Here is a 53476-nt window from a genome sequence, read left to right as displayed (position 1 = left end):
CAGGTTCACATAGCTCGGCACGATGGCGCCCAGCTTCGCCAGGTCGGCAGGCAGGGCGGGCAGGCCGCCCATGCGCTTGATGTAGGCCGGCGTGCCCGCCAGGTAGAAGGGCACGCGGCACAGCGGCCTTGCGATCAGCGCGGGCGAGGGTTCCTGCGTGGCGCGCAGCGCCAGGTCGTAGCCGTCGGCCGCGAGGTCGACCTTGCGGTTCTCCAGGTGCATGTCGACCAGCACCTCGGGGTACTTTTCGCGGTAGTCGGCCAGCACGCGCGCAAAGCGCGGCGTGGCGCACCACACGGGCGCGCTCACCTTGAGCTGGCCGCGCGGCGTGTCGTGCGTCTGGCCGATGGCGGCCTCGGCCGCATCGAGCAGGTCGAGCGCGCGGCGGCTCTGCTCATACCAGGCGGTGCCAGCCTCGGTCAGGCTCTGGTGGCGGCTGGAGCGGTGCAGCAGCCGCGCGCCGAGCGACTTCTCGAGCTGCGCCACGTGCTTGCTGGCCATGGGCGGCGACATGCCCAGGCGCTCGGCCGCGGCCACGAAGCTGCCCGCCTCGACGACTTCGCGGAACACCCGCAGGCTGGTCATTCGGTCCATGTGAACATCCTTCAAGGTTTCCTGCAAAGAACTGATTCGATGCATCGTAGCCTGTCGATTTCCTTGCAGGAAATGTCTACAGTCGATGCAACGCCTTCAAGGAGCATCGACTTGACCCACGACAACGCCAACACATCGCGACTGCCCACGTACTTCATTTCGCACGGCGGCGGCCCCTGGCCCTGGATGAAGAAGGAAATGGGCGCCACCTACGACCAGCTCGCCGCCTCGCTGGCCGACATGCCGCGCCAGATCGGCCGCACGCCCAGCGCCATCCTGATGGTGTCGGCCCACTGGGAGGCCCCCGCCTTCGCGGTGCAGGGCAACCCCAGGCCGCCCATGATCTACGACTACGGCGGCTTTCCTGCGCATACCTACGAAGTGCGCTACGACTCGCCCGGCTCGCCCGAACTCGCGCAGCGCGTGCAGTCGCTCATTGCCGCGGCCGGCCTGCCGGTGCAGATCGACCCCGAGCGCGGCTACGACCACGGCATGTTCTCGCCGATGGCCGCCATCTATCCGAAGGCCGAGGTGCCGGTGGTGCAGCTGTCGCTGCGCCGCGGGCTCGACCCGGCGGAGCACCTGGCGCTGGGCCGCGCGATTGCACCGCTGCGCGATGAAAACGTGCTGATCGTCGGCAGCGGCCTGAGCTATCACAACCTGCGCAACTTCGGCCCACAGGCGCACGGCGTGTCGAAGGCCTTCGACGACTGGCTCGACGCCGCGGTGGTCAAGGGTTCGACGGCCGAGCGCAGCGCGCAGCTGCTCGACTGGGCGTCGGCCCCGGCGGCGCGCATGGCGCATCCGCGCGAAGAGCACCTGATCCCGCTGATGGTGGCCGTCGGCGCGGCCGAGGCCGAGGCCGGCGAGCGCATCTACCACGAGGACGCCTTCATGGGCGGCCTGGTCGTCTCCAGCTTCCGCTTCGGCGCGGCAGCCGCGTAGGAACGCGAAGAAAAAAGCGCGGCCCGTTCAGTCCCCGAACAGGTTGCGCTGGATCTGGTCCAGGTGCTGGACCAGCACGCGCTGCGCACCGGCTTCGTCGCGGTCGCGCAGCGCCTCGACCAGCGCGCGGTGCTGCTGCTCGTACTGCGCGCGCCGCGGCCCGGTGAGCGACTTGGCCTTGAGCCGCCCCCACTCGCCCTGGTCGCGCACGCGCTGCGTCAGTTCCAGGATGTGCACGAAGAAGCCGTTGTGCGTGGCCACCGCCAGCGCCTTGTGCAACTCGCCGTCCCAGTGCTCGAAGCCCTCGATGGTCTCGGCCGCCTCCGATTGCTCGATGCAGTGCTGCATCGCCGCGAAGTCGGCCGCCGTGGCGTTGCGCGTGATCAATGACGGCATCAGCGGCTCGATCAGCCGGCGCGCCACCATCAATTCCGCCGGGCTCACGTTGCCGTGCAGCGAGGGCATCGACAGCGGCGCCGTTCCCGCCGTGGCGGCGGGCGCGGCGGTTGCCGCCACGAAGGTGCCGCTGCCGACCGATTGCGTGATCAGCCCACGCTCGCGAAACCCTGACAGCACGCGCCGCACCGCACCGCGCGAGGCGCCGAAACGCTCGCTCAGCTCGCGCTCGGCCGGCAGCTTCACGCCCGCCTGCAGCGCGCCGCTCGCGATGCCTTCGCGCAGGTAGCGCGACAGCGCCTTCGCCCCTTCGGCCTTGGGCTGCAGGGCGGACGCTCCGGGCGCTGCCGTCATGGCCTCGTGCTCGCTCATTCGCTGCTCCCGGCAGATGTTGTTAGTAGTACCAATTGGTCCTTAAATTTGAGGAATTGGTATTGATGATGGTTCATTTTGGTTCTACATTGCGCTTCCCGCAACTGTCCTATTCTGCCGTCGCGACGACGCCTTCCATTCCCATGAAATTCGCATCCGTTTCCTTGGCCGATCGCGCCGTTCCCGCGCTCGTCGATACGCAGGCGCAGCGCTTCTGGGCGCTCGCCGACCTGGTGCCGGGCTTCGCCGGCGACCTCGTCGAGCTGATCGAACGCTTCGGCGAGCTGAAGAACCAATTGGTCGCCAAGGGCGAGGGCCAGCCGCTGGCCGGTGCCAGGCTGCTGGCGCCCATTGCGCAACCTCGCCGCAACATCTTCTGCGTGGGCAAGAACTACGCGGAGCACGCGGCCGAGTTCAGCAAGTCGGGTTTCGACAGCAGCGCCAAGGAGGGCGAGCACGCGCCCGAGGCGCCGGTGGTCTTCACCAAGCCCTTCACCTCGGTGATCGGCCCCGGCGACACCATTCCGCCGCACAAGGACGTGGTGAAGCAACTCGACTACGAGGCCGAACTCACGGTCGTCATCGGCAAGGGCGGCCGCGGCATCCGCAAGGCCGACGCGCTGGACCACGTGTTCGGCTACACCATCGTCAACGACGTCACCGCGCGCGACCTGCAGAAGCTGCACCGCCAGTGGTTCCTGGGCAAGGCGCTCGACGGCTTCTGCCCGATGGGCCCGTACCTGGTGACGGCCGACGAACTCGACGCGGCCAACCTCGACGTGAAGTGCTGGATCAACGGCGAGCTGCGGCAGAACGCCAACACCGCGCAGCTGATCTTCGACATTCCCACGCTCATCGAGACCATCTCGGCCGGCATCGCGCTGATGCCCGGCGACCTGATCGCGACCGGCACGCCGGCCGGCGTGGGCATCGGCTTCACGCCGCCGAAGTTCCTGCAGACCAACGACACCGTGCGCATCGAGATCCAGCACATCGGCGTGCTGGAAAACACGGTCGGCTGAACGCCCCTGCAAGACAGCACACACAAGAACACAAGGAGACAAGCCATGTGGAAGCAAGGATCGGTGCGCGGGCTCGCCGCGCTGGCGCTCGCCGCCTTTTCGCTGGGGCAGGGCGCCGCGGCGCATGCCGAGGACGCGTCGGCCTACCCGTCGCGCACGGTGACCATCGTCGTGCCCTTCGGGCCGGGCGGCTCGGCCGACGTGTATGCCCGCGTGCTCGCTGAAAAGCTGGGCCGCGAAACCGGCAAGTCGTTCATCGTGGAGAACCGGCCCGGTGCGGGCGCGGTGATCGGCACGCAGTTCGTCGCCAAGGCCGCGCCCGACGGCTACACGCTGCTCATGATGTCGAACACGCAGACCGTGAACGAGTCGCTGCTGCGCCAGAAGCCCTACGAGCTGATGCGCGACTTCACGGCGGTGGCGCCGGTGAACGAGGCGCCGCTGGTGCTGGTGGTGCGCTCGGGCCTCGCGCCGAAGACGCTGCCCGAACTCATCCGCCAGGCCAAGTCGAGCCCGGGCAAGCTCAACTACGCCTCTTCCGGCACCGGCACGCCGTACCACATGGCCGGCGAGCTCTTCAAGAGCATGGCGGGCGTCGACATCGTGCACATCCCCTACAAGAGCAGCGGCGGCGCGCGCACCGACGTGCTCGGCGGCCAGGTCGACATGATGTTCGACGCGGTCGGCACCATGACCGACCTGATCGCCACCGGCAAGGTGCGCGCGCTGGCCACCACCGGCAAGACGCGCTCCAGCGTGATGCCCGACGTGCCCACCATGGCCGAGCTGGGCCTGCCCGACTACACCGCGACGATCTGGCTCGGCATCCTCGCGCCCAAGGGCACGCCGCAGCCGATCGTCGACCTGCTCAACCAGAAGATCGCCAGCGTGGTGCAGGACCCGGCCACGCGCGCGCTGTGGGCCAGGAGCGGCATCGACGGCATGGCGATGTCGCCCGCGGGGTTCACGCAGTACCTGAACCAGGACATCGCGAAGTGGCGAAAGATCGTCGAGTCGGCCCACATCACGGTGGACTGATGACGCAGGGCGACGCCATCGCACTCACCGTCAACGGGGTGCCGCGCGTGCTGGCGGTCGAGCCCGACCGCACGCTGCTCGACGTGCTGCGCAACGACCTCGGCCTGCGCGCGAGCCACTTCGGCTGCGGCGCCGGCGAGTGCGGCGCCTGCATGGTGCTGCTGGACGGCCGCGCGGTGCCCAGCTGCGACACGCCGATGTGGTCGGCCGCCGGCAAGCATGTGCGGACCGCCGAGGGCCTGGGCACGCGCGCCGCGCCTCACCCGGTGCAGAGCGCCTTCGTGGCGGAGCAGGCGGCGCAATGCGGCTACTGCACCTCGGGCATGCTGGTCTCGGCGGTGGCGCTGCTGCAGTGCAACCCTTGCCCCGGCGATGCGGAGATCCGCGAAGGCATGGCGCGCAACCTGTGCCGTTGCGGCACGCACCCGCGGGTGATGCGCGCCATCGTCCGTGCGGCTGCGGCAATGGGCCAGGGGCGCGCCGCATGAGCGGCACGGCCGCGCTGCCGCCGAGCCTGCAGGCCAATCCGCGGCTGTCCACCTGGCTGCGCATCGACCGTGCGGGCCATGTGGGCCATGTTGCGGTGCACTCGGGCAAGGTCGAACTCGGCCAGGGCATCCTCGGTGCGCTGGCGCAGATCGTGGCGGAAGAACTCGACCTCGACCTCGCGCAGGTGCGCATGGTGCCCGCCGCGACCGGCCTCAGCCCCGACGAGGCCATGACCTCGGGCAGCTTGTCGGTGCAGCATTCGGGTGCCGCGCTGCGTCAGGTGTGCGCGCAGGCGCGCGCCCTCCATGTCGAATGGGCGGCGGCGCTGCATGGCATCGTCCCCGCCGATCTGCGCGTGGCGGGCGGCGAGATCTTCCATGGCGAGCGGCGCATCACGGACTACTGGGAGATCGCCGCAGCCGCCGGCCCGGCGCTGCTGGACGTGGACGCCACCGCCGGCGCCATGCCAAAGCAGGCGGGCGACTACCGCATCGTCGGGCATGTGCAGCCGCGCGACGACATCGCCGAGAAGGTCTTCGGCGAATTCATGTTCATCCACGACATGGTGCTGCCGCGCATGGCGCACGGGCGCATCGTGCGGCCGCCGTCGCCGCATGCCGAGCTCGTGGCGTGCCCGTTCGACGAAGTGCGCGCCTGGGGCGGCGTGCTCGCGGTGCTGCGCGACGGCTCGCAGCTCGGCGTGGTGGCCGAGACTGAATCGCTGGCCGAGCGCGCCGCCGCGCGGATCGCCACGCTGGCGGTGTGGACCGAGGCCGAGCGGCTGCCCGACGAAGCGGCGCTGCGGCCCTGGCTGCAATCGCTGCCGTTCACCGCGCTCGAACTCGGCGCGCGTTCGGACAAGACGCCGGCGCCTGCCGCGCGCACCGTGCGCGCGTCGTATTCGAAGCCCTTCATCCGCCATGCGTCCATCGGTCCTTCGTGCGCGCTCGCGCTGTCGGCGCACGACGGGCTGCAGGTCTGGAGCCACAGCCAGGGCATCTACAACCTGCGCAAGGACCTTGCCGTGGCCTTCGGGCTGCCGCCGGAACGCATCCGCGTGCAGCACGTGCAGGGCGCCGGCTGCTACGGCCACAACGGCGCGGACGACGTGGCCTTCGACGCCGCCTGGCTCGCGCGTGCCTGTGCCGGGCGGCCGGTGCGGGTGCAATGGTCGCGCGCGGACGAGTTGTGCTGGTCGCCCGTCGGCCCGGCGATGGCGGTCGACCTCGAGGCCGACCTCGACGCGGCGGGCCGCGTGGTCGCCTGGCGGCACCAGTCCTGGAGCCCGGGCCATGGCCTGCGCCCCGGGCGCGGCGCCACGCCGACGCTGCTGGGCAGCTGGTACCTCGCACAGCCTTTCGAACGCGTGGCGTCGACCGACGCGCCGCGTGCGGCGGGCGGCGGCGGCGACCGCAATGCCGACCCGATCTACGCCTTTCCCGGGTTCGACGTCGTCTGCCGGCGCGTGCTGGACGTGCCCATGCGCACGTCGGCGCTGCGCGCGCTCGGCGCCTTCGCGAACGTGTTCGCCATCGAGTCCTTCATGGACGAGCTGGCGCTGTGCAGCGGCACCGACCCGCTGGACTACCGCATCGCCCAGCTCGAAGACCCGCGCGCCGTGGCGGTGTTGCGGGCCGTCTCGGCGCAGGCCGGGTGGCAGCCGCGCGAGGTGCCGGCCGGCGGGGGCCGCGGCCGGGGCATCGGCTTCGCCCGCTACAAGAACACCGGCGCCTACTGCGCCGTCGTCGCCGAGGTGGAGGTCGAAGAGCGCGTGCACGTGCGGCGGCTGCACATCGCGGTGGATGTGGGCCTGGCCGTCAACCCCGACGGCGTGCGCCAGCAGATCGAGGGCGGCGCGCTGCAGGCCACCAGCTGGGCGTTGATGGAAGCCGCGCACTTCGACCGCATGCGCATGCGCGACCCCGGCTGGGAGGACTACCCGATCCTGTGCTTTCCCGATGTGCCGCACATCGACGTCCAGCTGCTGCCGGCCGACGGCTTCGCCTCGCTCGGCGCGGGCGAGGCCTCGCTGGGCCCGACCGCCGCGGCCATCGCGAATGCGGTGTTCGACGCGCTGGGCGTGCGCGTGCGCGACCTGCCGATGCGGCCCGAGCGCATCGTGCAGGCCATGGAGGACATGGACGCCTGAGACTGACGGCGCCTGTGTCTCCTTTTCTCTTGATATCGATGGAACAACAATGAAACTGACCCTCTTCAGCGGCGGCGCCGCGCAGGCCGTGGTGACCGGCCTGCAACAGGACTTCGAACAGGCCCACGGCTGCACCCTCGCGCCGACCTTCGGTGCCGTGGGCACCATGCGCGACAAGCTGCTCGCCGGCGAGCCCTGCGACCTGCTGGTGCTTTCCGCCTCGTTGATCGAGCAGCTCACGGCGCAGGGCCACGTGGCGGCCGGCAGCGCGCGGGCGCTCGGCCCGGTGGCCACGGGCATCGCGGTGCGCAACGGCACGCCCGAGGTGGCGGTCGGCAACGGCGAGGCGCTGAAGGCCACGCTCTCGGCCGCGCGCGGCCTCTACGTGCCGGACATGACCCGGTCGAGCGCGGGCATCCACATCGCCGGCATGCTGAAGGCGCTGGGGCTCGCCGAGGCGCTGGCCGGCCGGATCCACGAGTTTCCGAATGGCGCCACCGCCATGCGCGAGCTTGCGCGCAGCGAGGGCGAGGGCATGCTCGGCTGCACGCAGGTGACGGAGATCATGTACACGCCCGGCGTGCGGCTGGTGGGCGAGCTGCCCGCCGAGCACGCGCTGAGCACCGTGTACACCGCGGCCGTGTGCAGCCGCGCGCAGGCGCCAGAGCTTGCGGCCGCGTTCGTCGAGGTGCTGGCCGGCGAGGCCAGTGCCGCGCTGCGCGGGCGCAGCGGTTTCGGCCTGTGAATCTCGGCGGCTGAACGTCAGCGGCTGAAATTCAGCGGCTGAGCTTCAGCCGTTGCGCCGCTGCACGCCGTCCGCGTCGACCAGCCCGACGCGCGTCTGCCGCCCCCACGTGCCGCGCCCGGTCAGGAAGGTCCACCAGCCCCAGGCCGCGCCGGTGTGGCGCAGGATCTGGAAGGTGAAGGGTTCGACCAGCGCGGCCAGGAAGGCCTGCGCCATGTTGGCCTCGCTGGCCTGGCCGATCCAGCGGCGGTACAGGTACACCGACCACAGGTGAAAGACCAGGTCGAGCACGATCTTCGCGCCGATCACCCCGGCCACCGGCGCCAGCACGCCGAAGTTGCCGCGCACCAGGTACATCAGCAACAGCCCGAAGGCCGCCAGGCCGTACAGCGGCTGCAGCGTGTCGATGGCCTTCACCGGCAGCATTGCCACGCCGAGCCAGCCGTAGCGCCGGTCGCCGACCATGGCGCGGTACCAGTACTGCGTCTGCAAAAAGCCGCCGAACCAGCGGCGGCGCTGCCGCAGGAAGGCGCCGGTGCTGCTGGGCGCGTCGGTGTGCGCCTGCGCGTCGCCCAGCACGCGCACCGTCCACGGCAGGCCGTGCACCCGGGCGTGGTGGTGCAGGCGGTGAATGAGTTCGTAGTCTTCCACCAGGCAGTCGGTGTCGAAGCCGCCCACCGTGCGCACCGCGTCCGTTCTGAAACCTGCGAAGGCGCCCGAGATCAGCAGCAGCCCGTTGACCCGCATCCACGCATAGCGCGACAGAAAGTTGCGGATGTACTCGTACGTCTGGAACCACTGGAAGCAGCGCCCGGCCAGCGTGCGGCTGCACACGGGGATGATGACGCCGGTGGCGGCCACCAGGTCGGGCTCTTCGGTGAAGGCACGGCGCACCGCGCCGATGGCCTGGCTGTCGAGCAGCGTGTCGCCGTCCACGGTCAGCACCGTGTCGGTGTCGATGCACAGGATGGCCGCGTTCAGCGCCACCGCCTTGCCGCCGTGCGGCAGGCGCAGCCAGTAAAGCGACGGGTGCGTGGTGCTGGCCGCGCTCAGAGCGCCCAGGGCGGGGGCGACGAGCCCGTAGCGCGTGGCCAGCAGCTCGGCCGTGCCGTCGCTGGAGCCGTCGTCCGCAACCACGATGCGGTCGGGCACGTCGCTCTGGCCGAGCAGGGCGGCCAGCGTGACGGGCAGCACGGCGGCCTCGTTGTGCGAGGCGACGATCACGCCCAGCGTGGTGCGCCGTGTGCCCGCGGCGGACATGCCGGCGGGCAGGGGCCGGGCGCGCAGGATCGGCAGCGTCATCCACGCCACGAACAGCAGCAGCACCGTGTCGTACACCACATAGGCCACGCCCACCGACCAGGCCTGCACGTTGCCGAACTTGAACGCCATGGCGAACAGCAGCACCCACAGCACGAGCACGCCGCCGTGAATGAGCCAGCTGCGCAGGGGGGTGCGGGGGGGAGACAGGCGCGGCGACGCGGCCAGAAAGGCGCTGTGGAGTGGATCGTTCAAGAGAAGGTGCCCGGGCGACTGGTCGTTGATACGCAAAAACTCGGCCTGCGGTTTCGAAAGGCCCGAACAAACCCGGGACAATCGCATGCGCCACTGACTGAGTCGGCTCCCGCCCGAAAATTCCCCGCATGCTCGCACAAACCCGCTACACCCGAACCGCCATCGCGCTGCACTGGCTGATTGCCGTGCTCATGGCCGTCAACATCGCCCTGATCCTGCTGGTCGACCATTACCCCGACGACTGGGTGCGCCCGGCCGTGGACACCCACAAGTCGATCGGCATCACGGTGCTGGGCCTGGTGCTGCTGCGCATCCTGTGGCGCCTGACGCACAAGCCACCGGCCATGCCGGGCTCGTTCGGCGCGCTCGAGCGCCTGGCAGCCCATGCGGCCCACGGGGCGCTGTATGTGCTGATGATCCTGCTGCCGGTGTCGGGCTGGATGCACGACTCGGCCTGGAAGGACGCCGGCGCGAACCCGATGTTCCTTTTCGGCCTGTTCGAATGGCCGCGCATCGGCTGGATCATGGCCATCGAGCCGGCGGTCAAGGAAACCTGGCACACCGTGCTGGGCGGGGTGCACACCTGGGCGGGCTATGTGCTGTACGTGATCTTCGCGCTGCATGTGCTGGGCGCGCTCAAGCACCAGTTTCTTGACGGCGAGCGCGAACTGCAGCGGATGTGGCCGTGACCCGGCAACACAGCGAAGAGGCCCGCGAGGTCATCGCGCGCATCGACGCGCTGTGCACCCACCACGACCCGGTGCACGAGGGCGTGCGCGTGCGCTGGCGCCGCTTCGGCACCGACACCACCCGGCCACCGCTGGTGCTGCTGCACGGCGGCCACGGCAGCTGGATGCACTGGCTGCGCAACGCGCAGGCCTTGTCGGCCGGCCGCACGCTGTGGCTGCCCGACATGCCTGGCTTCAACGAGTCCGGCGCGCCGCCGCGCGTGGCACCCGGCGAAGACTCGCTGCCGCCGTTGCTGGCCGCGCTGGGCGGCACGCTGGACCAGCTCATCGGCGCGGGCACGCCCATCGACCTGGGCGGCTTTTCCTTCGGAGGCCTGACGGCCGCACGCTTCGCGGTGCAGCGCGGCGCCGTTCGCCGCCTGGCGCTCGTGGGCAGCGGCGGCCACGGCACCATGCGCCGCATGACGGCGCAGATGATCAACTGGCGCGCCGCGCCCGACCGCGAGGCGGAACGCGCCGCCCTGCTGAACAACCTGGCCGCGCTGATGCTGCACGACCCCGCCGCCATCGACGCGCTGGCCTTCGAGATCCACGACATCTCATGCCACGGCACGCGCTTTCGCAGCAAGGAGGTGTCGCAGTCGGGCGGCCTGCAGCAGGCACTGGATGCGCTCGGCCTGCCCACGCTGCTGCTCTGGGGCGAATACGACGTCACCGCCGACCCGCGCCCGCTGGTGGCGCAGCTGGCGGCCGAAGGGCCGCACCGCGAGGGCGCGGTGATCGACGGCGCCGGGCACTGGGCGCAGTACGAGCGCGCCGACGAGGTCAGCGCGCGGCTGGTGACGTTCTTCGGCGGCTGAGCACGGCCCGCGCCTCCCGGTTCTTCTTTTCTGTGAGCGGCCTGCCGGCCGTCAGTCGAGCTTGATGCCGGCGTCGCGAATCAACTTGCCGTAGCGCGCCGCGTCGCTCTTGAGCAACCTGGCGAACTGCTCTGGCGGACCGGCCAGCGTCACGCCGCCCGCCGCGGCCAGCTGTTCGCGCACCTCGGTCGAGGCCAGCGCCTTCTGCACCGCGTCGTGCACCGCCGCCAGCACCGGCTTGGGCGTACCGGCCGGTGCCACGAAGCCGTACCACACGCTGGCCTCGAAGCCGGGGTAGCCCGACTCCGCCACCGTCGGCACGCCGGGCAGCACGGCGGAGCGCTCGGCACTCATCACCGCCAGCACGCGCAGCTTGCCGGCCTTGACCAGCGGCAACACCTCCAGCGCGTTGACCGCGACCACGTCCACATGCCCGCCGAGCACATCGGTGATCGCCTGCGCGCCGCCCTTGTAGGGCACATGGCGCAGCTGCAGGCCCGCGGTGTGCTGGAAGAGCTCCATCGCCAGGTGCGGCGTCGAGCCGTTGCCCGGCGTGGCAACCGTCACGCTGCCCGGCTTGGCCTTGGCGGCGGCCACCAGTTCGGCCACGGTCCTGATGGCCGAGCCTTCGCGCACGGTGAACACCACCGGCACGCGCCCGACCAGCGCCACCGGTGTGACGTCGCGGTCCAGGTCGTAGGGCGCGGGCTCGAACAGCGAGGGGTTCACTGCCAGCGCGTTGGCCGCCAGCAGCAGCGTGTAGCCGTCGGGCGCGGCACTGGTCAGCGCCTTCACCGCGATGTTGGTGCCCGCGCCGGGCTTGTTCTCCACGACGACGGGCTGCCCCAGCGTGGCGGCCATTCGCTGGCCGACCGAGCGCGCGATGGCGTCGACCGCGCCGCCGGCGCTGTAGCCGACGAGGATCTTCACTGGCTTCGAGGGGTAGGCGTCGGCGGCTGCCGCCGTGTTCAGGGCGCAGAGTGCCAGCAGGCCGGCGAGGGCGCATGCGGCGGTGCGAAGAAGTTGTCTCATGGTCGGTTCCTTGTGTGTCGTGTGTTCAACGGGCCGGCGTTGTCGGTGCCGTGTCCCATGCCTGGGGTGCCGCGTCCTTGCCGGCCACCGAATACAGCGCGCCGGGCGCATTGCGCGTCTGCTGGAAGTCTTCGAGCGACTGGCCGCGCATGGCGGCGTAGATGTGCAGGTTCGACACGCCCAGCACCGCGCCCAGCTTCTCCAGCATGAAGAAGATCACGCCGTAGTGAATGAGGCCGCGCCAGTCGCGCCGGCGCACCAGTTCGCGTTCCTGCGGCGTGAGCGCGGCCGCCTCGAAGGCGGATTCCTCGTCCGCCAGGAAGGCCGTGCGGTGGGCCGGCCGCGTCATGCCATGCAGGAACTTGTTGAGCCGGTAGGCACGCACGCTGGTCTCCAGCGTGAACGGGTAGCTGCCCTCCAGCGCCTCGATGCCGGCCAGCTGCTCGCTCATGTGGCGAAGGTGCCGCTGCACCTCGCCCGCCACCGGCGGGCTCGCCAGGTTCTCGTAGATGGCCGTGGCAATGCCGGTCATCGACGGCAGGTAATAGCTCTGGTGCGTCTTGCGCACGTTCGACGACAGCGCGCCGCGCATCACCAGCCACATGATCACTTCGGCGCCTTCCATGCCGCCCAGCGTGGCCAGCTCGGCCTGGGTCATCTCGGTCAGGCGCACCGGGTCGTTCTCGACCAGGTCCAGGAACTGCGCGTCCCAGGCAGGGTTGTTGAAGCCCGCGCGCTCGCCGTGCACCTGGTGCGACAGCCCGCCGGTGGCCACGATGGCCACCTTCAGGTCTTCGGGGTAGCTTTCGATGGCGCGGCGCAGCGCCTGCCCCAGGCGCCAGCAGCGCCGCGCCGAGGGCACGGGCGACTGCAGCACGCCCACCTGCAGCGGAATCACCTGCACCGGCCACGCGGGCGCGTGCGCGCACAGCAGCGACAGCGGCGAGAACACGCCGTGGTCCAGCGCGCGGTCCTGGAAGAAGGACATGTCGAACTCGTCCGCCACCAGCGAGCGCCCGATGTGCTGCGCCAGCGCCGGATGGCCCGCCAGCGCGGGCAGGTCGCGCGCGCCGCCGCCTTCGTCGGCCACCGCATGCTGCGCGCCCACGCCGAGCGAGAACGCCGAGTAGTGGTCGAAGAAGAACGAGCTGACGTGGTCGTTGTAGATGAAGAACAGCGCGTCGGGCTTGTTGTCCTCCAGCCAGCGCCGCGCGGGCGCGAAGGCCTCGAAGATCGGCGCCCACACCGGGTCCTGCTGCTTGTTCCTGTCGTAGGCAAAGCCGATGGTGGGCGTGTGCGAGCACGCGACGGCGCCGATGATGCGAGCCATGGTGTGTGTGTCCTGTGCCTGGGCTTCAGTCGACGTAGCGCAGTCCGGCCTTGGCCAGTGGCTCGCGCATGCCGTACATGTCCAGCCCGAGCTCGCCTGCCGCGAAGCGCGCGCGTTTGGTGGTTTCGTTGGACTCGCGGGCCTCGGCTGCATCGGCCACCTCCTGCGCGCGCGCGGCCGGCACCACCACCACGCCGTCGATGTCGGCCACGATCACGTCGCCCGGGTGCACCAGCGCGCCCGCGCACACCACCGGCACGTTGACCGAGCCGAGCGTGGCCTTGATGGTGCCCTTGGCGTGGATGGCGCGGCTGAACACCGGGAAGTTCATCGCGTGGAGGTCGCGCACGTCGCGCACGCCGCCGTCGATCACCAGGCCCATGCAGCCGCGCGCCTTGAAAGACGTGGCCAGAAGGTCGCCGAAGAAGCCGTCGGTGCTGTCGCTGGTGCACGCGGCCACCACCACGTCGCCGGGGCGGATCTGCTCGGCCGCCACATGCAGCATCCAGTTGTCGCCGGGCTGCAGCAGCACGGTGACGGCCGGCCCGCAGAAGCGTGCGTCGGGGTGGATCGGGCGGATGCGCGGCTGCATCAGCCCGAGCCGGCCCAGTGCCTCGTGCACGGTGGACACGCCGAAGCGCGAGAGCTTCTCGACCGCGGCCGGGTCGGCGCGCTCGATGGTGCGATGCACGACGCCGAGCTGCTGAGGGGTGGAAGTGGTGGTCATGTCAGAGGCCCTTGGCTTGGAGTGCGCGGTCCAGCCGCGGGTAGACGCGGCGCGCGTTGCCTTCGTAGATCTGGTGGCGCGCGGCGGCGTCCAGCGTGGTGGCGGCGTCGATGTAGCGGCGCGTGTCGTCGTAGGGAAAACCGGTCTCGGGGTCGATGCCGCGCACCGCGCCGATCATCTCGCTCGCGAACAGGATGTTGTCGATCGGAATCACGCGCGTGAGCAGGTCGATGCCCGGCTGGTGGTACACGCAGGTGTCGAAGAAGATGTTGTTCAGCAGGTGGTCTTTGAGCAGCGGCTTCTTCATCTCCTGTGCCAGGCCCCTGAAGCGGCCCCAGTGGTAGGGCACCGCGCCGCCGCCGTGCGGAATCACGAAGCGCAGCGTGGGGAAGTCGGTGAACAGGTCGGAGGTCAGGCACTGCATGAAGGCGGTGGTGTCCGCGTTCAGGTAGTGCGCCCCGGTGGTGTGGAAGCAGTCGTTGCAGCTGGTGCTCACGTGCACCATGGCCGGAATGTCGTGCTCCACCATCTTTTCGTACAGCGGGTACCAGTGGCGGTCGGACAGCGGCGGCGAGGTCCAGTGCCCGCCCGAGGGGTCGGGGTTCAGGTTGATGCCTACGAAGCCGTAGTCCTGCACGCAGCGTTCCAGCTCGGGAATGCATGTGCGCGGGTCCACGCCCGGCGACTGCGGCAGCATGGCGGCGCCCACGAAGTGGTCGGGAAACAGCTGCGCCACGCGGTGGCACAGCTCGTTGCAGAGGGCGGCCCAGGTGGCGCTGGTCTCGAAGCCGCCGATGTGGTGCGCCATGAAGCTGGCACGCGGCGAGAAGATGGTCAGGTCGCTGCCGCGCTCGCGCATCTTGTGCAGCTGGTTCTGCTCGATGGATTCGCGCAGCTCGTCGTCGCTGATGCGCAATGACGCGGCAGAGGGCGCTTCGCCCGGGTTGCCCAGGCTGGCGATCTGGCGCTTGCGCCATGTTTCCAGCGCGGCGGGGGCGGTCGTGTAGTGGCCGTGGCAATCGATGATCACGGGGTCTCCGTTGAGTTTGGATGGGGGGCTGCGCCGGGCGCCAGAACGTGTCCGCGGAACAGCGGCCGCGCGGTGCGCAGCAGCGCGGCGCCGGCGATGCCGTGGCCGCTCGCGTCCATGAACAGGCGCACGGTGAATTCGCCGGTCGGGTGTTCCACCGACAGGTCGTGCAGGCGTTGCGCCGGGCCGGGCGTTGCATCGGGCGCGATGGCATACAGCCCGTCCATCACGGTGCCCGGCACCACGCAGGCCGACGCCACCGACACCGCGCCCAGCACGCCGATGGCGTCATGGCATTTGCGCGGAATGAAGGTGCGCGTGTTCAGCGCGCCACCGGCCAGCGCGGCCGAGACCAGCGTCATCTTGGGCACCACCTTGGCGCTGACGTCGCCCAGGCCCATGCGCTCGCCGGCCTGCAGGCGGATCGATTCGATGCGCGCCTTCAGCGCCGTGTTCGCGTCGAGTTCGGCCGGCGTCTCGCGCCCGGTGGCGCCGAGGTCGGCCGCGCGCATCAGCACCACCGGCATGCCGTTGTCGATGCAGGTCACCTCGACGCCGTCGATGCGTTCGCGCGCTTCGCCCGTGGGCAGCAGCGCGCCGCAGCTGGAGCCGAGGATGTCTGAGAAGCGCAGCTCCACCGGCGCGCCGTGCCCGGGCACGCCGCTGATGGCCGTGTCGCCGCCGTAGCGCACGCGGCCGCCGGGCGTCTGCACCACCGCATCGCAATACGAAGCCGTGTTCACCATGCGGATGCGCACCGTCGACCGGCCGTCTTGCGCAGGCACCAGGCCTTCGTCCAGCGCGAAGGGACCGACCGCCGAGAGGATGTTGCCGCAGGTCGGCGCGTAGTCGATGCGCGACTCGGTGGCCACGACCTGGCCAAAGAGGTAGTCCACATCGGCGCGCGGGTCGGTGGACGGCGAGACGATCGCGACCTTGGTGGTCAGCGGATGCCCGCCGCCGATGCCGTCGATCTGCCGGGGCTCCGCGTGGCCCATGGCGGCGAGGATCAGGGCGTCCCGCTCAGCCGGGGTGCCGGGCAGGTCCTTCGCATGGAAGAAGGCCGCCTTCGACGTGCCGCCGCGCATCCATGTGCAGGGCAGCGAAATCAGGTCGGGGGAGGGTTCGCAAGGCATGCGTCCAGTGTCGGCGCACACGGCGTCGGGCGGGTTGAGTTCCACGCGTACTGCGTTCTCATTTGTTTATCGATATCGGGTTAACCCTTGACACTGAATGAGCGAATGGCATCCGTCACTGGTCGGCAGAATCGCGGCATGGCGGCAAAGAAACTTATCGACACCGAGAAGCCGACGAACGCGGGCGGCGCATTGCAACTCAACCTGCGGCATCTCCAGGCCTTCTCGGCCGTGGCCGCCACCGGCAGCGTCACGCAGGCGGCCGACACGCTGTTTCGCGTCGCCTCGGCCGTGACGCGGGCGGTGGCGGAGCTGGAGGCGTGCCTGGGCGTGTCGCTGTTCGAGCGCAAGGCCCGCGGCATGCTCATGAACGTCTACGGCGAGGCCGTGCGCGTGCGCGCCCAGCGGGTGGAGCAGGAGTTCGCGGCGGCCTGCCTGGAGCTCGCGGGCAGCGACCCCGCGGCGCCGACACAGGCCATCGAGGCGCGCAGCCTGCTGGCGTCGATGTTCAGTGCGCGCCGGCTTGCGTTGTTCGCCAGCCTGTCGGAGCTGCACAACATGCCCGCGGTGGCCGCCGCCTTCGGTGTGACACAGCCGGCCCTCAGTGCGCTGGTGCGCGAGCTGGAGTCGCGCACCGGCCGCACGCTGTTCACGCGCACGGCGCGCGGCGTCACGCCCACGCGCGCGGGCAGCCTGCTGGCCTTTCGCTGCAAGCGCGCGCTGGCCGAGCTGCGCAGCATCGGGCCGGACCTCGCGGCCTTGCGCGGCGCGGTCGAGGGCCGCGTGGCGGTGGGCGCGCTGCCGCTGTCGCGCACGCTGATCCTGCCGTCGGCCATCGCGGCGCTGGTGGCGCGGCACCCGCGGCTGCATGTGAGCACCGTCGAAAGTCCGTACGAGGCGCTGGCCGCCGCGCTGCGCAGCGGAGACATCGACTTCATCATCGGCGCGCTGCGCCCGCCGGAAGAAGCCAGGGACCTGGTGCAGGAGCCGCTGTTCGAAGACCGCATCTCGCTCATCGTGCGCGCCGGCCATCCGCTGGCCGGGCTGCCGCGCATCGGGCGGGCGGCGCTGCAGCGGGCCCAATGGGTGCTGTCGCGCCCCGGCTCCCCGTCGCGCGAGTTGCTGGAGCGCGCCTTCCGCGAAGCGGGCCGTATGGCTCCCGTGCCCACGGTGGAAACAGGCGACCTGGCCCTGCTGCGCGGCCTGCTGCTGCAAAGCGACATGGTGACCGCCATGTCGGCGCACCAGCTGCACTACGAGATCGGCACCGGCGCGCTGGTGGTGCTCAACCATCCGCTGGAGAGCACCCGGCGGCGCATCGGCATCACGCAGCGCAAGGGCGCGCTGGCGTCGCCGGCCGCCAGGGCCCTGATCGATGCGGTGCGGCAGGTGGTGGCTGCCAGGCTCTGAGCGGCCTTCCGGCATGGCCCGACGTGAATCGTCGGACCGGCCGCCAAGCACAGAGCTGAAAGAAAGCGCCCGAAACCCGGCGCTTCAGGCCGCATCGGAAAAACCGACGCAGCCCCAAGGAAAAGGCGATTTTACGAAGCCACCCCCCGCCGACATCATGACTCCACTGAAGCAAAACACGTTGGAGTGCACACATGATTCGTACAGGCGAGCAGTACCGCGAAGGGCTGCGCGACGGCCGTGAGGTCTGGATCGACGGCCAGAAAGTCGGCGACGTCACGGCCCATCCCTCGTTCCGTCCCATCGTGGACGTCAAGGCGCGCATGTACGACATGGCGCACGAAAAGGCCTACGCCGGCCAGCTGACCTACACCGAGGGCGGCGAGACCAAGTCGGTGTTCTACAAGCCGCCGACCGAAACCAAGGACTGGAACGACAAGGTCGGCGCGGTCGACGCCGTGCTGCGCGACATCGGCGGCGTGGTCACCCGGGTGGGCGACGAGACCGTGGGCGAGATGTGGTCGCTGCAGGACGGCCGCGACATGCTGGCCGAGATCGACCCGCGCTTTGCCGACAACATCGACCGCCACATCCGCAACGTGGTTGACAAGGACATCTTCCATGTGTCGGCCAACACCGACCCCAAGGGCGACCGCTCGCTGGCCCCGCAGGACCAGGACCCGGACATGATGGTCCACGTGACCAGGGAAACCGACGCCGGCATCGTCATTCGCGGCGCCAAGTTCGAAACCGCCTCGGCCTACGCCGACCAGGCCTTCCTGAAGCCCACCGTGGGCGCCTGGACCAACGAGAAGATTTCCAGCTACGCGCTGGGCTGCATCGTGAAGATGGGCGCGCCGGGCGTGAAGCACATCTGCCGCACCGGCTTCGCGGGCCGCGCCAGCGCGCAGGACTACCCGCTGTCGAACCGCTTCGACGAGGTCGAGTCGCTGGTGGTGTTCGACGACGTGCTCATTCCCTGGGAAGACGTGTTCTTCTACGGCCACACCAGGGCCGCCCAGTACGTGCGCGCCACGCTGCACCGCTACTCGGCCTTTCCGTTCGTGCTGCGCCTGCTGTACGTGGCCGACATGATGATCGGCGCGGCCATGTGGAACGCGAAGCAGACCGGGCTGGACAAGCTGCAGTCCGTGCGTGAGAAGCTGGCCGACCTGGTGTGCTACCGCGAAGGCATCAACGCCCACCTGACGGCCTCGATCGCGCTGGCGCAGAAGAGCCCGGCCGGCCTGCTGATGCCGCACCAGTCCATTCTGTATGCGGGCCGCGTGCTGGCCTGCTCGCAGCTGCCGCAGATGATGCATGCGGCGCGCGAACTCTGCGGCGGCCAGCTCTGCGTGACGCCCAACGCCGCGGCCTTCCAGCACGGCGAAAGCGGCGACTGGCTGAACAAGTTCTACACGCTCAACCAGCAATGGGGCGCGGACGACCGCCGCAAGCTGCTGGCCTTTGCCCGCGACCTGCTCAACTCCGACTACGCCGGCCACCGCCTGGCTTTCGTGCAGTTCGCGCAGGCGCCGCATTTCAGTCACCTGAACGCGGTCTACAACAGCTTCGACTTCGCCGGCCCGCTGGATTTCGTGAAGAAGTCGGCCGGCCTGTCCGACACGGTCCTGGGCCAGAAGGCATGAGCGCCGCGGCGCCCTCGGCGTCGGTGCCCGACCTGCTCGGCCAGCGCTTTCGCGAGGCGATGCGCGGCACGGTCTCGGGTGTCACGGTGCTCACCACCGACGGCGTGCGCGGCCGCGCGGGCATCACGGTGTCGAGCATGTCGTCGCTGTCGATGGAGCCGCCCTCGGTCATCGCCTGCGTGCACCGCGACAACCGCGCGCTGCCCTGCCTGCTGGACAACGGCGTGTTCGTGGCCAACGTGCTGGCCGAGCCGCAGCACCGCGTGGCCGACAGCTTTGCCGGGCTGATTCCGGCGCTGCGCGAAGACCGCTTCGCCGCGGCGTCGTGGAGCGCCATGGCCACCGGCGCGCCGGCGCTGGAAGACGCGCTGTGCAACTTCGACTGCGAGCTGGCGCAGGTGTTCGACTTCGGCACGCACCGCATCCTGATCGGCCGGGTGGTCGACGTGCGCACGAGCCCCACGCCGCCGCTGGCCTTCAGCCAGCAGCGTTACCAGCGCATTGCCCACGCGAACCACTGAGCACGCCGCCACCGGCTCGCGCCCCTTTTTTTCCATCCACAGCAACGAGGAGTTTTTCGAATGCGCACGTTCACGTTCAAGCAGGCCCTGAGCCTCGTGGCCCTCGCGGCCACGCTGATCTCGGGCACCGCACAGGCGGCCGACAAGCTGGTCATCAGCACCTGGGGCGGCAGCTTCCGCGACCTGATCGACGATGCCATCGGCAAGCAGTTCACCAAGGAAACCGGCGTGCCGGTGGAATACGTGACCGGCGGCACCATCGACCGGCTCAACAAGGCCAAGCTCGACAAGGGCTCCGCCGTGGACATCACCTTCACCACGGCGCACGTGGGCTGGCTGTACGCGCAGGACAAGCTCTTTGCGCCGCTCGACTTCGCGAAGATTCCCAACTCGGCCAACCTCGTGCCTCAGGCAAAGGTGAGCCCGTTCCACATCGGCTCGTGGGCCTACGTGTACACCATCGGCTACCGGCCCGACCTGGTGCCCAAGGACATCGCCTTCACCAGCTGGGAAGACCTGTGGAACCCCAAGCTCAAGGGCATGCTGTCGGCGCCCGACTTCGACCCGAGCCACATCATCACGGTGGCTGCCAAGCTGTCAGGCGGTGACGCGGCCACGTGGGAGAAGGGTCAGGCCAAGCTGCTGGCGCTCAAGCCCTCGTTCAAGTCCTTCTACACGAACGACGCCAACAGCCAGCAGCTGCTGTCCACCGGCGAGACGCCCGTGCAGGTGCTGCTGTCGATGAACGCGTACTACATGATCGGCCAGGGCGTGCCCATCAAGGTGAGCATTCCGAAGGAAGGCGCCGTGCTGGGCGTGGACACCATGGGCGTGATGGCGGGCTCGAAGAACACCGAGCTGGCCTACAAGTTCATGAACATCGCGCTGTCGCCCGAGGTGCAGGCCAAGATCGTCGAGATGAAGAAGGCCAGCCCGGTGGTCACGGGCGTGAAGGTCAGCAAGGAAACGGCCGCACTGCCCGGCGTGTTCACCACGCCCGAGCAGTGGAACACCCAGGCCATCGTGATCGACAACAAGCTGCGCGCCGAGAAGACGGCCGAGTGGCGCAAGTGGTTCACCGAAAACATCATCGCCCGCTGAACCCGTCGAACTGCACATGAGCGCGAGCACCGCCCCCCGCCCGGCCTTTCTTCCCTGGTTCATCGCGCCCGCGGTGCTCGCCGCCTTCGTGCTGTGCGCCGCGATGTTCGCGGTGTTCCAGTACAGCGTGCGGGCCTACGTGCCGGGCTCGCTCGAGGTGGGCGGATGGACCTTCGCCAACTTCACCGACCTGCTCAAGCCCATCTACGCCAACGCCTTCTGGACCACGGTGTGGCTGAGCGCACAAACCGCATTCTTCACGCTGCTGCTGGGCTACCCGCTGGCCTATGCGCTGGTGCGGGTGCGCCAGCGGCTGCTGAAGTCGGCCATCCTCATCATTTCGGTCACGCCGCTGTTCCTGGGCGAGGTGGTGCGCACCTACTCGTGGATCATCGTGCTGGGCAACGCGGGCTTCATCAACAGCATGCTGATGAAGCTGGGCGTCATTGCGCAGCCGCTGCAGATGATGTTCACCTCCTTCGGCGTGGTGCTGGCGCTGGTGCACGTGACCTTGCCGGTGGTGGTGCTGATGCTGGCCGCGGGCCTCTCGCACATCGACCGCGACTTCGAGAAGGCCGCGCAGAGCCTGGGCGCGGGCCCGTTGCGCACCTTTGCCACGGTGACGCTGCCGCTGTCGATGCCCGGCATCGTGGCCAGCGTGACCACCGCCTTCGCCTGGACCTTCAGTGCCTTCGCCACGCCGCAGCTCATCGGCGGCGGGCGCGTGGGCACGGTGTCGACCATGGTCTACCAGCTGGGCTTTTCGTCGCTCAACTTCCCGTTCGCGGCCAGCCTGAGCATCGCCGGGCTGGTGCTGACCTTCGGCGCCATCGCGCTGCTGGGCCGTGCGACCCGCAGACTCGAACGCATGGGAGGGCACTGAGATGCCGTACGCCCTGTATCTGCGCCTCTTGCGCGCAACCGGCAGCGTGCTGGTGCTGGCCATTCTGGGGTTCGTGCTGCTGCCGGTGGTGGTGGTGACGATGGCCGCCTTCAACGACCGCGCCATCCTGAGCTTTCCGCCGCAGGCCTGGTCGTGGCGCTGGTTTGCGCGCGCGCTGGACTACAGCGACTTCCAGACCGGCCTGCGCGCCAGCCTGATCGTGACGGCGTGGGCTTCGACCATCGCGGTGGCCGTGGGCACCATGCTGGCCATCGCCGTGAAGCGGCACGACTTTCCGGGCAAGCGCACGCTGCAGTCGCTGCTGCTGTCGCCGCTGGTCATTCCGCACTTCACCATCGGGCTCGGGCTGTTGATCCTGGCCTCGCAGTTCGACGTGTCGCGCGGCTACGGATCGGTCGTGACGTGCCACGTGGTGCTGGTGCTGCCTTTCGTCATGCGCAGCGTGTACGTGTCGCTGGAGAACCTGGAGCAGCGGCTGGAGCTGGCCGCGGCCAGCCTGGGCGCATCGCCGCTGCGCGTGCTGTGGACGGTGACGCTGCCGCTGCTGGCACCGGGCCTGTTCGGCGGCTGGCTGTTCGCGGCCATCATGTCCTTCAACGAGTTCACGGCCTCGCTCTTCGTGACCACGCAGGCCACGCAGACGCTGCCGGTGGCCATGTACAACTATGTGCGCGAATACGCCGACCCCACGCTGGCGGCGCTCTCGGTGATCTACATCGCCGTGACCGCGCTGATCCTCATCGTCGCGAACAGCTTTCTCGGCCTGGGCCGCGTGCTCAACATCGAGGCGCCGCGCTAGCGGTTCGATTCGTGCTTCACACACCCCCATGAACGACATCTCCACCACCCGCCCCGCATTCCAGCCCGACGGCTCCGGCACGCTCGCGCGCATCGGCCTGATCTACATCGCCTCGAGCATCGTCATGGACGCCGAGATGGCCGCCATGTCCGCGCCCGGCGTGGCGGTGCACACCACGCGCATCAAGCTGCCGAAGGTCACGGTCGAGGGCATCGAGGAAATGATGCGCTCGCCCGAGCTCGAGCAGGCCGCGCGCCTCGTGGGCTCGGCGCCCATCGACGTGCTGTGCTTCGGCGGCACCAGCGCTTCCTTTCTGCACGGCACGGCCTATGACCAGGCGCTGCTTGCGAAGATGAAGCAGTGGGTGCCCGGGCCCAGCAGGGCCACCACCGCATCGACCGCCACGCTGGCGGCGCTGCGCGAGGTGGGCGCGGGCAAGGTCGCGCTGGCCACGCCCTACGTGCCGGCCATTCACGAGCGCGCCATCCGCTTCCTGGAAGAGAACGGCCACCCGGTGCTGCGCCACGCGAACCTCGGCATCGACCAGGACCGCGCGCTGGCCGAGGTGCCGCTGGAACAGGTGTACGACCTGGTGCGCGCGGTCGACCACCCGGAGGCCAGCGCCATCTTCATCAGCTGCACCAACTTCCGGTCGGTCGGCGCCATCGCCGCGCTGGAGCAGGCACTGGGCAAGCCCGTGATCTCGGCCGTGCAGGCCTCGTTCTGGCATTGCCTCGAGGTGCTGGACGTGAACGGCGCACGGCCGGGTTATGGCCGCCTGTTCGACCGCCGGCTTGCGCCGGGGTGCTGAGCTTTTTTCTTTTTCACTGTTCTCCGGAGATGTCCATGAAGATGCAAAAGCGGGTTTTCCTGGTGTGCGCGCTGTCGGGTGCGATGGCATTCGCCGGCATGGCGCACGCGCAGTCGGCGCTCGACCAGATCGCCAAGGCGCGCGTGGTGCGCATCGGCGTGCCGGCGGACTATCCGCCCTACGGTTTCGTGGGCACCGACATGAAGCCGCAGGGCCTGGATGTCGACATGGCGAACCACATCGCCGCCGCGCTCGGCGCGCGTGCCGAGCTGATTCCCGTGACCAGCACCAACCGCATTCCCTACCTGCAGACGCGCAAGGTCGACCTGATGGTGTCGACCATGGCACGCAACCCGGAGCGCGAGAAGGTCATCGACTTCAGCGCCGCTGCCTACTCGCCCTTCATCAGCGGTGTGTACGCGGCGAAGGAGGCATCGATCAAGACCATGGCCGACCTCGCGGGCAAGAGCATCGGCGTGACGCGCGGCACCATCGAGGACCAGACGCTCACCGGCATGCTGCCGCAGGGCGCCAGCGTGATGCGCTTCGAGGACCACTCGGCCACCATGTCGGCCTTCGCGTCGGGCCAGGTGCAGGCGGTGGGCATCAGCCAGCCGGCGGTGGAGGCGATGCTGCGCCGCACGCCCCAGATGGCCATCGAGTACAAGCTGCCGATCAGCCAGAGCCCGAACTTCATCGGCATTCCGAAGGGCGACGACGCACTGCGCGACCGGGTGGACCAGATCGTGCGCGAGGCGCGCAAGTCGGGCGAGGTGGAGCGGCTGTCGATGAAGTGGCTCAAGCGGCCGGCGGGGGACCTGCCGCAGTGAGCCTGAAAGTCCGCGCCAGGTTCTTCCGGCGGATCAGTTGATCCGCGCGTTGGTCAGGTGCATGTCCTGGAACCGGCTTCCTGTGAAGTCGACCTGTTCGCCCTGAAGGTCGGTGGCGTTCAGGCGTGCACCGGTGCAATCGAGCAGGTTCACCTGTGTCCAGCGGCTGGCGTCGAAATTCAGGTCTGTCCAGTCGCACTGGCGGAACGCGCAGTCGCTGAGCTTGCTGGCGTTGAGTTGCGTGCCGGCGAAGGTGCAATTGACGAAGGTGCACCCGCTGATGGCAATGCGCCGCATGTCGCATTGCCGGAACGAACAGCCGCTGAACCGGCATCCGGTCCACACCGCATCCTGCAAAGAGGTTGAGATGAAGCTGCTGCCGCTGAAGGTGCTGGCCGTGAACGTGATCAGGTTCAGGTCCAGCCCCGCATAGGCGTTGCCGGCGCTCTGGCCTGCGACGCCGGCCGGCGCACCGCCGATGCCTTTGCGCCATTTGTCATGGGCCTGGATGAGGAGAAGGGCGCTCATGCCAGGCGGCTCCGGCTTTGAGCGGTTCGACGACCGCGCTGCGGTGCTGAAGGTATCGGCTGATCGAGCGAAGCGGCAGTCGCGAGGCTGCGGAAGAAATGAGATGGAGGCACGCGTTGAGCCTGTGTGATGAGTGACGGGCCCGCAGTCTGTGGCCGGTTGCTTTCGCACCGTTGCAAACAATGGTCAAACGCCCATCACGCCAGGGATCGGCCGCGAACAACGTGAAAAACGCACGAGAGGCGCACGGGTGGGCATCACTGACGACAAGTGCCCAGGCCGCTCAATACCCGCGCGACAGGTCCACCCGGTGCGCCACGTCCTCGCCCGCGTCGATGCGCCGGATGTTGTCCGCGATCTGCCGCGCCGCCGAGGCGGGCAGCGCGACCGAGGCCAGGTGCGGCGTGATGAGCACGTTGTCCATGGCCCAGAGCGGGTGGCCCGGCGGCAGGGGCTCCTTCTCGAACACGTCGAGCGTGGCCTCGGCCACATGGCCCGACTGCAGTGCGGCGACCAGCGCGTCCTGTTCGATGACCTGGCCGCGCGACACGTTCACCACGCAGCAGCCCCGGGGCAGCAGCGCGAGTTGCGCCGCGCCGATGAGCCGGTTCGTCTGCGGCGTGAGCGGCAGCATCACCACCAGGATGTCGCAGCCTTCCAGGAAGCCGGGCAGCGCCGCATCGCCATGGCGGCAGTCGACACCGTCGATGCCGCGCGGGCTGCGCGACCAGCCGCGCACCGCGAAGCCCTGGCGTGCGAGTTCGCTCGCGGCCCGGCTGCCCAGTTCGCCCAGGCCCAGCACACCGACGCGTGTGCTTTCGGGGCTGCGCGGATGCCTGTAGGCCCAGCGGCCTTCGCGCTGCGCACGCTCGAAGAACACGATGTCGCGCGCATGGCGCATCACCGCTAACAGCACATAGCCGGCCATCATGCGTGCCATGTCGGGGTCGGACAGGCGGGTGATGGGCACCTCGGGCAGGTCGGCGCGGCCGACGAGCGAGTCGACGCCGGCACCGAGGTTGACGACCAGTTGCAGCTTGCGGAAGCGCGCGAAGAAGCCCTGCGGCGGCTTCCACACCAGCGCGTAGCGCACGCTGTCGGGGTCTTCGATGTCCCCGGTGTGCAGCACGGGCAGCCCCGGCAGCGCGGCACCGAGCGCGGCGCGCCATTCGTCGAGGCTGTCGAAGTCGCTGTGAAAGACGAGGGTGTGCGGGTGGGGCGTCATCGTGCCGGTCAATCCCTGGCCGGCAGCAAGCGGGCGACGGCCGAGAGCGCGAGTTCGTAGCCCAGCACGCCCAGCCCGGCGACCACGCCGCTGGCCGCGCGCGACACGTACGAGTGATGGCGGAAGGGCTCGCGCTTCCAGATGTTGCTCATGTGCGCCTCGATGATCGGGCCGTCGAAGGCCAGCAGCGCATCGAGGATGGCGACCGAGGTGTAGGTGAGGCCGGCCGCGTTGATGACGATGCCGCCGGCCGCGCCGCGCGCCTCCTGGATCCAGTCGACCAGCACGCCTTCGTGGTTCGACTGGCGAAAGTCCAGCTGCAGCCCGAGCGTGCCGGCGTGGCGCAGGCAGCGCTCGCGGATGTCGGCAAAGCTGTCGCTGCCGTAGACGCCGCTCTTGTCGAGCCCGTAGAGGTTGGCGTTGGGGCCGTTCAGGAAGAAGACGGTGGGAAGGGCGGCAGGGGTCATCGGGTGTTGCTCCGTGGCGTGAGGCTGTCAGTCGTGCGGGCGCGTGGCGGCCATGGCGGGCGTGGCGTCGAAGCGGGCGAACCAGGCGGCGGCTTGCGGCCGGCCTTCGCGCCAGGGCAGGGGGGCGAAGCGAAAGTCGAGGTAGCCGAGCGCGCAGCCCAGCGTCACTTCGCCGATGCCGGGCGCGTCGACCGACAGCGCGGGCGCCTCGCGTTCGATGGCGTCGAGCGCATGGCCGATCTTGGTGAGTTGCGCGTCGTACCAGTCCTGCGACTGCACGGCGTCGGGCCGCGCGGTGCGCTCGTAGCGCGCGAGCAGCGCGGCGTCGAGCAGGCCGTCGCCCAGCGCCTGCAGCACCAGGGCGCGCCAGCGGGCGGGGCCGGGCGCCGGAAAGAGCAGCCCGCCGCCGGCATGGTCGAGGTACTCGCAGATCACGCGGCTGTCGTACAGCGGCTGGCCGTCGTCGCCCAGCGCGGCCGGCACCTTGGCCAGCGGGTTGAAGCCGGCGATGCGGTCGTCGCGGCGCACCGGGTGCGCGGCGCTCGGCAGGCGTTCGATGCGATCGGCCAGGCCGAGCAGCGCGGCGGCGGCCATCACCTTGCGCACGTAGGGGGAGGTGGGGGCGTGGAAGAGCTGGAGTTTCATGGACGCGGGGTGTCAGTGGCGGGAGTTGCTGCCATTGGGCGAGGGTGGTGCGGTGTCGGGGCGGCGCAGCACCACCTTGCCGATGTTGGCGCCGGCCTCGAGGATGGCGTGCGCATCGGCCGCCTGCGTGAGGCAGCGTTCCGCGTGGATGAACGGGCGCACGCGCCCCGCGGCCACCAGCGGCAGCACATGGCGGCGCACCGCGCGGGCGATGCGGGCCTTCTCTTCGGGCGGCATCGGGCGCAGCGTGGACGAGGTGAGCACCAGGCCCTTCTGCATCACGGTGCGCAGGTCGATCTGCACCTGCGGGCCGTTCATGAACGACAGGCTCACATGGCGCCCGCCCGGCGCGAGCGCGACCAGGTTGCGCTGCAGGGTGTCGCCGCCGGCAATGTCGAGCACCACGTCCACGCCGCGGCCGTCGGTGGCCTGCAATGCGGCGGCCACGAAGTCGTCGGTCCTGTAGTTGATGGCGTGCGTGGCGCCCAGGGTGCGCAGCGCGTCGAGCTTGGCGATGCTGCCGGCGGTGGCGATGGCGCGTGCACCGGTGGCGGCCGCCAGCTGCACGGCCAGCGTGCCGATGCCGCTCGCGCCGCCGTGCACCAGCACCGTGTCGCCGGGGCGCAGCGCGCCGCGCTCGAACAGGTTGTGCCACACGGTGAAGGCGCCCTCGGGCAGCGCGCCGGCCTCGGTCCACGAGAGCGGTTCGGGCACGGGCAGGCACACGTCGGCGCGCGCCAGGCAGTACTCGGCGTAGCCGCCGCCGTTGAGCAGCGCCATCACGCGCTCGCCCATGCGCCAGCCGGCCACGTTCTCGCCGATGTCGACCACCGTGCCGGCCGCTTCCAGGCCGAGGATGTCGGTGGCGCCCGCGGGCGGCGTGGCCGCGCCGCTGCGCTGCACGAGGTCGGGCCGGTTCACGCCGGCCGCGTGCATCTGCAGCAGCAGTTCGCCGGGGCCGGGGCGCGGCACCGGGCGGCGCACGGCGTTGAGCACCTCGGGGCCGCCAGGGCGGTCGGCCACGATGGCCATCATCACCGGGTTCATTCCGGCACCTCGTCGGCACCCAATGCCGCCAGCGCCGCGCGGGCCACGGCGATGTCCTGCGTGCCGGTGCCCGAGCCCACGCCGATGCCGCCCACGCACACACCGCCGAACAGGATCGGCAGGCCGCCTTCGAGGTTGGTGAGGCGCCCGCCGGCGGCCACGGTGGCAAGGGCCAGCTTGACTTCGAGCGCGGGGTCGAGCCGCGCGGTCGGCTGCCGGTGCGATGCGGCCGTGACGGCCTTGGAAATGCAGGTCTCGCGCGACAGCAGCTTGGCGCCGCTCATGCGCACGAAGGCGAGCAGGTTGCCGCCGTCGTCGACCACGGCGATGTTCTGGGGCACGCCGATGCGTTCGGCATGCGCGACGGCGCCGGCCAGGGCGGCGAGCGCGCCCGCGTGGCTCAGGCGTTGCGAAGGAAGGGTCCAGGCAGACAAGAGGGTTCGTTTCCGGTTCGGTGAAGGGATGGGTTCAGGCCGCTGTCGCGGGCGCGAAAGCCTGCACGTCCTGGGCGGGCAGCGCGATGCCGGCGACGGCGCCCACGGGCCAGCGTTGCAACGCCTCCAGCCCCTGCGCGCGCACCAGCAGGCGCCGCGCGCCGGCGGCCGGCACGTCGACGTAGGTGTTCACGTGGTCGCCCTGGAAGATCTGCTGCACCACGGTGCCGGTGAGCACCGTGGCTTCGTCCACCGGCTGCAGGCGGATCGACTCGGGCCGCACGTACAGGTCGAGCAGCGCACCGGGCTCGGTGCCGTCCAGGCCGGCGCCCGGCAGGTCGAGCGTGCCGTTGCCCAGGCCCACCAGCAGGCGGTCGCCGGTGCGCGAGATGCAGCGCGCCGGCAGCACGTTCACGTCGCCCACGAACGAGGCCACGAACGGGTCGGCGGGCCGGCGGTAGATGGCGTCGGGCGTGTCGATCTGGCGGATGTGGCCCTGCGACATCACCGCGATGCGGTCGGACATCGACAGCGCCTCGCCCTGGTCGTGCGTGACGAAGACGGTGGTCACGCCCAGCTTGCGCTGGATTTCCAGCACCTCGGCCTGCATGGCGCCGCGCAGGTTCTTGTCGAGCGCGGAGAAGGGCTCGTCGAGCAGCAGCACGCGCGGCCCGATGACCAGCGCACGCGCCAGCGCCACGCGCTGCTGCTGGCCGCCGGAGAGTTCGCGCGGGCGGCGCTCGCCGAACTTGTCGAGCTTGACCAGCGCCAGCGCCTGGTCCACGCGCCGTGCGATCTCGTCTTTTGCGATGCCGCGCATGCGCAGGCCGTAGCCGATGTTGCGCGACACCGTCATGTGCGGGAACAGCGCGTAGTTCTGGAACACGATGCCGATCTCGCGCTGGTGCGGCGGCGTGGGCGTGATGAGCTGGCCGTCGATGAAGATCTCGCCGCTGTCGGGCTGCACGAAGCCCGCAATCAGGTTCAGCAGCGTGGTCTTGCCGCAGCCCGAGGGGCCCAGCAGCGTGAGGAACTCGCCCTGGCGCACGCGCAGCGAGACTTCGTGCAGCGCGACGCTGGCGCCGAAGCGCTTGGCCACGCCCTCGATGCTGACGGCCACCGGAGGCGGGGAGGCGGGCGAATCGGCGTCGGGGGCAATCGGATCGGGCATGGGCAAGGGGCGGGTGCTGTGGGTCAAGGGGAAGGCCGAGGGCAGGGGGCGGGCGCGGCACCGGTACCGCTTTTTCAGAATACGGCGCGCGCGCCTTGCGGCTGCATAGGCAATTCCGATCCATGCGCGCGGAAAAGCCGAATGGATCGACAGCGGCTTTTTCGCGACCATGGCAGCCCTGACTTCCCAGCGCCTTCACAGCCCACAAGACACCGCCGCCATGGTCCACACCCGCATCCGCCCCTTCAACACCCGCGACACCTACCCCGAGCAGAAACTCGACAACGACCTGTGCCAGGCCGTGGTGGCCAGCGGGCGCACCGTGTTCCTGCGCGGCCAGATCGGCCAGGACCTCGACACCTCCGAGAGCGTGGGCATCGGCGACGCCGAAGCGCAGGCCGAGCAGGCCATGAAGAACATCGACATGCTGCTGCGCGAGGCCGGCGGCGAGCTGGCGCACATCTGCAAGGTCACCATCTACCTCACCGACCCGCGCTACCGCGAGGCGGTGTACCGCACCACGGGCCGCTGGCTCAAGGGCGTGTACCCGGTGTCCACCGGCATCGTGGTGTCGGCGCTGGCGCGGCCCGAGTGGCTGGTGGAGATCGACGCCACCGCCGTCATCCCGGGCGAGGCTTGAACGCCCCCGTTCCCACAGGCCGCGCTCCATGACCTTCTCCATCGTTGCCCGCTGCCGCGACACCGGACGCTTCGGCGCCGCCGTGGCCTCGTCGTCGCCCGCCGTGGCCGCGCGCTGCATCCGTGCCATGGCCGGTGTGGGCGCGGCCGCCAGCCAGAACGTGACCGATCCGGCGCTGGGCCCGCGCGCGCTGGAACTGATGGCGCGCGGCGCCACGCCGGAACAGGCGCGCGACGTGATCGTCGGCTCGGCGCCGTTCATCGAATATCGCCAGCTGCTGCTGATCGACGGCGCGGCGCCTCCCGCCATCCACACCGGCAGCGCCGCGCTGGGCACCATCGCCGAAGTGCGCGGCGCCGACGCGGCCTGCGCGGGCAACCTGCTCGCGAACACCGGCGTGCCGCAGGCGATGCTCGACGCCTTCGAGCGCACGGGCGGCCACCTCGGCGAGCGGCTGATGCAGGCCATGCTGGCCGGCCAGGCCGCGGGCGGCGAAGCGGGCCCGGTGCATTCGGCCGGCCTGCTGGTGGTCGACACGCTGGCCTGGCCGGTGGTCGACCTGCGCCTGGACTGGCTCGCGCACGACCCGGTGGGCGCGCTCTACGGGGCCTGGCAGGTGTACGCGCCGCAGATCGACGCCTATGTGGCGCGGGCGCGCGACCCGCGCGCCGCGCCGAGCTACGGCGTGCCGGGCGACCTGTGAGGACAGCGCCGCGCGAAGGAAATGCGCGGCAATGCACCAAAGTGGCCCGCTTCTTGCCCGTCTGAAGGCCCCTGCACCCGCCACCGCCCGGTGGCCTTCCGATTGCCCCCATGCTCAGCCGTATCACCCTGCGTCAGCTCGAATATGTCGTCGCCACCGCGGAGGCGGGCAGCATCATCGCGGCGTCCGACCGCATCCATGTGTCGTCGCCGTCGATCTCGGCCGCCGTCTCGCACGTGGAGGGCGAGCTGGGCGTGCAGCTGTTCATTCGCCACCATGCGCAGGGGCTGAAGCTCACCGCCATCGGCACGCAGGTGATGAAGGAGGCCAAGCGCATCCTGGAGCAGGTGGCCAACCTCTACACCGCCGCGTCGGAGTCGGCCAACGAGATTCGCGGGCCGCTGCGCGTGGGCTGCTTCGAGGCGCTGGCGCCCATGCTCGTGCCGGAGCTGGTGCACGGCTTCGCCCATGCGTTCCCGGGCGTGCGCATCAGCCAGTTCGAGGGCAACCAGGAAGACCTGCTCGAACAGCTGCGCAACAACGACCTCGACATTGCGCTGACCTACGACCTGCAGATCACCGCCGACATCGACTTCGAGCCGCTCGCGCAGCTGCCGCCGCACGTGCTGGTGGGCGAGCTGCATCCGCTGGCCGACCGTTCGGCCATCACGCTGGAGGAGCTCACCGACCATCCGATGGTGCTGCTCGACATGCCCTACAGCCGCGACTACTTCCTGGCGCTGTTCTCCAGTGCCGGGCTCACGCCCGACATCAGGGCGCGCTCCAGCAGCCTGGAGGTGGTGCGCTCGCTGGTCAGCAGCCACGTGGGCTATGCGCTGTTCAACGTGCGCCCGCGCTCCAACCTCTCGCTCGACGGCAGGCGCCTGGTGCGCGTGCGGCTGGCGGGCGAGCACCGCGCGATGCAGCTCGGGCTCGCCATGGCCAAGGCGGTGAAGCCGTCGCGGCTGACCACCGCCTTCGCGCAGCGCTGCCGCACCTTCGTTTCGAACCAGTACATCCCCGGCATGGCGGCGGCGCGCGCCTTCGATCCGCGCGCCATCGGTTGCGCAACGCCAGCCGATTCGCCCTGAAGGGCAGCCTTGCACCGTGCTTCACCGCGTGCATGCAGGGCGGATGCATCCACGGTTGCGCCGGCGCGGGCAAGCTTCTTGCGGCAGGGGCCTTGCCGCCCGGGCAACCCCCATGGCGGCGGGCGGCGCACGGACGTAGATTCCGGCATCGACCCCAGAGTCGCTTCCCCCACCTTGATCCGCAGGAGTGTCCATGGACGCATGGTCGAGCCAGCAGCTTTCCCCCTTGTACGGACGCGAGGTCTTCCGCTCGCGCGAGGCGGACGAGACCCATGCGCGCGTGTCCCGCGAGCTCAAGCCGCACCGCAGCGTGTGGGGGCGCGGCGACGTCGACGCCATCTTCTGCCGCGCCGAGCTGAGCGCACTGTCGTTGTGCATCCTGCGCTACGGCTGCGACGTCGACATCGAGCCCGATGCGCTCGGCAACTTCGTGCTGGTGCAGATGCCGCTGCGCGGCCATGCCGACATCCACACCGGCGGGCAGACGCTGCAGATCCATCCCGGCCAGGGCGCGGTCATTTCCGCGCACAAGCCGGTGCGGCTGCGCTGGCATGCCGACTGCGAACAGCTGATGCTGAAGATCGAGCTCAGCCGGCTGCAGGAGGTGGCGCGCCATGCCTTCGCCTTGCGCGGCACCGACGCCGTGGGCGAGATCGATTTCGAGATGCCCTTTCGCCTGGACGACGCCGCCGGCACGCAGTGGTGCCGCATGGTGGCGGGCCTGGCGTCGCTGCTGCCTTCGAGCGACTTCGAGGCCTACGACCCCCGGTGGCTCGCGCATTGCGAAGACAACCTGATGCTCTACCTGCTGTGCCACCGGCCGAACTCGGTGCTGCAGCGGCACGCCGCCGTGCGGCGCGGCTCCGAAGAAGCCGGCCTGCGGCAACTGCGCCGGGCCGAGGAGTTCATGCGCGAGCGGCTCGACACGCCGGTCGCGCTCCAAGACGTGGCGCAGGCCGCGGGCCTGACGCGCCGCGGCCTGGCGCTGCTGTTCAGGCGCTACCGCGAGCTGTCGCCCGGCGAGGTGCTGCGCAACATGCGGCTGGACGCCGCGCACGCGCTGCTGGCGCGCAACGACGGCGCCAGCGTGACCGAGGTGGCGCTCAACTGCGGCTTCTCGCACCTGAGCCGCTTTGCCGCCTGCTACCGCGAGCGCTTCGGGCAGCTGCCGCGCGACACCTCGTCGGGTGCCGCGCGCACACCGGTCGCCAGGCACTGACTGCGCAGCGCCCGGCGCGCAACCGGAGCTGAAGCGCTCAGGACTTCATCCGGCACTGCGCGGCCGATGTGTCCTGGTAGTTCTGCAGCACGGTGCCGATCACCTTGTTGGAGATTCGCCCGCTGGCGTCCTTGCCGATCACGCGCAGGTAGTAGTTCTGGATGGGGAAGTTGTTCGCGCCGTAGCGGAAGTCGCCGCGCACCGACTTGTAGTTGGCCGCCTTGATCGCCTTCAGCAGCGCGGGGCGGTCGGCCACCTTGCCGCCCACGTCGCGCACCGCCGCGTCCATGGCCATCAGCACGTCGTAGGCCTGGCCCGCGTAGAACGAGGGGTTGCGTCCGTTGTTCTGCTCGCGAAAGGCCGCCACGAAGCGCTGGTTGGCCGGGTTGTCGAGGTCGAAGGACCAGTGCGCCGTGTTGAACAGGCCGAGCATCGGCTCGCCGACCGCGGGAATCATGTCCTCGTCGGCCGAGAAAGCGGTGGAGATCAGCGCCACGTCCTTCGACAGCCCCGCGCCCACGAACTGCTTGATGAAGCTCACGCCCATGGCGCCGGGCAGGAAGAAGTAGAGCGCATCGGGCTTGGACGCGCGAATCTGCGCCAGCTCCGCCGAGTAGTCGAGCTGGCCCAGCTTGGTGTAGAGCTCGTCGCCCACCGTGCCCTTGAAGGTGCGCTTGAAGCCGGTGATGGCATCCTTGCCGCCGGGGTAGCTGGGCGCAATGAGCGCCACCTTCTTGAACGCCTTGTCGGAGGCGAACTTGCCGGCCGCCTCGTGGTACGCGTCGTTGGGGTAGGAAGCGCCGAAGAAGTAGGCGTTGCAGCGCGCCCCCGAGTAGTCGCTCGGGCCCGTGTTGCTCGACAGGTAGGGCACCTTGGCCGCGAAGAGCGGCGGGCCCACCGCCAGCGCCACCGATGAGCCGACCGGGCCGGTGAACAGGTCGATCTTGTCGCGCATCAGCATGCGGTCGACCGCCTGGCGCGCGGTTTCGGGGTTGCCGGCGGTGTCGGCCTCCACGTACTCGACCGGCACGCCGCCGAGCTTGCCGCCCAGCTGCTTCATCGCCACGGCGAAGCCGGCCTTGGCCTCGGCGCCGCCGACCGCGAACGGACCCGAGAGATCCATGGCGAGGCCGACCTTCACGGTCTGTGCCTGGGCCTGGGCCAGCGTGGGCAATGCCAGCGCGCAAGCCATGACGGCGAGCGCGCACAGGGCGGTTCTGGGGAATTCCTGCGACATGGTGATTACAAGCTCCTCGGTAGGGAAATTCGTTGAACGTGGGGTGCGATGCAGGCCGCAGTCTGTGGGCCGCCGCGGCACGCCGCTATCCGTTTCGTGCAGCGAGGGTGGCTGCACGAAATGGACAGACAGCGGGGGCGGGCGATCCACAGAATCGCCGCCGAACCCCACCACTCCAGAGACACCACGATGAGCAACTACGTCGACATTCCGGCCGGAGACGGCTCGCAGACTTTCCGCGGCTACCTGGCCTTGCCCGCCTCGGGGCGCGGCCCCGGCATCGTGCTGTGCCAGGAGATCTTCGGCATCAACGACTACGTGCGCGAGGTGGCCGACCTCTACGCGCAGGAAGGCTACGTGGTGCTCGCCCCCGACCTGTTCTGGCGCATGGAGCCCGAGGTCGACCTGGGCTATTCGCCCGAAGACTGGCAGCGCGCCTTCGGCTTCTTCCAGAAGTTCGACGTCGACGCCGGCATTGCCGACGTCACGGCCAGCGTGCAGGCGCTGCGTGCGCACCCGGCCTGCACCGGCAAGGTCGGCGCGCTGGGCTTCTGCCTGGGCGGCAAGCTGGCCTTCCTGGCGGCGGCGCATTCGGGCGTGGATGCGGCGGTGGGCTACTACGGCGTGGGCATCGAGGGTGCGCTCGACCTGCTACCGAAGATCGAATGCCCGATCGCCTTGCACTTCGCGGAGCTCGACCAGTTCTGCCCGCCCGAGGCGCGTGCCCAGGTGCTCGAGGCCTTTGCCGGCAAGCCCGGCGCGCAGATGTACGTGTACCCCGGCGTCGACCATGCCTTCGCGCGCACCGGCGGCGACCATTTCGACAAGCCTTCCACGCTCATGGCGCACCAGCGCTCCATGGCGCTGTTCAAGGAAGCGATCGGCCCGGTCTACGACCTGTCGGCGCTGTGGGACAAGCACTGCGAGTACGAGTTCGCCACGCGCGACGTGGTCGCCACCATGGCCACGATGGTGAGCGAGCCCTACGTCAACCACATTCCGACCATGACCGGCGGCGTGGGCGCGAAGGAGCTGTCGCGCTTCTACAAGCACCACTTCATTCCGACCACGCCGCCGGACACGCGGCTCACGCCCATCTCGCGCACCGTGGGCGCGACGCAGATCGTCGACGAAATGCTGTTCTGCTTCACCCACACGGTGGAGATCGACTGGATGCTCCCGGGCATCGCACCCACCGGCAAGGCGGTGGAGATTCCGCTGGTGGCCATCGTGAAGTTTCGCGGCGACAAGCTGTTTCACGAACACATCTACTGGGACCAGGCCAGCGTGCTGGTGCAGATCGGCCTGCTCGACGCCAAGGGCCTGCCCGTGGTCGGCGTGGAGACCGCGCGCAAGCTGGTGGACGAGACGCTGCCGTCGAATACGCTGATGCCGCGCTGGGCGAAATCGACTGCGCTGACCATCGCCGACCCGGCGATGCCGCTGGGATGACGGGCGCTCCGTACATGCTGGAACTGGTCGTCGCCTCGGTCACGCCGCTCACGCCGGCCATCAAGGCCTTCGTGCTGCGCAGCGCGAACGGTGCGCCCCTGCCGCCGTTCGCGCCGGGTGCGCACCTGGGTGTGCAGGTGATGCAGCCCAACGGGCGAACCGGGCAGCGCGCGTATTCGCTGGTGAAACCGCACGACGGCTCACAGGGCTACGAGATCGCCGTGCTGCACGAACCGCAGGGGGCGGGCGGCTCGGCCTGGATGCACGGGCTGGCTGCGGGCGCGGTGCTGGCCGCCCACCCGCCACGCAACGACTTCGCGCTGCACGCGGGCAGCGCGCCGCCGCTGCTGATCGCGGGCGGCATCGGCATCACGCCGCTGCTGTGCATGGCGCGGTCGCTCGCGGCCCAAAACCGGCCCTTCGACTTTTTCTACGCCACGCGCAGCGAAGACACCACGGCCTATCTGGACGAGGTGCGCGCGCTCGGCGGCACGCTGGTGCACGACGGCGGCGACCCTGCGCGCGGGCTCGACCTGCGCACGCTGCTGGCCGCGTCTGCCCCCGGGCGCCACCTGCACGTGTGCGGCCCGCGCGGCCTGGTGCAGTCCGTGGTGGACACTGCCCGCACCCTCGGCTGGCCCGGCGACCACGTGCACTTCGAGCTCTTCGCGGGCGCGCTCGAACAGGCCGGCGATGCGGCCTTCGAGGTGCGCACCCTGCGCTCTGGCAAGACGCTGACCGTGCCGCCCGAGCGCAGCCTGCTCGACGTGCTCATCGCCGCGGGGCTCGACCCGCTGTACGACTGCCGCCAGGGCGACTGCGGCGTGTGCGCCGTCGACGTGGTGGAGGGCGTGCCCGACCACCGCGACCACAACCTCAGCGCTCGCGAAAAAGCGAGCGGCAAGACCCTTTGCACCTGCGTGTCGCGCGCGAAGACGGCGCACCTGGTGCTCGACATCTGACGACAAGGCTTCAGGAGACCCACCCATGACCATCGATCCGAGCACGCTCGTGCAACCCGACCGCGTGCACAAGCGCGTCTACACCGACCCCGCCATCTTCGAGCTGGAGATGGACCGCGTCTTCGGCCAGGCCTGGCTCTACGTCGGCCACGAGAGCCAGGTGCCCAAGCCCGGCGACTACTTCACCACCCGGCTGGGTCGCGAGCCCGTGGTGATGCTGCGGCACACCGACGGCGCCGTGCACGTGCTGTTCAACCGCTGCCCGCACAAGGGCGCCAAGATCGTGCCCGACGGCAGCGGCAGCGCGGGCAAGTTCTTGCGCTGCCTGTACCACGGCTGGACCTTCAAGTGCGATGGCAGCCTGCTCTCGGTGCCGCTGCGCAGCGGCTACGAAGACACCGCGCTCGACCTGAAAGACCCGCAGTACGGCGTGCGCAAGGTGGCGCGCGTGGCGACGCACCGCGGCTTCGTGTTCGCGAGCCTCGCGGCCGAAGGCCCCGAGCTGAAAGACTTCCTGGGCGGCGTGGCCACCTCGCTCGACAACTTCTGCGACCGCGCACCCGAGGGCGAGGTGGAGGTGGCCGGCGGCGTGCAGCGCGTGATTCAGCGCAACAACTGGAAGATCTTCTTCGAGAACCTGCACGACACCATCCATGCGGTGGCCACGCACGAATCGTCGTGGCGCGCGGCCAAGGAGGAGTACGAGGCCATGCCGGCGGGCACGCCCAAGCCCTTCGAGGTGGTGATCGTCGACGGCAACGGCGAGCCGCTGGACTTCTGGGAGAAGCTGGAGCTGAAGGGCTACGACAACGGCCACGGCTTCATGGAAGGCATCTTCGTGCCGCCGACCGATCCGGTGAGCCTGGCCTACGTGGCCTCGCTGGAGGCCGCGCACGGCGCACAGCGCGCCGAAGAAATCCTGCGCGTGAACCGGCACAACACCATCGTCTACCCGAGCTGTTCGCCGCACACCTCGTTCCAGCAGATCCGGGTGATACGGCCGCTGTCGGTGGACCGCACGCTGGTCGAGATCTTCAGCTTCCGCCTGAAGGGCGCGCCGGAGGCCACCTTCCAGCGCACGCTGAAGTACACCAACATCGTCAATTCGCCCTCGTCCAACGTGATGCCCGACGACCTGGAGGCCTACAACCGCGTGCAGGAAGGCCTGGGTTCGGACGGCGGCGACTGGGTCAGCATGCACCGCGCGGCCGGGCGCGACCAGCCGCTGCCGGGCGGGCGCGCCTCCAACGGCAACAGCGAGATGCCCTCGCGCAACATGTTCGCGGCCTGGGCTTCGTACATGGGTGCCGGCGCGGATGCCCCGGCCGGAGACAAGTCATGAACTTCATCGACTGGCAAGAGCAGCAGGACGTCACGCAGTTCTTGCACCACGAGGCGCGCCTGCTCGACGAGCACCGCTGGGACGAATGGCAGAAGCTCTTCACGCCCGACGGGCTGTACTGGGTGCCGCTGGTGCACGGCCAGACCGACCACCTCAACCATGCCTCGCTGTTCTGCGAAGACGCGCTGCTGCGCTCCATGCGCGCACGCCGGCTCGAGCAGGCCCGCGCCTATTCGCAGCAGCCCGTGACGCGCACCGTGCACGTGGTCGGCAACATCGCGCTCGAATCGCGCGACGAAGCAGGCTGCACGGTGCGCTCGACCTTCATGCTGCTGGAGTGGCGCAAGACCGAGCAGCGTGTGTTCGGCGGCAGCGTGCTGCACACCTTGCGCAAGGCGGAAAAGGCCGGGGGCGGTTTTCGCATCCAGACCAAGCGCATCGACCTCGTCAATTGCGACGCACCGCACGAAGCCTTGCAGGTGTTCATGTGAAGGCCGCGCTGCTGGCCATGCACTACCAGAACGACGTGCTGCACGTCGACGGCAAGGTGCGCGTGGGCGTGGCCGCCGACGACCCGGCGCGCCCGCGGCTCATCGCCTCGGCCGCGCGCCTGATCGCGGCCGCACGGGCGAACGGGGTGCCGGTGATCTTCGTGCGCATCGCCTTCGCGCCGGGCTATGCGGACTGCCTGCGCAACTGCACGCTGTTTCGCCGCGTGGCCGAGACCGGTGCCGTGCAGGACGGCAGCTGGGGCGCCGAGTTCTACGCCGAGCTGGCGCCGCTTGCGGGCGAAGCCGTGGTCACCCACAAGCGCAACAACCCCTTCTGGGCCAGCGGGCTCGAGGAGGCGGTGCGCGCCACCGGGGCGGGCCGGCTGTACGTGGCGGGCATCGCGACCAACCATGTGGTCGAGCACGGCGCGCGCCATGCGAGCGACCTGGGCTACGACGTGGCGGTGGTGGCCGACGCCTGCAGCACCGCGCAGGCGCATCTGCATGCGGCCAGCCTGGAAACCCTGGCGATGCTGGCGCAGGTGATTCGCGTGGATGATGCGGTCACTCAAATGAAGGGCCCGCCATGAAGTTGCAAGACAAGGTCGCCGTCGTCACCGGCGCGGCCGCCATGCTCGGCAGCGCCATCGTTCGCGCGTTGGTGCAGGCCGGCGCGCGCGTGCTGGCGGTGGACATCGACGTGCCGCGCGGCCAAGCGCTGGCCGCCGAACTGGGGCCGCGCTGCCGCTTCGTGGCATGCGACATCGCCAGCGACGACGCGCTCGACGCGCTGGTGGCCGACGTGCTGCGGGTGGAGGGGCGCATCGATTTCCTGGTCAACAACGCGGTGGTCTATGGCGACGCCGGGCTGGCCGCCGCGCGCGGCGAGTGGCTGAGCGCGCTGAACGTCAACCTGGTCTCCGGCGCGATGCTGGTGCAGAAGACCGCCGATGCGCTGGCGGCGCAGCGTGGCGCCATCGTGAACATGGGCAGCGTGGGCGGCAAGTTCGGCACGGCGGGCAGAGCGCTCTATCCGGCGGCCAAGGCGGCCATCCTGCAGCTCACGCGCAACCAGGCCGCCAGCCTGGCGCCGCGCGGCGTGCGGGTGAACTCGGTGTCGCCGGGGTGGACCTGGTCGGACGCCCTGTCGCGCATGGCCGGTGCCGACCGCGCGCTGGCCGACCGCGTCGGCGCGCCGATGCACCCGCTGGGCCGCGTGGGCGACGGCGACGACGTGGCGCAGGTGGTGCTGTTTCTGTGCTCGGACGCGGCACGCTTCGTGACCGGGGCGGACATTCCGGTCGACGGCGGCTTCTCGATGCTGGGGCCTGACCAGGGGCACTCGGCGCGGGACTGGTTCGAGGCGCTGCCGGACTGAGGCGCGGGGACGCACCGGCTTGTCGGTGCGCCAGTGCGCCAGTGCGTTAACGCAGCACCAGCACCGGCAGTGCCGAGTGCGTCAGCACATGCTGCGTCTCGCTGCCCAGCAGCAGGCGCTTGAGGCCCTTGCGCCCGTGCGAGGCCATCACGATCAGGTCGCTGCCGTGCTTCTTCGCGGCCGCGATGATCGATTCGGCCACCAGGTCGGAGCTGATGCGCGCGGTCTTCACCTGCACGCCGCTGGCCTGTGCGCGCTCGCGCACGGCGTCGAGCATCGCCTGCGCCTTGTCGGCCCATTGCTTCTCGACGCGGCCGATGTCGTCGGGCGAGAAGGTCATCGCGCCCTCCAGGTAGCTCTGCGGGTAGCGCGGCACCACGGTCAGCGCCACCAGCTCGGCGCCGTTGCCGGCCGCCAGCGCAACCGCGGCCTTGACCGCCTTCTTCGAGAGCGTGGAGCCATCGGTGGCGACGAGGATGTGCTTGAACATGAAAGCGCCTTTCGGGGTGTGAGGTGCCAGCTTAGGCAGCCCGTGGGCGTGGCGCGTTGCGCCAGATCAAGCAGTGGCAGCGTCAGTTCGCCATCGGTCGAAGTCCGGCGGCGCCATCGGGCGCGCGATGAAGTAACCCTGCACGCCGTCGCAACCGCAACTGGCGGTCAGGTCGAACTGTTCCTGCGTCTCCACGCCCTCGGCGACCACCAGCAGCCCCAGCGCGTGCGCGAGCTGAACGATGGACCGGAACACCGCGGCGTCGCCCGCGCTCTCGCCGGCATTGACGATGAAGCTGCGGTCCAGCTTCACCGACGTCAGGGGCATGCGCGGCAGCTGCGACAGCGTCGAGTAGCCCACGCCGAAGTCGTCCATTGCCACCTTGAATCCGTGCTGTCGTGCCCGCTCCAGCGCGGCGACCGCGTGCGCGTCGGCGAACACGCCCTCGGTCACCTCGATGCAGAAGCGGCCGGCCGGCAGATCCTGCCGGGCCAGGAGCGCCAGCAGGTCGGCCACCACATCGCCGGCGGCGAACTGGGCGGGTGACACGTTCAGGTTGATCACCGGCCATTGGCCGGGCGCTGCTCGCTCCCAGGCCGCCGCCTGGTCGACCGCCAGGCCGAGCAGCTTGCGCCCCAGCGCGGCGATCAACCCCTTGCGTTCAGCCAGCGGAATGAACCGGTCGGGCGGGACGGCGCCAAGCCGCGGGTGACGCCACCTTGCCAACGACTCCACGGCCATGATCCTTCGGTCGGCCACGCCCACCACGGGCTGGAACGACAGCCAGAGTTCATCGTCCCTGGCCAAGGCCTGGTGGAGGTCCTGCTCGAGCTCGACCTCCTGCTGTCGCGTGTCGTGCATGGCTTTCGCGAACGCCACGGCCTGGTTGCCGCCGCGGGCCTTGGCGACGTACATGGCCTGGTCGGCCGCCTGCGCCAGGTTGGCGCCGGCGGCTTTCTGCGCATGCGCGGTACCCACGCTTGCCACCAGCCTGAAGCTTCGTCCGCGCACCTCGTAAGGCCGGGCCAGCGAGCGGCTGACCGCGTCGCCCAGTTGCTCGGCCTCCCCGGGGCTCAGGTCCGCGCAATAGATGGCGAATTCATCGCCGCCGATGCGGCCCACCGGCGCGCCATTCGCCGCGGCACGCAGCCGCGTCGCCACTTCGACCAGCACGCGGTCGCCCTCTTCATGGCCGAAGGCTTCGTTGACCGCCCGGAAACCGTCCAGGTCGATCAGCACCTCGCTCGCACCCGGGCCAGCGGCCGCCGGCCCGCTTCGGCGCAGGTCCATCATCTTGTTGCGGGTGAGCAGCCCCGTCAGGGCGTCGTGGTCGGCCGCTCGCCGCGTCAGGCGTTCGGCAATGCCGCGCAGCCGATCCACGCCATGGGCGCGCACGGTGACGATGGTGACCACGGCCCAGATCAACGCGATGATGAATGCGCCCTGATAGACCAGCAGCACGCCGTCCGGCGGCAGCTGAATGCCCGGATGGCCGAGCCACCTCGACATGAGCCAGACCCCCAGTGCCAGCAGCAGCGTGGTGCTGCCGAGCAGGCGGCGCGCCAGGCGGCCCGGCTCGGAGCCTGCGGTCAGGGCCTGCATGAAAGACCGGCGCGAGGTCGCCAGCAGAAGCGCCAGCGCCAGCGATGCGGTGCCCGCCACGGTCAAGGGCGCCATCGCGCCCTGGAAGACCAGCAGCCCGCCGAGGTAGCCGACAAGGGCCACGAAGAGCACCGTCAGTGAAGCCGCAGCCAGGAGCTGCGATGCCAACGGCTGCCGCATGCGCCGCGCAATTTCGCCAAGGCACAGCAGCAACAACGTCCAGGCGACATTCAGCGGCATCGTGATGTGGTTGCCCGTGGCCTGCCGATGCGCTTCGAGCCTGCCGCGAAATGGTGTCAACGCGCTGAAGAGCGGGTCGCCCGTCAGGGGGGCCAGCAACCTGATCGATACGAGGCACAGGGCGGCCACCACGGCGACTCGAGCGACCGTTCGGGGAAGCCCGGTAGTCTTTCCGGGCATCAGCGCGATCGTGAGCAGCAGCAGGCAGAGCGCCGTGTAGGGGTGGGTGGCAGGCAGGTTGGCGACCGGGCGCCACATGCCCGGCACATCCAGTGCGTAACCGAGCAGGACCCAGAGGCTGATGCTGCTGCCGATGGCGGTGCCCGCGATGCGGGCCACACGCGGCAGCCGCCATTGCGCGGGGTGCTCAGTCATGCCGCCATCGCGGAAGGCGGATCGCCTCGGCAAGGCGGCACCGGCGCCTGGGATCAGAAGTACCGAGGGGCAACGCTGAGTGCATCGGTGCGATGAGTTCTGCAATCGCCGGCGAAAGCCGATCCGCATCGAGAGCCTTCGGCGCACTGTAGCAGGGGAGATTGCGCCGTTCGACTGACGGTTGTCGATTCTGGCCAACAGCTGCGGCGCCTAGTCCTTCATGAACCCGGCATACACAGCCAGCGCCATCACGATGCTCAGAACAAGAAGAAGCACCTCGTAGGTTGCGAGCCCCACCCAGAACCGGAACGGTTCCTTCTTTCTGAAGACCCCGTACCGGGCACCGATGACACCCGTCCTGATCGCGCGATAGGGATACCACAGCGGCAACACGAACCAGCACAGCAGGGCGACGACGCAGAGGGTGTTCGACCAGAGGCCGGGGGCAACAGCCTTTGCGACGATCGGCAGGATGATGCCGCTCACGAACATGCCGGCTGAAACGCGGTCGAAGGAGACAGAGGGATCCGTTGAGCCTGAGTTCAGCATCGCGCGATGGTAGCCGCGCTTCGCCGGGTCACTTGCCTGTCAAGGCAGTTCTGGGTCTTTTGGCGGCTTCAGGCCGAGACCGAGCCAGTTCGGCGGCAGTGCCTCGTCGACGACAGGGCTGCGAACGGCCTTCCACCCGCGCGCCGTGATCGCCGTCACGGCGGCCGCATCCTGCACCTGCAACCGGACCTCGTCGCCAGGCCACGGAATCCGGGCCTCGACCAGACCCGCGGCCTGCAGCACCCGCAACCGGTCGATGCTCGCCGGCTCGCACACCGTGCAAGGCGGCGGCGCCTCGGCCAGCGTCCGCAAGAGATTCATGCACATCGTTGCGCTCCCTGCCAAATCACCGCTTCAGCCCATCAGCGTGCGCAGGCTGGCCAGCGCGACCTTCGGGTCGGCGATGCCGTGGTAGATGGGCTGCACTTCCTTGTCCACGCCCATGAGACCGTACACGCCATGCATGGCGCCGCGCACCGAGTACTCGACGGTGAAGACCACGTCCTCCGCAATCTCCACGTACTGGCCCAGCAGCGCGAAGTTCTTCGCGCCGTGCGGAATGACGGCTGGCCGGTCCGTCGGGGCGCGGCATTCGAACTCGCTGGTGATGTACGGCATCATCACCGGCACCACGGTGGTGGTGCGCCGCACCTCGTCCAGGATGTCCTCGAAGCCCAGGTGGTGGATGAGCTCGGTCAGTATTTCCTGCCCCGTGGCCTGCGCCATCGTGCGGTCGATGAAGTTGCCCCGCGTTTCCAGCAGCAGGCCGTAGCCCCACAGCGTGAACACGCCCTCGGGCTGCGCGTCGAAGTGCGGCGGGTGCGGCACCACGATCGACATCAGCCAGCTCGAATCCTTGAAGGTCATCAGGCCGCCCGTGCCGGGCGCGTTGCCCGAGAAGGCCTGGATGCGCTGCAGCAGCAACGGGCTGCGCAGCGTGAGCGTGAAAGACTCCCACTTGCTCTCGTCCACGTTGCCGCAGAAGGCCTCGGGCCGGCCCAGGCCCGGGGCCTTGCGCGCCAGGTTCTTCCACAGCGTCCAGGCGCCGTCGTGCGGCACCCGCACGAGCTCGGGCGCCTGGTGGTCGGTGCCGTTGCGCGAGTCGGCAGTCATGGAGCCGAGCGTGAGCAGTGCGCACTCCTGCGGCCCCAGCTGGTACGACAGCGGCCTGCCGTCGCGCATGCAGTGCAGCGTCTGCAACCGCAGGCCGCTGTCCGCGCTGTCGTGGGTGTCGTGGGTGTCGGTTTTGGCAAAGTCCGCATCGACCACGCGCGTGCCGAACTCGAACAGCACGCCGTGCGCGCGCAGCCAGCGCACCATCGGCCGCACGATGGTGTCGTACTGGTTGAGCTCGGTGCGGCGCACGCCGCCCAGGGTGTGGATGCGCGGCAGCTCCTGCAGGAAGCGCAGCATGTAGCGCTTGAGCTCGACCGCGCTGTGCCAGTTCTGGAACGCGAAGGTGGTGCGCCACATGGCCCAGAAGTTGGTGTCCAGGAAGTGCGGGGAGAACCACTCCTCGATGCGCCGGGTGCCCAGCACGCGCTCGGGCATGGCCAGCAGGCGCATCAGTTCCAGCCGGTCCTGCAGGTCGAAGCCGAGGTCGCTGGCGTCCAGGATGCGGTGGTGCCGGTCGATCAGCCGCGCGTTCGCGTCGGAGTGCACCTGCCGGTTGAAGTCGCGCACCTCCTCGTGCACCGTGCGCGCGGGGGTGTTCAGCGACGGGATGCTGTCGAGCACGTTCCACAGGCAGGTGTAGGTCTCGTCGGTGAACATGCGCCCGCCGCGCGTCACGTAGCCCTGCTTCGCGTCGCCCGCGCCGTCGAGCGCGCCGCCGGGCAGCGGCGACTCCTCCAGGATGCGGATGCGTGAGCCGTGCATGCCGCCGTCGCGAATCAGCAGCACGGCCGCGCTCAGCGCCCCGATGCCGCTGCCGACGATGGTGGCCTGGGTGAAAGGGGGCATGGGGTGTTCCTCGGGAAAGCGGTGGCGCAAGCGCTGTGTCGCCCGAGCGTACGGACGCGGGCGCGTCACGGGCTTGATGCAGCGCAAGCCACGCGGCGAGGGCGCGGCCTAAGGTGGTGCCATCGGCCCCCGCCTTCCCGGCCTTGCCTCACGTTCCCCAAGGAGCTTTTCCATGCAGACCCCCAGATCCATCCTGCTTCACCTCGACAGCTCGGCGCGGGCGGTGGAGCGCATCCGGCTCGCGCGCCAGCTGGCGGAGACCTTCGACGCGCAGGTCACGGCGCAGCCGTGCACGCTGTCGTCCCTCATGCGCTATCCGTTCGCGCTGGAAGGCGCGGCCGAGGCGGTGGCCATCATGCAGTCGCTCGACAAGGAAGCGCGCGACCGCATGCATGCGGCCTTCGCTGCCCAGAGCGCGGGCTCGCGGCGCATGCACTGGCTGGAGCCGATGCCCGATGCGCCCTGGGGCTTCGCCCGGCGCGCGCTCTACGCTGACCTGCTGGTGATGGGCCAGCGCGACCGCAACGACCCGCTCGACGCCGAGCTGCCTGCCGACTTCCTCACCAGCGTGCTGGTCGACAGCGGCCGGCCCGCGCTGGTGCTGCCCTGCGTGGGCCCGGTGGCCCCCATCGGCCACACGGTGCTGCTGGCCTGGAAGGAAACCCGCGAATCGGCGCGCGCGGTGACGGCGGCGCTGCCGTGGCTGCACACCGCGTCGCGCGTGCATGCGGTGTCTTACGGCGGCGAGGCCGAGCTTGCGTTGCAAGGGCTGCGCGACTACCTGCGCGCCCAGGGCGTCGTCGAGCCGACGCTGCACTTCGGCGACAAGGACGAGGGCGACGTGGGCAACCGGCTGCTCTCCCTGTCCGCGGACCTCGGCGCCGACCTGCTGGTGATGGGCTGCTACGGCCACAGCCGCGCGCGCGAGTGGGTGATGGGCGGCGCCACGCTGTCGATCCTGCAGTCGATGACGCTGCCGGTGCTGATGTCGCACTGAACGGCGGGCCGCACGGCTGGCTGCACGTCTGGCCGCACCACGGATCGGGGCGGCAGCGGCAGCGTCAGGTCAGCCCTTCCACCAGCAGGGCCTGCAGCATGAAGCGGCGGTTGTCGCCCGGGGCGGCCTCTTCGCCGAGGCCGTCCGCCAGGCGCGCCGAGGGGTGCGCGTCGCAGGCGATGTCGTCGTACACGGGAATGCCGGCGGCCTGGCCGATCTGCCGCACCAGCGCCGCCGGCATGCCCTGGCAGACCACCGCGTCGTACAGCCGCCCGAGCGTGCGGCCGGTGTGCTGCACCTCGCGCGGGTTGCCGGCGCCCGACAGGTTCCAGCGCACCGTGGCCACGTGCGCGCCCAGTTCGCCGGCGGCGCGCAGCAGCGGCGCCGGGTCGTCCACCACCGCGGCGGCGCGCAGCAGCCCGATGTTCATGCCGCGCAGCAGCAGCGGCAGGGCATTCGTGCGCGCAAGGTGGCGCAGGCGCAGCGCCAGCCTGAGCAGTTCGGCCGTATCCTGCGGCGGAGGAACATTCGAGGTGCGCAGATCGGTGGGTTCGGATGGCAAGAGCATGGTGCGACAAGTGTGTGACGCCGCCAAGGCTAGTTCGCCGCCGCGCGCGGCCCTTGATGCGCGTCAAGGGCCGCGTGTCGCGCCGCCGTTGATACACGCCGGACACATGCCGGACACAGGGCATTCACCGAGCGTTACCCGCCGATGCGCAGCGTTGTCGCTGCGTTGCCGTGCGCTTCCTAGCATCGGTCCATCGACACGCGACACCCCCGTTGCGCCCAAGGAGTTCCAGATGCTTGATTCCACCGCCACCGAGAACACCACCGAAACGCTCAAGCGCCTGGCCGCGCAGCTGCAGCCGGAGCGCCGTCTGGTGCACACCGGCGACGTGGTCTACCAGGCGGGGGAGCGCTTCGAGCACCTGTACATCCTGAACTCCGGCTTCTACAAGATCGTGAACCTCACGGCCGACGGCCGCGAGCAGGTGGTGGGGCTGAAGTTCCGCGGCGACTGGCTCGGCTTCGAAGGCATTGCCGGCGGCTGCTACGGCTGCGACGCGGTGGCCATGGACACCGGCGAGGTCTGGGTGGTTTCCTACGACGCGCTGATCGCGGCCAGCCGGACGCACCCCGACCTGCTGCAGGTGCTGCACGCCGCCATGAGCCGCGAGATTGCAAGCGACCGCGACTCGCTGATGTCGGTGTGCACGCTGCCGGCCGACGCACGGGTGGCCGACTTTTTGCGCTACTGGGCCGAGTCGCTGGCCGAGCGCGGCATGCGCACCGACCAGATCACGCTGCGCATGACGCGCGCCGAAATCGGCAACTACCTCGGCATGACGCTGGAGACGGTGAGCCGGGCGCTGTCGCGGCTGGCGCGCGACAAGGTCATCGGCTTTGCCGAGAAGGGCCGGCGCGACGTGCAGATTCCCGACGTAGGGGCGCTGTCGGCCTTCGTGCAGCGCTGCCTGGCACCGGTGGCGGTTCCGGCGCCCGCCATGCTGCAGTGAGGCCTCAGGCCAGCAGCCGCGCGATGGCGCGCGCGAGTTCGCCGCGCGTGTAGGGCTTGGGCAGCAGTTCCCAGCTGGGTGGCATGTCGCGGTCGGCCTCCAGCAGCTCCGACGAGAAGCCCGACATCAGCAGGATCGCCAAGCGCGGAAAGAGCTGCTGCGCCTCGGTGGCGAGCTGCGTGCCGCGCATGCCGGCGCCGAGCGCGATGTCGCTCAGCAGCAGGTCGAAGGGGGCGGCGGCGTTCTGCATGACCGACAGGGCCTCTTCACCGTTGGCCGCCGATGCCACCTTGCAACCCAGCGTGACCAGGAAGGTGTGCGCCACCTTGCGCACCTCGGCGTCGTCTTCGACCAGCATCACCCGCAGGCCGGGGGGAACGGATGCATCGGCGCGCTCTTCTTCCGTGGCCGGCGGCGCGGCGCGGCTGCCGCGTTCCAGCTGCGGCAGGTAGAGCGTGACCGTGGTGCCCGCACCCGGCTGGCTCTCTATGGCGATGGCGCCCTTTGACTGCTTGACGAAGCCGTACACCGTGCTCAGGCCCAGGCCGGTGCCGCGGCCGGCCTCCTTGGTGGTGAAGAAGGGCTCGAAGGCGCGCTCCTTCACGTCGTCGGCCATGCCGGTGCCGCTGTCGGAAATGGAAATGGCGACGAAGCGGCCGTGCCCTTGCATGTTCGGGTCGTTGCGCTCCGTGCGCACGGCGAGCGGCAGCAGGCCGCAGTCCTCGGAGCGAAAGTGCAGCGTGCCGCCTTCGGGCATGGCGTCGCGCGCGTTGATGGCGATGTTCAGCAGCGCCGACTCCAGCTGCACCGGGTCGGCCAGCACCGGCGGGCAGGCCGGGCCGGTGTCGATGGCGATGTGAATGCGCTGGTCCAGCGTGCGGCGCAGCATGTCGGCCAGCGAATGGAGCAGGGCGTGGGTGTCGACCACGTCGGGCTGCAGCATCTGCCGGCGCGAGAAGGCCAGCAGCTTGCCGGTGAGTTCGGCGCCGCGCCGGCTGGCGCGCATGGCCGCCCCCACCAGCTGCTGCGCATGGGTGTCCTGCGCCAGCGCGGGCAGCTCCTCGAGCACCTGCAGGTTGCCCATGATCACGGTGAGCAGGTTGTTGAAGTCGTGTGCGATGCCGCCGGTGAGCTGGCCGACGCTTTCGAGCCGCTGGGCGTGGGCCAGCGCTTCTTCGGTGCGCACGCGCTGCAGGCTGGTGGCCAGCAGGTTGGACAGCGACTCCAGGAACCGCAGCTCCTCGTCGCCGAAGCGCTTGGCCTGCCGCGAGCGCACCGACAGCATGCCGATCACCCGGCCACGGTCGGACAGCGGCACCGCGAGCGCGCTGACGAGCCCGGCCGCCAGGTAGGCGGGCGGCACCGCGAAGCGCTGCTCGCTGCGGTAGTCCGCAATCACCACCGGGCGCCCTTGAGACAGCACGTAGCCCGGTGGCGTGTCGGGCCGGTTGGCGATGCGCGCGCCGATTTCCTCGCCCGCCACGTTGCCCACGCCGCTGGCCACGCGGAATTCGAGCCCGCTGTCTTCCAGCAGCAGCACCATCGCCACCTCGACCTCCAGGCCTGCGGCGGCGATGTGCGGCACCTGCTCGAGCACCACCTGCAGGTCGCGCGTGTCCACCGCCAACCGGCCCAGCTGCGCCAGGTGGTCGCTGTAGCGTGCACGCTGCAGCGCCTGCTTCACGCGCGGGTAGGCGCCGATGTCGCGGATCGCGGCCACCACGAAAGGCAGGCCGTGGTCCTGCAGCGGGCTGAGCGCGATCTCGACCATGACCTCGCTGCCGTCCTTGCGCTTGGCGACCAGTTCCATGTGCGTGCCCATGGGGCGCGGGCGCGGCGCGCGGCCGTAGGCCTCGCGGTACGAGGCATGGCGCGGGCGGATGCTGTCGGGCACCAGCACGTCGACGTTCAGCCCGATCAGCTCTTCGACCGCGTAGCCCAGCAGCGCGGCGGCCGAGGGATTCGCCAGCATGATGGCCCCGGCCTGATCGACCAGCAGCAGGGAGTCGGGGTAGGCGATGAAGAGCGAGCGGAACACGCTGCCTTCCTCGATGCCGGACGGCAGCGACAGCAGGAATGGGGGGCGCGCCGCGTCAGCCATGGGACACAGGCGGCACCAGGATGTAGCCCGCGCCGCGCACCGACTTGATGAGCTGCGGCTCGTCCGCGTCGGCCTCGATCTTCTTGCGTAGCCTGCCGACCTGCACGTCGATCGTGCGATCGAAGGGCGCGGCTTCGCGCCCGCGGGTCTGCTCCAGCAGAAAGTCGCGCGACAGCACGCGTCCGGGGTGCCGCGCAAAGGCGCACAGCAGGCCGAACTCGCCGCCGGTGAGTGCCACGTCCCGGCCTTGCGGGTCGGTGAGGCGGCGCGCGGCGGTGTCCAGCTGCCAGCCGGCGAAGCGCAGCTGCTCGACGGCGCCCGCTGGCGGCGATGCAAGGACCGCGACCGGCGCTTCGGGCGTCGTGCGGCGCAGCACCGCCTTCACGCGCGCCACCAGTTCGCGCAGGTCGAAGGGCTTGGTCACGTAGTCGTCGGCGCCCACTTCCAGGCCGACCACCTTGTCGACCGCGTCGCCGCGGCCGGTGACGATGACCAGGCCGCAGCGCCAGTTTTCGCGCATGCGCCGCGCAATGGAAAAACCGTCTTCGCCGGGCAGGCCGAGGTCGAGCAGCACCAGGTCGGCCGGGTCGGCTGCCATGAGCGCCATGAGGGCGCGGCCGTTGTGCAGCTGGGTCACACGAAAGCCGTGGCTCTGCAAATAGGTGGCCAGGAGCTGCGTGATGTCGACTTCGTCGTCGAGCACCGCGATGTGGGGTGCGGGTTTCATGCGAGAGGGGGCGTCCGGAATCCGGGGGAGCGTAGCACGCATGCCTTGGAAGCAGCCGCTATGTAGGGCGAGGTTTCCGGCGCCGGTTTCCGGCGGCGCCATGCTTGATCTGGCGCAAGGGTCTCTCTCGCCCGACTGCACAGAATTGCCGCTTCGTTCAAGAGGCACGCATGCATTCACTGTTTTTTTCGGGCGTTCTGGATCTTCCCTGGTGGGGCTGCGTGCTCGTCGCGCTGGCGCTCACGCACGTCACCATCGCGTCGGTCACCATCTTCCTGCACCGCCACCAGGCGCACCGCGCGCTCGACCTGCATCCGGCGGTCAGTCATTTCTTCCGCTTCTGGCTGTGGCTCACCACGGGCATGGTCACCAAGCAGTGGGCCGCAGTGCACCGCAAGCACCACGCCAAGTGCGAGACGCCCGAAGACCCGCACAGCCCCCAGGTGTACGGCCTGAACCGCGTGCTGTGGGGCGGCGTGGCGCTGTACGCGCATGAGGCGGCCAACAAGGAAACGCTGGCGCGCTACGGCCACGGCACGCCGGACGACTGGATCGAGCGCCGGCTGTACACCCGCCACCAGGTCATGGGCATCGTGCTGATGGGCGTGCTCGACATGGCGCTGTTCGGCGTGCTGCCGGGCGCGCTGATCCTGTTCACGCAGATCGCGTGGATTCCGTTCTGGGCGGCCGGCGTGGTAAACGGCATCGGCCACTATTGGGGGTACCGCAACTGGCCGGCGGCCGACGCCAGCACCAACATCTTTCCCATCGGCATCGTGATCGGCGGCGAGGAACTGCACAACAACCACCATGCCTTTCCGACCTCGGCCAAGCTGTCGAGCAAGTGGTACGAGTTCGACATCGGCTGGCTCTACATCCGCACGCTGCAGGCGCTGGGCCTGGCGAAGGTCAAGCACCTGGCGCCGAAGCCGCGGCTGGTGGCGCCCCGGCCCGTCGTCGACATCGACACGGTGCAGGCGGTCATTCGCCATCACTACGACGTGCTGTCGAGCTACACGCGCTCGCTGAAGACGGCCTATGCCCGCGAGTTCGGCCGGCTGCGCGAAGCGTCGCCGCAAGAGGCGCGTGCGCTGCGCGGCGTGAAGCGCTGGCTGGGCACCGACGAGCGGGCGCTCGACGCGTCCCGGCAGGCACAGATGCTGGCGGCGCTGGGCGCCTCGCATGCGCTGGCGACCATGTACGCCATGCGGCGCGAACTCACGGTGCTGTGGGCTCGCTCGGGCGCCACGGGTGACCAGCTCGTGCGGCGCCTGCAGGACTGGTGCGAACGCGCGGAAGACAGCGGCATCGCACCGCTGGCCGACTTCTCGATGCGGCTGCGGTCCTACGCCTGAGCCTGCGGCCGGGCCCGAAGCGCTTTCGCCGCTGGCTGTCTACTACTGGCTGGCGACTTCGCCGGCCGGCAGCGTGAAGTGCTCGGACTCGGCCCGGGCCGGTTCCTCGGGCGCGCGGATCAGCAGCACCGGCACGGGCGACATGCGCAGGATGTGCTCCGCGCTGCTGCCCATCACCAAGCGGCCCAGGCCGCGGCGGCCATGGGTGCCGATCACGATCAGCTCGGCGTGCGAGGCCACGGCTTGTGCGATGACCTGGTCGTGCACCGCGCCCCTGACGCTGTCGCACAGCACCACGTCCGCTTCCACGCCTTGCGAGGCGGCCTCCGCACGGCCTTCCTGCAGCAGCACGGAGGCCTTGGCGCGCAGCTCTTCGAGCCAGTTGCCGGCGTAACCGGCGTAGGCGTCCATGGCCAGCGCAAAGGAGAGCTCGTCGATCACGTGCACCAGCCGCAGGCGCCCGCCGGTGAGCTGGGCCAGACGGATGGCCTCGGCGAGGCCGCGGGCGGATGTCGAACTGCCGTCGACGGGAACAAGGATTCGCTGGTACATGGCATGCCTCCGGGGCGAGTGGGTGTGAATGCCAGTATCGGGAGCGCGCCGTGGCGCGGCATTGATTTCGATCAAGCCCGTGCGGTCCGCCAGGCGCGATGCTGGCGGCATGCAAGCCACACCCCTCGCGACACACGCCACCGTGCGCATCATCCGGCAGGAGCATGCCGCGCTGGCGGCGATGCTGCGCTCCATCGTCATGCTGCTCGAGCAGCACCGCCGCAAGGGAACCCTGCCCGACTTCGCGGTGCTGCGGGCCATGCTGTTCTACGTGGACGAATTTCCCGAGCAGCGGCACCACCGCAAGGAAACCGAGTTGCTGTTTCCCAAGCTGCGCGCGCGCACGCCCATGTCGCGCGACCTGCTGGACAAGCTCGACAACGACCACGCCTGGGGCGAGCGCCGCATCCGCCATGTCGAGCACGCGCTGCTGGCCTTCGAGATGCTCGGTGAACCTCGGCGCGAGGCCTTCGAGACGGCCATGGGGAAGTACGTCGACTTCTACCTCGAACACATGGCCATGGAAGAGCGCGAGATTCTTCCGCTGGCCGAGCGTGTGCTGAGCGACGACGACTGGCGCGAGCTGGACGAGGCCTTCGCGCAGAACCGCGACCCGCTGACCGGGCACGTGCCCGACCTGGTCTACAACGCGCTGTTCACGCGCATCGTGAACAGCGTGCCCGCGCCGATCGGGCTGGGGCCGTCGCTCTGACGCTATTCGATCGCTTTCCCCATGTCCTCGACCACCTTCTTGGCGTCTCCGAACACCATCATGGTCTTGTCCATGTAGAAGAGTTCGTTGTCCAGGCCGGCATAACCTGCGGCCATGGAGCGCTTGTTGACGATGACGGTCTTGGCCTTGTAGGCCTCCAGGATGGGCATG

At 69.8% G+C, this 53476-nt stretch carries 56 protein-coding genes (1 of these 56 cut by a window edge); 30 read left to right on the top strand and 26 right to left on the bottom strand.

The window, feature by feature from the left end:
- On the bottom strand, nt 1-594 hold the 5' portion of the coding sequence (locus tag ACSFBM_RS30155) for a LysR family transcriptional regulator (RefSeq protein ID WP_435487670.1). The gene continues 369 nt to the left of window position 1, outside the view; only the first 594 of its 963 coding nucleotides appear in the window; it begins with the start codon at nt 592-594; its stop codon lies off the left edge, out of view.
- Nucleotides 595-705: 111 nt separating this feature from the next.
- Here ACSFBM_RS30155 and ACSFBM_RS30150 point away from each other — a divergent pair, with 111 nt between their 5' ends.
- Nucleotides 706-1539 (top strand): DODA-type extradiol aromatic ring-opening family dioxygenase, encoded by an 834-nt coding sequence (locus ACSFBM_RS30150; RefSeq protein ID WP_435487669.1) that lies wholly within the window; start codon nt 706-708, stop codon nt 1537-1539.
- 27 nt (nt 1540-1566) lie between these two features.
- On the opposite strand, the gene ACSFBM_RS30145 is transcribed toward ACSFBM_RS30150, so the two are convergent.
- Nucleotides 1567-2307 (bottom strand): FadR/GntR family transcriptional regulator, encoded by a 741-nt coding sequence (locus ACSFBM_RS30145; RefSeq protein ID WP_435487668.1) that lies wholly within the window; start codon nt 2305-2307, stop codon nt 1567-1569.
- A 143-nt stretch (nt 2308-2450) separates the two neighbouring features.
- Here ACSFBM_RS30145 and ACSFBM_RS30140 point away from each other — a divergent pair, with 143 nt between their 5' ends.
- Genes ACSFBM_RS30140 through ACSFBM_RS30120 form a run of 5 tightly spaced genes read left to right on the top strand, consistent with a single transcriptional unit; the run spans nt 2451 to nt 7750 of the window.
- A complete protein-coding gene (locus tag ACSFBM_RS30140; RefSeq protein WP_435487667.1) occupies nt 2451-3329 on the top strand; it encodes a fumarylacetoacetate hydrolase family protein in 879 nt (292 codons plus the stop codon).
- 45 nt (nt 3330-3374) lie between these two features.
- Nucleotides 3375-4367, top strand: coding sequence for a tripartite tricarboxylate transporter substrate binding protein (locus ACSFBM_RS30135; protein ID WP_435487666.1), 993 nt, complete (start codon nt 3375-3377; stop codon nt 4365-4367).
- The gene (locus ACSFBM_RS30130) at nt 4367-4855 is read left to right on the top strand and encodes a (2Fe-2S)-binding protein (RefSeq protein WP_435487665.1); all 489 of its coding nucleotides are present in this window, start codon (nt 4367-4369) and stop codon (nt 4853-4855) included. Before ACSFBM_RS30135 ends, ACSFBM_RS30130 begins: the two co-directional genes overlap by 1 nt.
- Nucleotides 4852-7005, top strand: coding sequence for a xanthine dehydrogenase family protein molybdopterin-binding subunit (locus tag ACSFBM_RS30125; RefSeq protein ID WP_435487664.1), 2154 nt, complete (start codon nt 4852-4854; stop codon nt 7003-7005). The genes ACSFBM_RS30130 and ACSFBM_RS30125 overlap by 4 nt, the downstream gene beginning before the upstream one ends.
- 49 nt (nt 7006-7054) lie before the next feature.
- A complete protein-coding gene (locus ACSFBM_RS30120) occupies nt 7055-7750 on the top strand; it encodes a substrate-binding domain-containing protein (protein WP_435487663.1) in 696 nt (231 codons plus the stop codon).
- A gap of 45 nt (nt 7751-7795) precedes the next feature.
- On the opposite strand, the gene ACSFBM_RS30115 is transcribed toward ACSFBM_RS30120, so the two are convergent.
- On the bottom strand, nt 7796-9265 hold the full coding sequence (locus tag ACSFBM_RS30115) for a glycosyltransferase family 2 protein (protein ID WP_435487662.1): 1470 nt from the start codon (nt 9263-9265) through the stop codon (nt 7796-7798).
- 128 nt (nt 9266-9393) lie between these two features.
- Between ACSFBM_RS30115 and ACSFBM_RS30110 the strand changes: the two genes are divergently transcribed.
- A complete protein-coding gene (locus ACSFBM_RS30110) occupies nt 9394-9954 on the top strand; it encodes a cytochrome b (RefSeq protein WP_435487661.1) in 561 nt (186 codons plus the stop codon).
- Nucleotides 9951-10814 carry an alpha/beta fold hydrolase gene (locus ACSFBM_RS30105; RefSeq protein WP_435487660.1) on the top strand — a complete coding sequence of 288 codons (864 nt, stop codon included), beginning with the start codon at nt 9951-9953 and terminating at the stop codon, nt 10812-10814. The genes ACSFBM_RS30110 and ACSFBM_RS30105 overlap by 4 nt, the downstream gene beginning before the upstream one ends.
- A gap of 51 nt (nt 10815-10865) precedes the next feature.
- Here ACSFBM_RS30105 and ACSFBM_RS30100 read toward each other — a convergent pair whose 3' ends face one another.
- Genes ACSFBM_RS30100 through ACSFBM_RS30080 form a run of 5 tightly spaced genes read right to left on the bottom strand, consistent with a single transcriptional unit; the run spans nt 10866 to nt 16069 of the window.
- On the bottom strand, nt 10866-11846 hold the full coding sequence (locus ACSFBM_RS30100; RefSeq protein ID WP_435487659.1) for a tripartite tricarboxylate transporter substrate binding protein: 981 nt from the start codon (nt 11844-11846) through the stop codon (nt 10866-10868).
- 25 nt (nt 11847-11871) lie between these two features.
- Nucleotides 11872-13176: a gallate dioxygenase gene (locus ACSFBM_RS30095; RefSeq protein ID WP_435487658.1), complete on the bottom strand. Its 1305-nt coding sequence runs from the start codon at nt 13174-13176 to the stop codon at nt 11872-11874.
- A gap of 25 nt (nt 13177-13201) precedes the next feature.
- Entirely contained in the window at nt 13202-13903 is a 702-nt protein-coding gene (gene ligK, locus ACSFBM_RS30090; protein WP_435487657.1) for a 4-carboxy-4-hydroxy-2-oxoadipate aldolase/oxaloacetate decarboxylase, read from the bottom strand.
- A 1-nt stretch (nt 13904) separates the two neighbouring features.
- On the bottom strand, nt 13905-14933 hold the full coding sequence (locus ACSFBM_RS30085; RefSeq protein ID WP_435487656.1) for an amidohydrolase family protein: 1029 nt from the start codon (nt 14931-14933) through the stop codon (nt 13905-13907).
- Nucleotides 14930-16069 (bottom strand): 4-oxalomesaconate tautomerase, encoded by a 1140-nt coding sequence (locus ACSFBM_RS30080; protein ID WP_435487757.1) that lies wholly within the window; start codon nt 16067-16069, stop codon nt 14930-14932. Before ACSFBM_RS30080 ends, ACSFBM_RS30085 begins: the two co-directional genes overlap by 4 nt.
- A 138-nt stretch (nt 16070-16207) precedes the next feature.
- Between ACSFBM_RS30080 and ACSFBM_RS30075 the strand changes: the two genes are divergently transcribed.
- From ACSFBM_RS30075 to ACSFBM_RS30040, 8 genes are all read left to right on the top strand, one after another.
- Nucleotides 16208-17479, top strand: a complete 1272-nt coding sequence (locus ACSFBM_RS30075) for a LysR substrate-binding domain-containing protein (protein ID WP_435487655.1) — start codon at nt 16208-16210, stop codon at nt 17477-17479.
- Nucleotides 17480-17673: 194 nt separating this feature from the next.
- A complete protein-coding gene (locus ACSFBM_RS30070) occupies nt 17674-19128 on the top strand; it encodes a 4-hydroxyphenylacetate 3-hydroxylase family protein (protein WP_435487654.1) in 1455 nt (484 codons plus the stop codon).
- Nucleotides 19125-19649, top strand: a complete 525-nt coding sequence (locus tag ACSFBM_RS30065; RefSeq protein ID WP_435487653.1) for a flavin reductase family protein — start codon at nt 19125-19127, stop codon at nt 19647-19649. The genes ACSFBM_RS30070 and ACSFBM_RS30065 overlap by 4 nt, the downstream gene beginning before the upstream one ends.
- 60 nt (nt 19650-19709) lie before the next feature.
- Nucleotides 19710-20750: an ABC transporter substrate-binding protein gene (locus ACSFBM_RS30060; protein ID WP_435487652.1), complete on the top strand. Its 1041-nt coding sequence runs from the start codon at nt 19710-19712 to the stop codon at nt 20748-20750.
- A gap of 16 nt (nt 20751-20766) precedes the next feature.
- Complete coding sequence (locus tag ACSFBM_RS30055) at nt 20767-21633, top strand: ABC transporter permease (protein WP_435487651.1); 867 nt, start codon at nt 20767-20769, stop codon at nt 21631-21633.
- Nucleotide 21634: 1 nt separating this feature from the next.
- On the top strand, nt 21635-22453 hold the full coding sequence (locus ACSFBM_RS30050; protein WP_435487650.1) for an ABC transporter permease: 819 nt from the start codon (nt 21635-21637) through the stop codon (nt 22451-22453).
- Between the two features lie 28 nt (nt 22454-22481).
- Nucleotides 22482-23264 (top strand): maleate cis-trans isomerase family protein, encoded by a 783-nt coding sequence (locus tag ACSFBM_RS30045; RefSeq protein ID WP_435487649.1) that lies wholly within the window; start codon nt 22482-22484, stop codon nt 23262-23264.
- A gap of 35 nt (nt 23265-23299) precedes the next feature.
- A complete protein-coding gene (locus ACSFBM_RS30040; RefSeq protein ID WP_435439218.1) occupies nt 23300-24094 on the top strand; it encodes a transporter substrate-binding domain-containing protein in 795 nt (264 codons plus the stop codon).
- 33 nt (nt 24095-24127) lie between these two features.
- Here the strand turns inward: ACSFBM_RS30040 and ACSFBM_RS30035 are convergent, their stop codons facing one another.
- The 7 genes from ACSFBM_RS30035 to ACSFBM_RS30005 all read right to left on the bottom strand — a co-directional run bounded on the left by ACSFBM_RS30035 (nt 24128) and on the right by ACSFBM_RS30005 (nt 29611).
- Nucleotides 24128-24622: a pentapeptide repeat-containing protein gene (locus tag ACSFBM_RS30035; protein ID WP_435487648.1), complete on the bottom strand. Its 495-nt coding sequence runs from the start codon at nt 24620-24622 to the stop codon at nt 24128-24130.
- 283 nt (nt 24623-24905) lie between these two features.
- On the bottom strand, nt 24906-25847 hold the full coding sequence (locus ACSFBM_RS30030) for a 2-hydroxyacid dehydrogenase (protein WP_435487647.1): 942 nt from the start codon (nt 25845-25847) through the stop codon (nt 24906-24908).
- Nucleotides 25848-25855: 8 nt separating this feature from the next.
- Complete coding sequence (locus ACSFBM_RS30025; RefSeq protein ID WP_435487646.1) at nt 25856-26314, bottom strand: type II 3-dehydroquinate dehydratase; 459 nt, start codon at nt 26312-26314, stop codon at nt 25856-25858.
- A 27-nt stretch (nt 26315-26341) separates the two neighbouring features.
- Nucleotides 26342-26959 (bottom strand): glutathione S-transferase family protein, encoded by a 618-nt coding sequence (locus ACSFBM_RS30020; RefSeq protein ID WP_435487645.1) that lies wholly within the window; start codon nt 26957-26959, stop codon nt 26342-26344.
- A 12-nt stretch (nt 26960-26971) separates the two neighbouring features.
- Nucleotides 26972-27994 carry an NAD(P)H-quinone oxidoreductase gene (locus ACSFBM_RS30015; RefSeq protein WP_435487756.1) on the bottom strand — a complete coding sequence of 341 codons (1023 nt, stop codon included), beginning with the start codon at nt 27992-27994 and terminating at the stop codon, nt 26972-26974.
- A gap of 8 nt (nt 27995-28002) precedes the next feature.
- On the bottom strand, nt 28003-28440 hold the full coding sequence (locus tag ACSFBM_RS30010) for a GlcG/HbpS family heme-binding protein (protein ID WP_435487644.1): 438 nt from the start codon (nt 28438-28440) through the stop codon (nt 28003-28005).
- Nucleotides 28441-28474: 34 nt separating this feature from the next.
- Entirely contained in the window at nt 28475-29611 is a 1137-nt protein-coding gene (locus tag ACSFBM_RS30005; RefSeq protein WP_435487643.1) for an ABC transporter ATP-binding protein, read from the bottom strand.
- Nucleotides 29612-29831: 220 nt separating this feature from the next.
- On the opposite strand from ACSFBM_RS30005, the gene ACSFBM_RS30000 reads away from it, so the two are divergent.
- The 4 genes from ACSFBM_RS30000 to ACSFBM_RS29985 all read left to right on the top strand — a co-directional run bounded on the left by ACSFBM_RS30000 (nt 29832) and on the right by ACSFBM_RS29985 (nt 33264).
- Complete coding sequence (locus ACSFBM_RS30000; protein ID WP_435487642.1) at nt 29832-30251, top strand: RidA family protein; 420 nt, start codon at nt 29832-29834, stop codon at nt 30249-30251.
- Nucleotides 30252-30279: 28 nt separating this feature from the next.
- On the top strand, nt 30280-30954 hold the full coding sequence (locus tag ACSFBM_RS29995; protein ID WP_435487641.1) for a DUF1028 domain-containing protein: 675 nt from the start codon (nt 30280-30282) through the stop codon (nt 30952-30954).
- Between the two features lie 110 nt (nt 30955-31064).
- Entirely contained in the window at nt 31065-32045 is a 981-nt protein-coding gene (locus ACSFBM_RS29990; RefSeq protein ID WP_435439209.1) for a LysR family transcriptional regulator, read from the top strand.
- Nucleotides 32046-32238: 193 nt separating this feature from the next.
- A complete protein-coding gene (locus ACSFBM_RS29985; RefSeq protein ID WP_435487640.1) occupies nt 32239-33264 on the top strand; it encodes an AraC family transcriptional regulator in 1026 nt (341 codons plus the stop codon).
- 37 nt (nt 33265-33301) lie between these two features.
- On the opposite strand, the gene ACSFBM_RS29980 is transcribed toward ACSFBM_RS29985, so the two are convergent.
- Nucleotides 33302-34501 carry an ABC transporter substrate-binding protein gene (locus ACSFBM_RS29980; protein WP_435487639.1) on the bottom strand — a complete coding sequence of 400 codons (1200 nt, stop codon included), beginning with the start codon at nt 34499-34501 and terminating at the stop codon, nt 33302-33304.
- A 189-nt stretch (nt 34502-34690) separates the two neighbouring features.
- On the opposite strand from ACSFBM_RS29980, the gene ACSFBM_RS29975 reads away from it, so the two are divergent.
- The 6 genes from ACSFBM_RS29975 to ACSFBM_RS29950 are packed head-to-tail and all read left to right on the top strand — an operon-like array spanning nt 34691 to nt 40126.
- Complete coding sequence (locus ACSFBM_RS29975; protein ID WP_435487638.1) at nt 34691-35953, top strand: dienelactone hydrolase family protein; 1263 nt, start codon at nt 34691-34693, stop codon at nt 35951-35953.
- Nucleotides 35950-36915 carry a PDR/VanB family oxidoreductase gene (locus ACSFBM_RS29970; RefSeq protein WP_435487637.1) on the top strand — a complete coding sequence of 322 codons (966 nt, stop codon included), beginning with the start codon at nt 35950-35952 and terminating at the stop codon, nt 36913-36915. Before ACSFBM_RS29975 ends, ACSFBM_RS29970 begins: the two co-directional genes overlap by 4 nt.
- 25 nt (nt 36916-36940) lie before the next feature.
- On the top strand, nt 36941-38257 hold the full coding sequence (locus tag ACSFBM_RS29965; protein ID WP_435487636.1) for an aromatic ring-hydroxylating dioxygenase subunit alpha: 1317 nt from the start codon (nt 36941-36943) through the stop codon (nt 38255-38257).
- Nucleotides 38254-38748 carry an aromatic-ring-hydroxylating dioxygenase subunit beta gene (locus ACSFBM_RS29960; protein ID WP_435487635.1) on the top strand — a complete coding sequence of 165 codons (495 nt, stop codon included), beginning with the start codon at nt 38254-38256 and terminating at the stop codon, nt 38746-38748. Before ACSFBM_RS29965 ends, ACSFBM_RS29960 begins: the two co-directional genes overlap by 4 nt.
- Nucleotides 38745-39338 carry a cysteine hydrolase family protein gene (locus tag ACSFBM_RS29955; RefSeq protein WP_435487634.1) on the top strand — a complete coding sequence of 198 codons (594 nt, stop codon included), beginning with the start codon at nt 38745-38747 and terminating at the stop codon, nt 39336-39338. The genes ACSFBM_RS29960 and ACSFBM_RS29955 overlap by 4 nt, the downstream gene beginning before the upstream one ends.
- Nucleotides 39335-40126: an SDR family oxidoreductase gene (locus ACSFBM_RS29950; protein WP_435439201.1), complete on the top strand. Its 792-nt coding sequence runs from the start codon at nt 39335-39337 to the stop codon at nt 40124-40126. Before ACSFBM_RS29955 ends, ACSFBM_RS29950 begins: the two co-directional genes overlap by 4 nt.
- A 46-nt stretch (nt 40127-40172) precedes the next feature.
- Here the strand turns inward: ACSFBM_RS29950 and ACSFBM_RS29945 are convergent, their stop codons facing one another.
- From ACSFBM_RS29945 to ACSFBM_RS29925, 5 genes are all read right to left on the bottom strand, one after another.
- Complete coding sequence (locus tag ACSFBM_RS29945; RefSeq protein WP_435487633.1) at nt 40173-40616, bottom strand: universal stress protein; 444 nt, start codon at nt 40614-40616, stop codon at nt 40173-40175.
- A gap of 66 nt (nt 40617-40682) precedes the next feature.
- Nucleotides 40683-42833 (bottom strand): putative bifunctional diguanylate cyclase/phosphodiesterase, encoded by a 2151-nt coding sequence (locus ACSFBM_RS29940; protein WP_435487632.1) that lies wholly within the window; start codon nt 42831-42833, stop codon nt 40683-40685.
- 210 nt (nt 42834-43043) lie between these two features.
- Nucleotides 43044-43382 (bottom strand): hypothetical protein, encoded by a 339-nt coding sequence (locus ACSFBM_RS29935; RefSeq protein WP_435487631.1) that lies wholly within the window; start codon nt 43380-43382, stop codon nt 43044-43046.
- Between the two features lie 39 nt (nt 43383-43421).
- Nucleotides 43422-43709 carry a hypothetical protein gene (locus ACSFBM_RS29930; RefSeq protein ID WP_435487630.1) on the bottom strand — a complete coding sequence of 96 codons (288 nt, stop codon included), beginning with the start codon at nt 43707-43709 and terminating at the stop codon, nt 43422-43424.
- A 27-nt stretch (nt 43710-43736) separates the two neighbouring features.
- Nucleotides 43737-45344: an oleate hydratase gene (locus tag ACSFBM_RS29925; RefSeq protein ID WP_435487629.1), complete on the bottom strand. Its 1608-nt coding sequence runs from the start codon at nt 45342-45344 to the stop codon at nt 43737-43739.
- 172 nt (nt 45345-45516) lie between these two features.
- On the opposite strand from ACSFBM_RS29925, the gene ACSFBM_RS29920 reads away from it, so the two are divergent.
- Nucleotides 45517-46341 carry a universal stress protein gene (locus tag ACSFBM_RS29920; RefSeq protein ID WP_435487628.1) on the top strand — a complete coding sequence of 275 codons (825 nt, stop codon included), beginning with the start codon at nt 45517-45519 and terminating at the stop codon, nt 46339-46341.
- A 64-nt stretch (nt 46342-46405) separates the two neighbouring features.
- Here ACSFBM_RS29920 and ACSFBM_RS29915 read toward each other — a convergent pair whose 3' ends face one another.
- On the bottom strand, nt 46406-46909 hold the full coding sequence (locus ACSFBM_RS29915) for a Rossmann-fold NAD(P)-binding domain-containing protein (protein WP_435487627.1): 504 nt from the start codon (nt 46907-46909) through the stop codon (nt 46406-46408).
- Nucleotides 46910-47141: 232 nt separating this feature from the next.
- On the opposite strand from ACSFBM_RS29915, the gene ACSFBM_RS29910 reads away from it, so the two are divergent.
- Nucleotides 47142-47858 (top strand): Crp/Fnr family transcriptional regulator, encoded by a 717-nt coding sequence (locus ACSFBM_RS29910; RefSeq protein WP_435487626.1) that lies wholly within the window; start codon nt 47142-47144, stop codon nt 47856-47858.
- A gap of 4 nt (nt 47859-47862) precedes the next feature.
- On the opposite strand, the gene ACSFBM_RS29905 is transcribed toward ACSFBM_RS29910, so the two are convergent.
- Both ACSFBM_RS29905 and ACSFBM_RS29900 read right to left on the bottom strand, forming a co-directional pair.
- Nucleotides 47863-49959 carry a PAS domain S-box protein gene (locus tag ACSFBM_RS29905; RefSeq protein WP_435487625.1) on the bottom strand — a complete coding sequence of 699 codons (2097 nt, stop codon included), beginning with the start codon at nt 49957-49959 and terminating at the stop codon, nt 47863-47865.
- On the bottom strand, nt 49952-50686 hold the full coding sequence (locus ACSFBM_RS29900; protein ID WP_435487624.1) for a response regulator: 735 nt from the start codon (nt 50684-50686) through the stop codon (nt 49952-49954). The genes ACSFBM_RS29905 and ACSFBM_RS29900 overlap by 8 nt, the downstream gene beginning before the upstream one ends.
- A gap of 170 nt (nt 50687-50856) precedes the next feature.
- Here ACSFBM_RS29900 and ACSFBM_RS29895 point away from each other — a divergent pair, with 170 nt between their 5' ends.
- A complete protein-coding gene (locus ACSFBM_RS29895; RefSeq protein WP_435487623.1) occupies nt 50857-52041 on the top strand; it encodes a DesA family fatty acid desaturase in 1185 nt (394 codons plus the stop codon).
- 42 nt (nt 52042-52083) lie between these two features.
- Here the strand turns inward: ACSFBM_RS29895 and ACSFBM_RS29890 are convergent, their stop codons facing one another.
- Entirely contained in the window at nt 52084-52593 is a 510-nt protein-coding gene (locus ACSFBM_RS29890) for a universal stress protein (protein ID WP_435487622.1), read from the bottom strand.
- Between the two features lie 109 nt (nt 52594-52702).
- Here ACSFBM_RS29890 and ACSFBM_RS29885 point away from each other — a divergent pair, with 109 nt between their 5' ends.
- Nucleotides 52703-53305, top strand: a complete 603-nt coding sequence (locus tag ACSFBM_RS29885) for a hemerythrin domain-containing protein (RefSeq protein WP_435487621.1) — start codon at nt 52703-52705, stop codon at nt 53303-53305.
- A gap of 2 nt (nt 53306-53307) precedes the next feature.
- Here ACSFBM_RS29885 and ACSFBM_RS29880 read toward each other — a convergent pair.
- Nucleotides 53308-53476, bottom strand: a 169-nt coding sequence (locus ACSFBM_RS29880; protein WP_435487755.1) for an NAD(P)(+) transhydrogenase (Re/Si-specific) subunit beta, incomplete at its 5' end; no start/stop codon positions are given.

It is taken from the genome of Variovorax pasteuri (genome assembly GCF_051216435.1).
GTDB lineage: Bacteria > Pseudomonadota > Gammaproteobacteria > Burkholderiales > Burkholderiaceae_C > Variovorax.
The sequence above is the reverse complement of the archived record's forward strand: the minus strand, read 5'-3'. Positions and strand labels throughout refer to the sequence as shown.

Excerpts from the sequence above, each read along its gene's own strand:
- ACSFBM_RS30145 (WP_435487668.1), bottom strand. The coding sequence starts at position 2,307 with ATGAGCGAGCACGAGGCCATGACGGCAGCGCCCGGAGCGTCCGCCCTG.
- ACSFBM_RS30140 (WP_435487667.1), top strand. The coding sequence starts at position 2,451 with ATGAAATTCGCATCCGTTTCCTTGGCCGATCGCGCCGTTCCCGCGCTC.
- ACSFBM_RS30135 (WP_435487666.1), top strand. The coding sequence starts at position 3,375 with ATGTGGAAGCAAGGATCGGTGCGCGGGCTCGCCGCGCTGGCGCTCGCC.
- ACSFBM_RS30130 (WP_435487665.1), top strand. The coding sequence starts at position 4,367 with ATGACGCAGGGCGACGCCATCGCACTCACCGTCAACGGGGTGCCGCGC.
- ACSFBM_RS30125 (WP_435487664.1), top strand. The coding sequence starts at position 4,852 with ATGAGCGGCACGGCCGCGCTGCCGCCGAGCCTGCAGGCCAATCCGCGG.
- ACSFBM_RS30120 (WP_435487663.1), top strand. The coding sequence starts at position 7,055 with ATGAAACTGACCCTCTTCAGCGGCGGCGCCGCGCAGGCCGTGGTGACC.
- ACSFBM_RS30110 (WP_435487661.1), top strand. The coding sequence starts at position 9,394 with ATGCTCGCACAAACCCGCTACACCCGAACCGCCATCGCGCTGCACTGG.
- ACSFBM_RS30100 (WP_435487659.1), bottom strand. The coding sequence starts at position 11,846 with ATGAGACAACTTCTTCGCACCGCCGCATGCGCCCTCGCCGGCCTGCTG.
- ACSFBM_RS30095 (WP_435487658.1), bottom strand. The coding sequence starts at position 13,176 with ATGGCTCGCATCATCGGCGCCGTCGCGTGCTCGCACACGCCCACCATC.
- ligK (WP_435487657.1), bottom strand. The coding sequence starts at position 13,903 with ATGACCACCACTTCCACCCCTCAGCAGCTCGGCGTCGTGCATCGCACC.
- ACSFBM_RS30080 (WP_435487757.1), bottom strand. The coding sequence starts at position 16,069 with ATGCCTTGCGAACCCTCCCCCGACCTGATTTCGCTGCCCTGCACATGG.
- ACSFBM_RS30075 (WP_435487655.1), top strand. The coding sequence starts at position 16,208 with ATGGCGGCAAAGAAACTTATCGACACCGAGAAGCCGACGAACGCGGGC.
- ACSFBM_RS30070 (WP_435487654.1), top strand. The coding sequence starts at position 17,674 with ATGATTCGTACAGGCGAGCAGTACCGCGAAGGGCTGCGCGACGGCCGT.
- ACSFBM_RS30065 (WP_435487653.1), top strand. The coding sequence starts at position 19,125 with ATGAGCGCCGCGGCGCCCTCGGCGTCGGTGCCCGACCTGCTCGGCCAG.
- ACSFBM_RS30060 (WP_435487652.1), top strand. The coding sequence starts at position 19,710 with ATGCGCACGTTCACGTTCAAGCAGGCCCTGAGCCTCGTGGCCCTCGCG.
- ACSFBM_RS30055 (WP_435487651.1), top strand. The coding sequence starts at position 20,767 with ATGAGCGCGAGCACCGCCCCCCGCCCGGCCTTTCTTCCCTGGTTCATC.
- ACSFBM_RS30050 (WP_435487650.1), top strand. The coding sequence starts at position 21,635 with ATGCCGTACGCCCTGTATCTGCGCCTCTTGCGCGCAACCGGCAGCGTG.
- ACSFBM_RS30045 (WP_435487649.1), top strand. The coding sequence starts at position 22,482 with ATGAACGACATCTCCACCACCCGCCCCGCATTCCAGCCCGACGGCTCC.
- ACSFBM_RS30040 (WP_435439218.1), top strand. The coding sequence starts at position 23,300 with ATGAAGATGCAAAAGCGGGTTTTCCTGGTGTGCGCGCTGTCGGGTGCG.
- ACSFBM_RS30035 (WP_435487648.1), bottom strand. The coding sequence starts at position 24,622 with ATGAGCGCCCTTCTCCTCATCCAGGCCCATGACAAATGGCGCAAAGGC.
- ACSFBM_RS30030 (WP_435487647.1), bottom strand. The coding sequence starts at position 25,847 with ATGACGCCCCACCCGCACACCCTCGTCTTTCACAGCGACTTCGACAGC.
- ACSFBM_RS30025 (WP_435487646.1), bottom strand. The coding sequence starts at position 26,314 with ATGACCCCTGCCGCCCTTCCCACCGTCTTCTTCCTGAACGGCCCCAAC.
- ACSFBM_RS30020 (WP_435487645.1), bottom strand. The coding sequence starts at position 26,959 with ATGAAACTCCAGCTCTTCCACGCCCCCACCTCCCCCTACGTGCGCAAG.
- ACSFBM_RS30015 (WP_435487756.1), bottom strand. The coding sequence starts at position 27,994 with ATGATGGCCATCGTGGCCGACCGCCCTGGCGGCCCCGAGGTGCTCAAC.
- ACSFBM_RS30005 (WP_435487643.1), bottom strand. The coding sequence starts at position 29,611 with ATGCCCGATCCGATTGCCCCCGACGCCGATTCGCCCGCCTCCCCGCCT.
- ACSFBM_RS30000 (WP_435487642.1), top strand. The coding sequence starts at position 29,832 with ATGGTCCACACCCGCATCCGCCCCTTCAACACCCGCGACACCTACCCC.
- ACSFBM_RS29995 (WP_435487641.1), top strand. The coding sequence starts at position 30,280 with ATGACCTTCTCCATCGTTGCCCGCTGCCGCGACACCGGACGCTTCGGC.
- ACSFBM_RS29990 (WP_435439209.1), top strand. The coding sequence starts at position 31,065 with ATGCTCAGCCGTATCACCCTGCGTCAGCTCGAATATGTCGTCGCCACC.
- ACSFBM_RS29985 (WP_435487640.1), top strand. The coding sequence starts at position 32,239 with ATGGACGCATGGTCGAGCCAGCAGCTTTCCCCCTTGTACGGACGCGAG.
- ACSFBM_RS29980 (WP_435487639.1), bottom strand. The coding sequence starts at position 34,501 with ATGTCGCAGGAATTCCCCAGAACCGCCCTGTGCGCGCTCGCCGTCATG.
- ACSFBM_RS29975 (WP_435487638.1), top strand. The coding sequence starts at position 34,691 with ATGAGCAACTACGTCGACATTCCGGCCGGAGACGGCTCGCAGACTTTC.
- ACSFBM_RS29970 (WP_435487637.1), top strand. The coding sequence starts at position 35,950 with ATGACGGGCGCTCCGTACATGCTGGAACTGGTCGTCGCCTCGGTCACG.
- ACSFBM_RS29965 (WP_435487636.1), top strand. The coding sequence starts at position 36,941 with ATGACCATCGATCCGAGCACGCTCGTGCAACCCGACCGCGTGCACAAG.
- ACSFBM_RS29960 (WP_435487635.1), top strand. The coding sequence starts at position 38,254 with ATGAACTTCATCGACTGGCAAGAGCAGCAGGACGTCACGCAGTTCTTG.
- ACSFBM_RS29950 (WP_435439201.1), top strand. The coding sequence starts at position 39,335 with ATGAAGTTGCAAGACAAGGTCGCCGTCGTCACCGGCGCGGCCGCCATG.
- ACSFBM_RS29945 (WP_435487633.1), bottom strand. The coding sequence starts at position 40,616 with ATGTTCAAGCACATCCTCGTCGCCACCGATGGCTCCACGCTCTCGAAG.
- ACSFBM_RS29940 (WP_435487632.1), bottom strand. The coding sequence starts at position 42,833 with ATGACTGAGCACCCCGCGCAATGGCGGCTGCCGCGTGTGGCCCGCATC.
- ACSFBM_RS29935 (WP_435487631.1), bottom strand. The coding sequence starts at position 43,382 with ATGCTGAACTCAGGCTCAACGGATCCCTCTGTCTCCTTCGACCGCGTT.
- ACSFBM_RS29930 (WP_435487630.1), bottom strand. The coding sequence starts at position 43,709 with ATGTGCATGAATCTCTTGCGGACGCTGGCCGAGGCGCCGCCGCCTTGC.
- ACSFBM_RS29925 (WP_435487629.1), bottom strand. The coding sequence starts at position 45,344 with ATGCCCCCTTTCACCCAGGCCACCATCGTCGGCAGCGGCATCGGGGCG.
- ACSFBM_RS29920 (WP_435487628.1), top strand. The coding sequence starts at position 45,517 with ATGCAGACCCCCAGATCCATCCTGCTTCACCTCGACAGCTCGGCGCGG.
- ACSFBM_RS29915 (WP_435487627.1), bottom strand. The coding sequence starts at position 46,909 with ATGCTCTTGCCATCCGAACCCACCGATCTGCGCACCTCGAATGTTCCT.
- ACSFBM_RS29910 (WP_435487626.1), top strand. The coding sequence starts at position 47,142 with ATGCTTGATTCCACCGCCACCGAGAACACCACCGAAACGCTCAAGCGC.
- ACSFBM_RS29905 (WP_435487625.1), bottom strand. The coding sequence starts at position 49,959 with ATGGCTGACGCGGCGCGCCCCCCATTCCTGCTGTCGCTGCCGTCCGGC.
- ACSFBM_RS29900 (WP_435487624.1), bottom strand. The coding sequence starts at position 50,686 with ATGAAACCCGCACCCCACATCGCGGTGCTCGACGACGAAGTCGACATC.
- ACSFBM_RS29895 (WP_435487623.1), top strand. The coding sequence starts at position 50,857 with ATGCATTCACTGTTTTTTTCGGGCGTTCTGGATCTTCCCTGGTGGGGC.
- ACSFBM_RS29890 (WP_435487622.1), bottom strand. The coding sequence starts at position 52,593 with ATGTACCAGCGAATCCTTGTTCCCGTCGACGGCAGTTCGACATCCGCC.
- ACSFBM_RS29885 (WP_435487621.1), top strand. The coding sequence starts at position 52,703 with ATGCAAGCCACACCCCTCGCGACACACGCCACCGTGCGCATCATCCGG.